53 protein-coding genes (2 of these 53 cut by a window edge) are annotated in these 57,671 nt (G+C 45.6%); 26 read left to right on the forward strand and 27 right to left on the reverse strand.

Annotated elements, in window-relative coordinates:
* Window positions 1-610 carry the 5' portion of a pca operon transcription factor PcaQ gene (gene pcaQ, locus AABA11_RS02750; RefSeq protein WP_338265148.1) on the reverse strand. It extends 353 nt beyond the left edge of the window, so 610 of the gene's 963 nt are visible here — the first part of the coding sequence; the start codon lies at window positions 608-610; the stop codon falls past the left edge of the window.
* Between the two features lie 336 nt (window positions 611-946).
* Between pcaQ and AABA11_RS02755 the strand changes: the two genes are divergently transcribed.
* On the forward strand, window positions 947-2,800 hold the full coding sequence (locus tag AABA11_RS02755; protein WP_338265150.1) for a bifunctional sugar phosphate isomerase/epimerase/4-hydroxyphenylpyruvate dioxygenase family protein: 1,854 nt from the start codon (window positions 947-949) through the stop codon (window positions 2,798-2,800).
* Between the two features lie 107 nt (window positions 2,801-2,907).
* On the opposite strand, the gene AABA11_RS02760 is transcribed toward AABA11_RS02755, so the two are convergent.
* The 8 genes from AABA11_RS02760 to AABA11_RS02795 form a co-directional block, all read right to left on the reverse strand.
* A complete protein-coding gene (locus AABA11_RS02760; protein WP_338265152.1) occupies window positions 2,908-5,058 on the reverse strand; it encodes a methyl-accepting chemotaxis protein in 2,151 nt (716 codons plus the stop codon).
* 349 nt (window positions 5,059-5,407) lie between these two features.
* Window positions 5,408-6,916, reverse strand: coding sequence for a tripartite tricarboxylate transporter permease (locus tag AABA11_RS02765; protein ID WP_338265154.1), 1,509 nt, complete (start codon window positions 6,914-6,916; stop codon window positions 5,408-5,410).
* Between the two features lie 7 nt (window positions 6,917-6,923).
* Window positions 6,924-7,439, reverse strand: coding sequence for a tripartite tricarboxylate transporter TctB family protein (locus tag AABA11_RS02770; RefSeq protein WP_338265156.1), 516 nt, complete (start codon window positions 7,437-7,439; stop codon window positions 6,924-6,926).
* A gap of 79 nt (window positions 7,440-7,518) precedes the next feature.
* Complete coding sequence (locus AABA11_RS02775) at window positions 7,519-8,532, reverse strand: tripartite tricarboxylate transporter substrate binding protein (protein WP_338265157.1); 1,014 nt, start codon at window positions 8,530-8,532, stop codon at window positions 7,519-7,521.
* A complete protein-coding gene (locus tag AABA11_RS02780) occupies window positions 8,532-8,660 on the reverse strand; it encodes a hypothetical protein (RefSeq protein WP_338265158.1) in 129 nt (42 codons plus the stop codon). The genes AABA11_RS02775 and AABA11_RS02780 overlap by 1 nt, the downstream gene beginning before the upstream one ends.
* 147 nt (window positions 8,661-8,807) lie before the next feature.
* Entirely contained in the window at window positions 8,808-10,091 is a 1,284-nt protein-coding gene (gene pepQ / locus AABA11_RS02785) for a Xaa-Pro dipeptidase (RefSeq protein WP_338265160.1), read from the reverse strand.
* A gap of 124 nt (window positions 10,092-10,215) precedes the next feature.
* Complete coding sequence (locus AABA11_RS02790; protein ID WP_265727331.1) at window positions 10,216-10,413, reverse strand: hypothetical protein; 198 nt, start codon at window positions 10,411-10,413, stop codon at window positions 10,216-10,218.
* Between the two features lie 60 nt (window positions 10,414-10,473).
* Window positions 10,474-11,505, reverse strand: coding sequence for an SRPBCC family protein (locus AABA11_RS02795; RefSeq protein ID WP_338265163.1), 1,032 nt, complete (start codon window positions 11,503-11,505; stop codon window positions 10,474-10,476).
* Between the two features lie 167 nt (window positions 11,506-11,672).
* Here AABA11_RS02795 and AABA11_RS02800 point away from each other — a divergent pair, with 167 nt between their 5' ends.
* Both AABA11_RS02800 and hutC read left to right on the forward strand, forming a co-directional pair.
* Window positions 11,673-12,347, forward strand: a complete 675-nt coding sequence (locus tag AABA11_RS02800; RefSeq protein WP_338265165.1) for a cytochrome b/b6 domain-containing protein — start codon at window positions 11,673-11,675, stop codon at window positions 12,345-12,347.
* Between the two features lie 83 nt (window positions 12,348-12,430).
* Window positions 12,431-13,186 (forward strand): histidine utilization repressor, encoded by a 756-nt coding sequence (gene hutC / locus AABA11_RS02805; RefSeq protein WP_338265167.1) that lies wholly within the window; start codon window positions 12,431-12,433, stop codon window positions 13,184-13,186.
* Here the strand turns inward: hutC and AABA11_RS02810 are convergent.
* Window positions 13,183-13,779, reverse strand: a complete 597-nt coding sequence (locus tag AABA11_RS02810) for a HutD/Ves family protein (RefSeq protein WP_338265168.1) — start codon at window positions 13,777-13,779, stop codon at window positions 13,183-13,185. The two genes, hutC and AABA11_RS02810, sit on opposite strands and share 4 nt — an antisense overlap.
* On the reverse strand, window positions 13,772-15,166 hold the full coding sequence (locus AABA11_RS02815; protein WP_338265170.1) for a formimidoylglutamate deiminase: 1,395 nt from the start codon (window positions 15,164-15,166) through the stop codon (window positions 13,772-13,774). The genes AABA11_RS02810 and AABA11_RS02815 overlap by 8 nt, the downstream gene beginning before the upstream one ends.
* Window positions 15,167-15,481: 315 nt before the next feature.
* Here AABA11_RS02815 and hutU point away from each other — a divergent pair, with 315 nt between their 5' ends.
* The 5 genes from hutU to AABA11_RS02840 all read left to right on the forward strand — a co-directional run bounded on the left by hutU (window position 15,482) and on the right by AABA11_RS02840 (window position 21,530).
* Window positions 15,482-17,179 carry a urocanate hydratase gene (gene hutU, locus AABA11_RS02820; protein ID WP_338265172.1) on the forward strand — a complete coding sequence of 566 codons (1,698 nt, stop codon included), beginning with the start codon at window positions 15,482-15,484 and terminating at the stop codon, window positions 17,177-17,179.
* Between the two features lie 92 nt (window positions 17,180-17,271).
* A complete protein-coding gene (gene hutH, locus AABA11_RS02825; protein WP_338265174.1) occupies window positions 17,272-18,807 on the forward strand; it encodes a histidine ammonia-lyase in 1,536 nt (511 codons plus the stop codon).
* A gap of 32 nt (window positions 18,808-18,839) precedes the next feature.
* Window positions 18,840-20,090: an imidazolonepropionase gene (gene hutI, locus AABA11_RS02830; protein WP_338265177.1), complete on the forward strand. Its 1,251-nt coding sequence runs from the start codon at window positions 18,840-18,842 to the stop codon at window positions 20,088-20,090.
* Window positions 20,090-20,905, forward strand: coding sequence for an N-formylglutamate deformylase (hutG, locus tag AABA11_RS02835; protein WP_338265178.1), 816 nt, complete (start codon window positions 20,090-20,092; stop codon window positions 20,903-20,905). The genes hutI and hutG overlap by 1 nt, the downstream gene beginning before the upstream one ends.
* Window positions 20,906-20,993: 88 nt before the next feature.
* A complete protein-coding gene (locus tag AABA11_RS02840) occupies window positions 20,994-21,530 on the forward strand; it encodes a DUF924 family protein (protein WP_338269628.1) in 537 nt (178 codons plus the stop codon).
* A gap of 97 nt (window positions 21,531-21,627) precedes the next feature.
* Here the strand turns inward: AABA11_RS02840 and AABA11_RS02845 are convergent, their stop codons facing one another.
* On the reverse strand, window positions 21,628-22,281 hold the full coding sequence (locus AABA11_RS02845; protein ID WP_338265181.1) for an NAD(P)H-dependent oxidoreductase: 654 nt from the start codon (window positions 22,279-22,281) through the stop codon (window positions 21,628-21,630).
* 154 nt (window positions 22,282-22,435) lie between these two features.
* On the opposite strand from AABA11_RS02845, the gene AABA11_RS02850 reads away from it, so the two are divergent.
* Window positions 22,436-23,398, forward strand: coding sequence for a LysR family transcriptional regulator (locus AABA11_RS02850; protein WP_338265183.1), 963 nt, complete (start codon window positions 22,436-22,438; stop codon window positions 23,396-23,398).
* 36 nt (window positions 23,399-23,434) lie between these two features.
* Here AABA11_RS02850 and AABA11_RS02855 read toward each other — a convergent pair whose 3' ends face one another.
* Window positions 23,435-23,860, reverse strand: coding sequence for a VOC family protein (locus tag AABA11_RS02855; protein ID WP_338265185.1), 426 nt, complete (start codon window positions 23,858-23,860; stop codon window positions 23,435-23,437).
* A gap of 100 nt (window positions 23,861-23,960) precedes the next feature.
* Here AABA11_RS02855 and AABA11_RS02860 point away from each other — a divergent pair, with 100 nt between their 5' ends.
* Both AABA11_RS02860 and AABA11_RS02865 read left to right on the forward strand, forming a co-directional pair.
* Complete coding sequence (locus tag AABA11_RS02860) at window positions 23,961-24,833, forward strand: LysR substrate-binding domain-containing protein (RefSeq protein ID WP_338265187.1); 873 nt, start codon at window positions 23,961-23,963, stop codon at window positions 24,831-24,833.
* Window positions 24,834-24,887: 54 nt separating this feature from the next.
* Window positions 24,888-26,123, forward strand: a complete 1,236-nt coding sequence (locus AABA11_RS02865; RefSeq protein ID WP_338265189.1) for an NAD(P)/FAD-dependent oxidoreductase — start codon at window positions 24,888-24,890, stop codon at window positions 26,121-26,123.
* 84 nt (window positions 26,124-26,207) lie between these two features.
* On the opposite strand, the gene AABA11_RS02870 is transcribed toward AABA11_RS02865, so the two are convergent.
* The 4 genes from AABA11_RS02870 to msrA form a co-directional block, all read right to left on the reverse strand.
* Window positions 26,208-26,732, reverse strand: a complete 525-nt coding sequence (locus AABA11_RS02870; protein ID WP_338265191.1) for a peroxiredoxin — start codon at window positions 26,730-26,732, stop codon at window positions 26,208-26,210.
* Window positions 26,733-26,766: 34 nt separating this feature from the next.
* Window positions 26,767-27,504 (reverse strand): oxygen-insensitive NADPH nitroreductase, encoded by a 738-nt coding sequence (gene nfsA, locus AABA11_RS02875; RefSeq protein WP_338265193.1) that lies wholly within the window; start codon window positions 27,502-27,504, stop codon window positions 26,767-26,769.
* 145 nt (window positions 27,505-27,649) lie between these two features.
* Entirely contained in the window at window positions 27,650-28,219 is a 570-nt protein-coding gene (locus AABA11_RS02880) for a porin family protein (protein WP_338265195.1), read from the reverse strand.
* 208 nt (window positions 28,220-28,427) lie between these two features.
* Window positions 28,428-29,054, reverse strand: coding sequence for a peptide-methionine (S)-S-oxide reductase MsrA (gene msrA, locus AABA11_RS02885; protein WP_338265197.1), 627 nt, complete (start codon window positions 29,052-29,054; stop codon window positions 28,428-28,430).
* Window positions 29,055-29,338: 284 nt separating this feature from the next.
* Between msrA and AABA11_RS02890 the strand changes: the two genes are divergently transcribed.
* From AABA11_RS02890 to AABA11_RS02900, 3 genes are all read left to right on the forward strand, one after another.
* Window positions 29,339-30,115, forward strand: a complete 777-nt coding sequence (locus AABA11_RS02890; RefSeq protein WP_338265199.1) for a ferredoxin--NADP reductase — start codon at window positions 29,339-29,341, stop codon at window positions 30,113-30,115.
* Between the two features lie 45 nt (window positions 30,116-30,160).
* A complete protein-coding gene (yghU, locus tag AABA11_RS02895; RefSeq protein WP_338265201.1) occupies window positions 30,161-31,024 on the forward strand; it encodes a glutathione-dependent disulfide-bond oxidoreductase in 864 nt (287 codons plus the stop codon).
* Between the two features lie 291 nt (window positions 31,025-31,315).
* Entirely contained in the window at window positions 31,316-32,125 is an 810-nt protein-coding gene (locus tag AABA11_RS02900) for an SHOCT domain-containing protein (RefSeq protein ID WP_338265202.1), read from the forward strand.
* Window positions 32,126-32,217: 92 nt separating this feature from the next.
* Here the strand turns inward: AABA11_RS02900 and AABA11_RS02905 are convergent, their stop codons facing one another.
* Both AABA11_RS02905 and AABA11_RS02910 read right to left on the reverse strand, forming a co-directional pair.
* Window positions 32,218-34,182 carry a putative bifunctional diguanylate cyclase/phosphodiesterase gene (locus tag AABA11_RS02905; protein ID WP_338265204.1) on the reverse strand — a complete coding sequence of 655 codons (1,965 nt, stop codon included), beginning with the start codon at window positions 34,180-34,182 and terminating at the stop codon, window positions 32,218-32,220.
* 27 nt (window positions 34,183-34,209) lie between these two features.
* Window positions 34,210-34,428: a YgaP family membrane protein gene (locus AABA11_RS02910; protein WP_265727310.1), complete on the reverse strand. Its 219-nt coding sequence runs from the start codon at window positions 34,426-34,428 to the stop codon at window positions 34,210-34,212.
* A 285-nt stretch (window positions 34,429-34,713) separates the two neighbouring features.
* Between AABA11_RS02910 and AABA11_RS02915 the strand changes: the two genes are divergently transcribed.
* The 4 genes from AABA11_RS02915 to AABA11_RS02930 all read left to right on the forward strand — a co-directional run bounded on the left by AABA11_RS02915 (window position 34,714) and on the right by AABA11_RS02930 (window position 39,557).
* Entirely contained in the window at window positions 34,714-37,095 is a 2,382-nt protein-coding gene (locus AABA11_RS02915) for an EAL domain-containing protein (RefSeq protein WP_338265205.1), read from the forward strand.
* A gap of 83 nt (window positions 37,096-37,178) precedes the next feature.
* Complete coding sequence (locus AABA11_RS02920) at window positions 37,179-38,201, forward strand: Stealth CR1 domain-containing protein (protein WP_338265206.1); 1,023 nt, start codon at window positions 37,179-37,181, stop codon at window positions 38,199-38,201.
* A 107-nt stretch (window positions 38,202-38,308) separates the two neighbouring features.
* Complete coding sequence (locus AABA11_RS02925) at window positions 38,309-38,866, forward strand: HD domain-containing protein (protein ID WP_338265209.1); 558 nt, start codon at window positions 38,309-38,311, stop codon at window positions 38,864-38,866.
* Window positions 38,867-39,062: 196 nt separating this feature from the next.
* Window positions 39,063-39,557, forward strand: coding sequence for a phosphatase domain-containing protein (locus AABA11_RS02930; protein ID WP_338265212.1), 495 nt, complete (start codon window positions 39,063-39,065; stop codon window positions 39,555-39,557).
* Window positions 39,558-39,576: 19 nt separating this feature from the next.
* Here the strand turns inward: AABA11_RS02930 and modF are convergent, their stop codons facing one another.
* Together modF and ilvC are read right to left on the reverse strand one after the other, a co-directional pair.
* A complete protein-coding gene (gene modF, locus AABA11_RS02935) occupies window positions 39,577-41,013 on the reverse strand; it encodes a molybdate ABC transporter ATP-binding protein ModF (RefSeq protein ID WP_338265215.1) in 1,437 nt (478 codons plus the stop codon).
* A 148-nt stretch (window positions 41,014-41,161) separates the two neighbouring features.
* A complete protein-coding gene (gene ilvC, locus AABA11_RS02940) occupies window positions 41,162-42,634 on the reverse strand; it encodes a ketol-acid reductoisomerase (protein ID WP_338265218.1) in 1,473 nt (490 codons plus the stop codon).
* Between the two features lie 221 nt (window positions 42,635-42,855).
* Here ilvC and ilvY point away from each other — a divergent pair, with 221 nt between their 5' ends.
* Window positions 42,856-43,749 carry an HTH-type transcriptional activator IlvY gene (gene ilvY / locus AABA11_RS02945; protein WP_265727303.1) on the forward strand — a complete coding sequence of 298 codons (894 nt, stop codon included), beginning with the start codon at window positions 42,856-42,858 and terminating at the stop codon, window positions 43,747-43,749.
* 35 nt (window positions 43,750-43,784) lie between these two features.
* On the opposite strand, the gene AABA11_RS02950 is transcribed toward ilvY, so the two are convergent.
* Window positions 43,785-44,831, reverse strand: a complete 1,047-nt coding sequence (locus tag AABA11_RS02950) for a Fe(3+) ABC transporter substrate-binding protein (protein WP_265727302.1) — start codon at window positions 44,829-44,831, stop codon at window positions 43,785-43,787.
* Window positions 44,832-44,920: 89 nt separating this feature from the next.
* Window positions 44,921-46,147 carry a sensor domain-containing diguanylate cyclase gene (locus AABA11_RS02955; RefSeq protein ID WP_265727301.1) on the reverse strand — a complete coding sequence of 409 codons (1,227 nt, stop codon included), beginning with the start codon at window positions 46,145-46,147 and terminating at the stop codon, window positions 44,921-44,923.
* Between the two features lie 255 nt (window positions 46,148-46,402).
* On the opposite strand from AABA11_RS02955, the gene AABA11_RS02960 reads away from it, so the two are divergent.
* Window positions 46,403-47,596: a sugar transporter gene (locus AABA11_RS02960; protein WP_338265221.1), complete on the forward strand. Its 1,194-nt coding sequence runs from the start codon at window positions 46,403-46,405 to the stop codon at window positions 47,594-47,596.
* Window positions 47,597-47,640: 44 nt separating this feature from the next.
* On the forward strand, window positions 47,641-47,796 hold the full coding sequence (locus tag AABA11_RS02965; RefSeq protein WP_265727299.1) for a GGDEF domain-containing protein: 156 nt from the start codon (window positions 47,641-47,643) through the stop codon (window positions 47,794-47,796).
* 32 nt (window positions 47,797-47,828) lie between these two features.
* On the opposite strand, the gene AABA11_RS02970 is transcribed toward AABA11_RS02965, so the two are convergent.
* Window positions 47,829-49,418, reverse strand: coding sequence for a methyl-accepting chemotaxis protein (locus tag AABA11_RS02970; protein WP_338265223.1), 1,590 nt, complete (start codon window positions 49,416-49,418; stop codon window positions 47,829-47,831).
* A gap of 666 nt (window positions 49,419-50,084) precedes the next feature.
* Between AABA11_RS02970 and cynS the strand changes: the two genes are divergently transcribed.
* The 4 genes from cynS (at window position 50,085) to AABA11_RS02990 (ending at window position 54,463) form a co-directional block, all read left to right on the forward strand.
* Entirely contained in the window at window positions 50,085-50,525 is a 441-nt protein-coding gene (cynS, locus tag AABA11_RS02975; RefSeq protein WP_265727297.1) for a cyanase, read from the forward strand.
* 72 nt (window positions 50,526-50,597) lie between these two features.
* Window positions 50,598-51,410 carry a formate/nitrite transporter family protein gene (locus tag AABA11_RS02980; RefSeq protein WP_338265225.1) on the forward strand — a complete coding sequence of 271 codons (813 nt, stop codon included), beginning with the start codon at window positions 50,598-50,600 and terminating at the stop codon, window positions 51,408-51,410.
* Window positions 51,411-51,476: 66 nt separating this feature from the next.
* Window positions 51,477-53,192, forward strand: a complete 1,716-nt coding sequence (locus AABA11_RS02985) for a bifunctional protein-serine/threonine kinase/phosphatase (RefSeq protein WP_338265227.1) — start codon at window positions 51,477-51,479, stop codon at window positions 53,190-53,192.
* 41 nt (window positions 53,193-53,233) lie between these two features.
* Complete coding sequence (locus AABA11_RS02990; RefSeq protein ID WP_338265230.1) at window positions 53,234-54,463, forward strand: winged helix-turn-helix domain-containing protein; 1,230 nt, start codon at window positions 53,234-53,236, stop codon at window positions 54,461-54,463.
* On the opposite strand, the gene AABA11_RS02995 is transcribed toward AABA11_RS02990, so the two are convergent.
* Complete coding sequence (locus AABA11_RS02995) at window positions 54,437-54,901, reverse strand: Lrp/AsnC family transcriptional regulator (protein WP_338265233.1); 465 nt, start codon at window positions 54,899-54,901, stop codon at window positions 54,437-54,439. The two genes, AABA11_RS02990 and AABA11_RS02995, sit on opposite strands and share 27 nt — an antisense overlap.
* 147 nt (window positions 54,902-55,048) lie before the next feature.
* On the opposite strand from AABA11_RS02995, the gene AABA11_RS03000 reads away from it, so the two are divergent.
* The gene (locus AABA11_RS03000) at window positions 55,049-56,026 is read left to right on the forward strand and encodes a nucleoside recognition domain-containing protein (RefSeq protein WP_338265236.1); all 978 of its coding nucleotides are present in this window, start codon (window positions 55,049-55,051) and stop codon (window positions 56,024-56,026) included.
* Between the two features lie 81 nt (window positions 56,027-56,107).
* On the opposite strand, the gene kdgR is transcribed toward AABA11_RS03000, so the two are convergent.
* Together kdgR and kduD are read right to left on the reverse strand one after the other, a co-directional pair.
* On the reverse strand, window positions 56,108-56,890 hold the full coding sequence (gene kdgR / locus AABA11_RS03005) for a DNA-binding transcriptional regulator KdgR (RefSeq protein WP_338265239.1): 783 nt from the start codon (window positions 56,888-56,890) through the stop codon (window positions 56,108-56,110).
* Between the two features lie 88 nt (window positions 56,891-56,978).
* A protein-coding gene (kduD, locus tag AABA11_RS03010) for a 2-dehydro-3-deoxy-D-gluconate 5-dehydrogenase KduD (RefSeq protein WP_265727290.1) crosses the window boundary here: on the reverse strand, window positions 56,979-57,671 show its 3' portion. The gene runs 57 nt beyond the window's last position; 693 of the gene's 750 nt are visible here — the last part of the coding sequence; its start codon lies off the right edge, out of view; its stop codon occupies window positions 56,979-56,981.

Genomic DNA, 57,671 nt, shown 5'->3' on the forward strand with positions numbered 1-57,671 from the left:
CTTTGGGTGGATAAAGAACCGTATAATCCGCAATATCACTGATCTGAAAGTTTTCTTTACTCAGCAAAGGGTGATTGGGACGAACGGTGAATGCCACTTGTTCTGAATATAAATGCTGAAAAGACAAACCAGACATCGCCTCGGGAACGCCTAATCGACCGACCACCAAATCCAGTTCACCCACGCGCAATTGACTCATTAGTAATGCGTTAGGGCCAGAGACCAAATGCAGCCGAACATCAATACCGCCGGTGCGAAAGCGCTTTACCGATTCCGGCAAAATGCTGGTGGCGACGGTGGGTAATACCCCAATACTGATTCGACTGATGCCTTTTTGCTGCGCTTGAGCAACACGCTCGGTGCCTTCTCGCAACGCGGCCACACTGGTGCTGGCATGCTCTAAAAATACATTGCCAAAGGGGGTGAGTTCCACGCCTTTCTTGCTGCGCTCTAATAATCGTACGCCAAGAATCTCTTCTAATTCTTTAAGCTTTTTGGATACGGCAGGTTGCGTTAACGCTAAGACATCCGCTGCACGCACAACGCTGCCTTGGCGAGTCACTTCTAAAAAACATTGAAGATGGCGATATTTTATGCGGTTTTCTAGCATGGAAGAGTCTCCCGTCGTATACGTATGTTTGCTGGCAATTGCGTTGCCATTGGCGATGAAACGTCAAGGAATTAGGCTCATGAAAAGCGCTAATAACGGAATGATGTCCTATATTACACTCTTAAGAGATACCTTTGGAAAGGCGTTATGTATTCCTTTTTCGATATATTTTTTGCGCTTTATTTCATTCTTGTGGTGGCGCCTAATCCAAAATTCTTGTGCTAGCATCAATATCATTAAGTATAGAGTCAAAAAATACTAAACAAAGGAATAAATAACAGTTTTGTTCCTCGTATATCATTTTAGTTATGAAATGCAGACATCCAAGGCGTAAAAATGAAAACAGCACTCGCAACCGTTACCCTATCTGGCACGCTAAGAGAAAAGTTCGAAGCGGCGGCAAAAGCCGGTTTTCAAGGAGTAGAAATCTTTGAAAACGACTTAACCCAGTTTGATGGTACTCCAAGGGATGCGCGTCGTATGGCGCAAGACTTGGGGCTTGAGATTATAGCCTTACAACCCTTCCGTGATATGGAAGGAATGCCTGAACCTATGCGTTCTCAAAAGGCCAAAATGCTTCAACATAAGATTGATGTGGCGCATGAGTTGGGTACGAATCGATTGTTGTTTTGCAGTAATGTTCAGCCCTATTCGTCTGCGGATCGTGACGTTTGCGCTGCAGACTTGTTTGCCCTTGCTGAAATAGCCAAAAAAGAAGGCATTATGCTGGGTTATGAAGCCTTGGCTTGGGGTTACCATATTGCCGATTATCATGAAGCATGGGATTTGGTTAAACGAGTCGATCACCCTAATTTAGGGATTATTTTAGACACTTTCCACATGTTTTCTCGCGGAAATACCTTAGATGTATTGCGTGATGACATTCCATTAAACAAGATTGCCCTTGTGCAAGTGGCCGATGCACCCAGCTTGCAAATGGATGTGTTGCAGTACAGCCGTCATTTCCGCTGCTTTCCAGGCCAAGGCGATATGCCTGTGGTCGAATTCTTACAAGTGCTAAAAGACAAAGGGTTTAATGACTATTTGTCGCATGAAATTTTCAACGACGAATTCCGTTCCTCTTCACCGCTAGAAAAAGCGGTAGATGGCATGCGTTCACTGATTTGGCTTGATGATCAAACCGTCAGCAAGCGCGAAGAAAAAATTGCACCGGTTGTTGCTCCACAAGTCCATGATGTGGAGTTTCTGGAGTTTGCGATTGAAGGGGAAAGTGGCGAAACCTTGATCAATACGTTGGCGCAATTGGGGTTCCATGAAACCCATAAACACCGCTCTAAAAACGTGAGTTTAATGCGTCAGGGCAATATTAATTTGATATTGAACCGTGAAACAAAAAGCCAAGCGCATGAACACTTCCAAAAACACGGAGTGTCTGTGTGCGCCATGGCGTTTGCGTCTGAGGATGTGAAAGCGACTTTGTCATTGGCAGAGCGATACAAGGTCGATCGTTTTGACAATCAAGCAGGGCCAGGTGAGTTAAATATTCCGGCACTTCGTGGCATTGGCGATAGCCTTGTTTACCTTGTTTCGGCGGACGCAGCGGTTCGATTTTTTGATGTCGATTTTGTCCCTGTGCAAGGTGTTCAAGGGGAAACTGGCGTTGGTCTGACCCGCTTTGATCACATTGGTCAGACCGTGTCCAACACGGATTTTCTGTCGGCTTCGTTCTTTTATAAATCTTTGTTTGGTTTTGACATCGATGCCAGCCAAGACTTGCCAGATATTCACGGATTAGTTGTAAGTCGGACGGCGTTAAGCAAAGACAAACGCGTGCGTATTCCTTTGAATATGACCAATGCGCGCAGTGCATCTGCGCAACGATTTATACAAAAGTCGAAAGGGTCTGGGGTTCATCAGATTGCGTTTGCTTGTGATGATATTTTTGCTGCAGCTAAGAATATCGACAGTGAAAAACAACTGCCGATTCCACAGAACTATTATCGAGACATTGAAGCGCGCTTCGGTTTGTCTTCAGAGATGATTCGAAAATTGCAATCACACAACATTATGTATGACCAAAACGATGAAGGGGAATTCTTCCATTTCTATACGGAAGAAATTCATGGTGTCTTTTTTGAGGTGGTACAACGAGTGGGTGATTACAGCCGTTATGGTGAGGCAAATGCCTTTGTGCGTCTTGCTTCTCAGGCACGCCAAGAGAAAAAGTAAGCCATTTTCATTGCGGGGGATGGTTTATTCTATTGGGTGTATTTATGCCGGAGGAAGGCAACTTCCTCCGGTTTTTTTTACTCTAAATTACGCGGCTTGATTCATGATTACACGGGCGTTTTACCCGTGACTTGAAACTGTCCAACGAGAGAGTCGAGCTTCAAGGCTGACAACCCAACTCGAGATGAGCGTCGTTGAAGAGCCGCAATCGAACGCTGCATTTGTTCTGTCGCTGCGCCCATTTCTTGCGCCGTGTTGGCGTTTTCCTTGTTGCTTTCATTGAGCAATAAAATGGCATCAAACATGGTATCGACCAGCTCATACAGGGCGCTGTCTCCAGTATTGCTTTGCTCATTCGCCTGCAGGTTTTTATCGACGTTTTCAGCGCCCTTTTCCATAAAGGTGACGGCGCTGCGAGTCTCTTCTTGAATGCCTTCCAGCATCGTTTGTATTTCTTCTGCAGCGGCGGCTGTTTTAGAAGCAAGACTGCGAACTTCATCCGCAACCACAGAAAAGCCGCGCCCATGTTCGCCTGCTCTAGCGGCTTCAATGGCGGCGTTCAATGCCAACAAATTAGTCTGGTTAGTGATGTCTGAGATCGTGGTGATAATACCGGCAACTTCATTGGTTTTTTGGTCTAAGGATTTGACCGATTCCGCCGTCGCCCGTACGACATCGCGAATTTCTTGCGTGCCTGATTTGGCTTCTTTTAAGCGTAACGCCGTTTCGGCCACCACTTGATCCATGGTGTGCTTGAGCGCTTCAGCGGTTTGTGATGCGCTTTGTACTTCGTTTACTTGTTGTTCGAACACCTGCAGCATGCTGCTGACAGTGGTTTCTAAATAGTGGGAGGCTTGGCGTGCCTCTTCGTTTGTATTGACCATGAAATCGTTGGATTTTTTTACGTTGGTGCTCGCCGAGATCACTTGCCCCATGGTGGTGTCTAGGTTGTCGATAAAGCTGTTCATCCAACGTCCCATGTCCCCTGTTTCGTCATGGCTTAGGTCGTCGTTCAGGCGTTGTTTTAGGTTGCCTTCACCTTCCGCAATGGTTTGAATCACTTCCGTCATTTGGCTCATGCTGGTGCTGATTTTTTTGGTGCTCAACGTGTTAAATAGCCATCCTGTGATGCCTAGGCTGACAAAAGCCGCGGTGGCTGTCATCGCGGCAGATAAGTTGGTGTAAGCTTGCAGTGCTGTGCTGACTACAATGGGCACGCTGGACGCAAACGCGTAGCTTTTCATCAGCTTTAAATTGATAGATCGACGACGGTAAACTTCCTCCAGATCCCCCTCGCACATCATGCCCCATGTATCAGGGCTGCCTTTTAGCTGGAATGTCACGCCTTTACCTATCACCGGAATGTGGCGGTAATCGGAATAACCGGGGTAGGTGACAAATAAGTTTTGGCCGTTTTTGATGGTTTCTCTGACTCCGGGGTGAAGCGCTTTGGTTGCTGGGTCGGTAAAACGGATTTCAAATTCCGTATGTTGTTTTACTTTTACGGTTCCCCAGTCAGTTGTAATGCCACTTTTTAGGTTTTCCCCATGGCTGAATGTATTGTCTTCGAAGCGAGAGCGAGATAGAGCGGTACCAGGCAAAATGGTCTTGTCGAATTCTGGTTTCACCATGAACAAATAGTTGTCGCCTGATTCTTTGTAAATGTGCCCAGCCTCGCGTTGAATAATGTCACCAATAACGTCGTTAGGGATGCGGGCGCAAACAGCACCGATACTTGCCTCGCCTTTTTTGATCGGCAGATACAGCATCAAGGTGACCGCATCATGGAATTTAGAGCTGGAGGCGCCAATGCTGGCCGTATTCGGATCAATATAAGGACCATGTAGAAACGGCGCTTTGATGCCCGATTCAATGGCTTTGGTGTGGAGGTCAATTTTATCTAGGCGAGATTTTGTGGTCGATCCCAGTACTTTTCCTTGCGTATCGATGACAAAATATTCCGACACATCTGGCACCATTTTCAGGCGCTCTTCTAATGCATCTTGATCAATATGAGGAAAGCCCCCCACAATATTTTCTAGTAGTACATCCAGCTGCGACCATTGGTTGTTTACCCATGTATTGAGTAATTTCACCCTTGTATTGGCAATGCTCTCAAATGTTTTTTCAACATTTGGGTAAGTGTCTTTGTTTAAATAACATGACCAAAAAAGTGAAAGGCGTCCAGTGTCGCCAAACCAAGGTAACCAACGACGTTCTGAGGGTGAAAGTGACATCTGGTTGCTTTTCAAATTCATATAGTGAGCTCCGTTGCATTAAGCACTACTTCGTTGCATTGCTTAGGGGGAGTCTTTAAAAAGCAATATATTTGCCATAGTTTTGTCTTTTGTTAACTTCAGTTTGATGTTCCGTTAACTTATAAAAATACATTATATTTCTCTAGATGCGCTCAAAAGCACAGAGGATCTACAAAAGCTAAAAATATTTCAGGTCGTATTTATGAGTGTGTTTGCCTCATTTTGAGACATTTTTGTTGTTAATGGGCAAAATGATGGCGTATTTAGAACAGTGTGACGTTAAGTCGTATGAAGCGTTCTTAAAAAAAAGGGAAGCGGTCATGCCGTCCATGGCAAGACCGTTGTTGGACTAATGAGAAGGGCGGAAAATTTTGGCTCTTAGCCATTTCGTCCAAATTGGTGACTGAGTAAACAGAATCAGCACAATCACACTAAAGAGAACGGTGGAAAGTGGGCTGTGGAATAGGTTGATGAACAAATCACTTACGCTGCCACGTTCAGACAAAATAGCACGGCGCCAGTTTTCATCGGTTAGTGAGCTCAAAATAACCCCTAAAATCACAGGGCCAACAGGGAACGCGTAAAGGCGCATGAAATAGCCAAATACCCCAAATGCCAACATCCACCAAATGTCTGTGACAGCATTGTTGATCGCATAAGCGCCCACAATAGACAATAGGAAAATAAGCGGAATCAATACGCCTTTTGGGCACTCCACAATTTTAGAAAACAGTTTGATGCCTGTTAGACCAAAAATGAGTACGAAAATGTTGGCCAGTGTTAGGTTGCTCACGGTAAACCAGAACATATGCGGTTGTTCAACCAGTAATAAAGGTCCAGGGTTTAAGCCGTGAATAAACAAAGCACCAATGAAAACCGCGGTTACCGCGTCGCCGGGAATACCCAGTGTAAGCATTGGAATGTAAGCACCCCCCACCGCGGCGTTATTGGCCGCTTCTGGCGCAATTAAGCCTTCTTTTGCCCCTTCCCCAAAAGGCACTTTGGGTTTCTTGGTGACGCGTTTTGCGTGGTCATACGCCATCAGTGCGGCAATATCTCCGCCTGTGCCCGGTAATGCCCCCACGATAACGCCAATAAAAGACGTTTGCAGGCTCAACGGCATGTATTTTTTCACGTCAGACCATTTGGGAATAATGCGAGAAATCTTTTGTTTCACCACGGCTTTATTCATGTGGTGTAACTGATGTAAGGCTTCCGAAATACCAAACATACCGATCATGACGGCAACGGGGTTGATACCATCCCACAGCTCAACAACGCCATAAGTAAAGCGCTCCTCGGCTGTCATAGGATCCAGACCCACCGTACCGATCAACAGACCTAATGCCCCAGCAAAAATGCCTCTTGCTAGACTGCTGCCAGACAAAGACCCTACCAGCATAATACCCAGCACGCCTAACATCATGTAATCACGTGGTTGAAAGGTAATGGCAAACTCGCTGACCGTTGGTGCAGCAAGTGCCAGCACAATAATACCAACAAAGCCGCCGACAACAGACATCACGGTAGACAATCCAATTGCTTCACCGGCTAAGCCTTTTTTCGCCAACGGATACCCATCCAATGCCGTGGCAATCGCAGAAGGTGCTCCCGGGATGTTGAGGAGAATGGCGGTACGAGACCCACCATATACGCCGCCCATATAGACGCCGACCATCAAGCACAACGCGTAATTGACGTCCCAAGAAAAAGTAAACGAAATAAGAATAGACACGGCCATAGTGACCGATAAGCCGGGAATAGCGCCGACATAAATACCCAAAAAAGTACCAAGGGCGGTGAGTCCTAGTAGTTCAGGTGACAGCCAAGACATGGCGAAATAATTTAAAGCATCCATAAAATGACTATCTCCACAAAGATTCTATAGCGGACAAGATTTCACGCTCGGGAACGATGCCTTCTGGCAAGACAACCTGAAACACGAGACGGAACACAATGTAAACGACAATCAGTGACAGCAGTGTAATGGTGAGTGTCGTGAGAACGCTACGTCGATACAAAAATTGGATAGAGATGAACAGAAAGGCAAAACTGGAAAGGATGAATCCTAAGCTGTCAAGCACAATGGAGTAGACCAATATTAAGGCCATGATGATAGCGACGACAGGAGGGAAACAGTGATAAACGAACCTAACGCCTTCTGCTGCTGGTGACTTCAAGGTATTCAAAAACGCCACACAAGATGCCAATACCATGACGGCTGCTGAAGCCAGTGGGAAAGCACCTGGAGAACTCAATGAGCTGAGACCTGAAATATTATAGGCTTGCCAAAATAGATAGGTACTGCCCATCACAAGCAGAAAACAAAATAAGCGTTCGCCTGGCTTTCTGGTTTTTATTAAAGGGGACTGACTGGACATTTTAACTCCAGATAAAACAAAAATGTGACGCGCTCACCGTCAGGTAAGGCGCGTCTGGATAAAGCGAAGAACGGTATTCTTATGGTTTACGGATACCAAACTCTTCAGGGGAAAACTTACTAAAGCCTGCGTCGTGTACTAACCATGATGAGGTAGAGCGGTAAGCTTCTAGGAAGTAATCCGCTTCTTCACCTGAGATGTTCATGATAGTGAAACCGCGTTTTTGCATCAGATCGATGAAGTCTTTGTTGTAAGCGGCCTTTTGGAATGCTGCTTGCAATTTTTCAACGGCGTCTTCAGGCGTTCCTTTTTTGACGAATACGCCAAAGAAAGGCCCCCATGGTAGATAAGATTTCATGCCTGGCAATGCGTCGGTGATTGGCGCAAGGTCTGGCAGTAACTTGTTAGACTCAACATCAACCAAGCTGATGGCTTTCATTCGGCCTGCTTTGATTTGTTCGATTGTCGCGCCTAATACAGCAGGCATTACGTCAATAGCGCCGCCTTGTAATGCTGTTAATGCTGGGCCATCGCCATTGTATGGAATGCTGATGTAATCCAGTTTCACTTGGGAATCCAACATGGCTGTTACAATAGACGTTAGACCGCCCGCACCAGTAGAACCAAATTTCACTTCGCCTGGATGCGCTTTTGTGTATTCAATTAGTTCAGACATGGTGTTAAAAGGCGCGTCGTTGTTTGCCACAATGATTGGCGTACCACGTGCCAATACGTTGATGGCAATCATGTCGCTGTAATCGATGTCTGAAAGCCCCAAAATCTTGTACATCTGAGGGTTTTCAGCGCCCATTAGCAGTGTGTAACCGTCGGCTTTTTTGGCGTTTACGTATTTCGTTGCAATCGCACCAACACCGCCAGTTTTGTTTGTTAGGATGATGTCTGTGCCTAGCTCTTTCTCAACATGAGGAGAGATAGAACGCATAACCGTGTCAGTGGAACCACCTGCGCCCCATTGAATGATGCCTTGGACATCTTTATTTGGGTAAGCGGCAAAGCTTAAAGTGGAAGAAAGGGATAGTGCTGCTAGTAACGTAATTGTTGTTTTTTCATTATAGGCCTCTGTGTTGTCCATCAGTTGATGGCGTTGGCTTGGTTAATGTTTTTATTATAAGCGATCAAAGATGATCGCTTTCTGAGCAAGTGTTTCACAACCAACATAACCTTAGCCGATGCTTCGAGGTTGATAAAGACTGAATCCATTCCATATTTTGCTCATTTTATTGCTCTTTAGTTATAGGTAACAAAGCGTAAACAGCGAGTCTTCATTTTTAATGTAGAAGAAAAAAAACCGCCACAAAGACCTATCATGGCACATCGTGACGGTTTTTAGTGTGTGGTAAAGGGGGCTTAATGTGAAAAAGCAGTGCGCGTTAAGTTTTTAGGAAGATCGTCTTTTACCACAACGTTGTCTTCGATTCGTATGCCGCCATAGGGCATGAAGTGCTGAATACGAGCCATATCACATCCATGATTCACCATTTCGGCCTGCATTTTCTCTATTAACATGGGAATAAAATACAGACCCGGTTCAATGGTCACCACCATGTTTTTTTCTAATGTTCTGGTGAGTCGCAAGAAAGGCGCGCTTTCGTCTGGTTTGCTCAAGGTACCTGCGGAATCGATTTGATGACCACCCACATCGTGAACCTGCAATCCTAATAAATGGCCCAAACCATGCGGAAAGAAAACCTGCGGGATGCGTTTGGTTAACTGTTCCTCAACGCTCAATGCACAAATTTTATGTTCATGAAGCAAGGTTGCGATACCGACTAACGTGTCTTGATGTAGGTCGCGGAAACTAACCCCCGACATGGCGCTGCGGCACAGTTTCTGTTCCATGGTGTCGAGGTCGTTGACCAGTGCGCTGAAGTCATCATCATGACGGACAAAGGTGCGAGTAATGTCGCTCGCATAGCCGTGTTCAGAGGCGCCTGCGTCAATCAGTAACGTGCGAGAATTCTCCATTTGTTCGATGGATTTGTGTTCATAATGCAAAACAGCGGAGTGTTCATTTAAGCCAACAATACCTGGATACGGTTCTTGCGCCGCCGTTTGTTGGCTGGCTTTTAGGAAAGCCAAATGAATCTCTAATTCGCTCATACCAGCCAAAAAAGCGTCTTTTGCGGCTACGTGTCCTGCTACAGCGCGATCACTGGCACGGCGCATGGCTTGAATTTCGAAATCTGTTTTTACCGCTTTCGCAAAGTCCACATAGGCTTTTAAGCCGTCACAAACCACCGCGGCCGTTATCGGCTGTGGTCCAAGCCACGCGGTGTGTTTTGGGAGGTTGCTGAACCATGCGTCGTTTTTTTTGGCGGGAATGATAGACCAATTTTTTTGCCAGTCACCACCCGGTACCGGATTGGGGGCATGCCAAAAATCATCACGAACCGGCCATACCAAGGTGGGTTGTTTGCCCGTTTGAAGCACGACATAGGTTTCGGCGCCAAGCGTAAAAGGCAGCCACTGCTGAGCGCCAGAGTATGCGTGAAAAGGGTGTGTGTGATCGTCTTGAAAATAGTAGCTTTTTTCCCCTGAAGCCAGAACGATGGCATCGAGACCAAAATGCGCCATGGCGTCTTCGTATCGATGAATAAGAACGTCTACATGTTGTTGATAAAGTGTTGTCATAAAAAGACTCGTTTTATATCGGCAAGTGTTAGCTCGAACGCAGGCTTATGTCCTTTAAAGCTACGTTATGTATTCAGGGGGAGTGACAGTCATTAGGATACGCTAAAAATGGCGTGCTCTGGCATTACTTTTTTGCAGTGAGTTTGTTGAAGGCCAGTATCAATCCTTTGAATGTGATGAAGGCACAAAGCACAGAAAAGAAGGCCAACAATAAGTCATTCTCTACTTCAAATGCCGCTTTAAAAGCATAGAAAAAAACAATGGTTAAAATAATACGCAAGAGGCTTTCTATCAGCGACATCAGTTTGGGTGAAGCGACCATGTCATGTTTCCTTGTTGTGGTGAGGGCACAAACTGTCCCATAAAACCGACGCTATGCCAATTATTTCACGGGCAAATAGACGCTTGTCACATAGTCTTTGGTCGTGTGGGTTTGCATGGGGCCAACTTCAAAGATCTCTACGCCAAAATGACGACGATTTGGCTGTATCTGATGCAAACGCATAAAGCTGTAAAGCACATGCCACGCCAGCGATAGGTTCTGATAGCAGCCAACATAGCGCAAATGCAGGTAGTTACCCCGCAGGACAACACGTTCTGGGGTAATTGCACATGGCTCTAGGTTTTGTATTGGAATCCCCAGTTTTCCGGAAAAATAATGGTGAATCACATCGGCTTTTTTATAGAGCGCAAAGCAAGGGCCCGCAGGGGGATTGTTTGGCCCCAGCGTGGTGAGCAAATCGTGGAAGCCTTGATCCATTTTTTGTGACATGGGCTGATGATTCACCACAAAGGGACGCGTCACGGCATCCACATTGTCCAAAGTGGTTGTGTTTAGCCATTCAAAGCTTGGGGCGTTGTATTCATGGTCTGAGGTTGTGTTGTATTTGTTCAGATACGCCCATAAATTGAGAAGTGACAACTCGACGTCTTTTTCCGCCCGAATGGCAAAGAGTCTTTGCTTCCAGCGCTGCAATAATGGGAGTTTGCCCGTTATTTGGATGGTGATTAAGGTGCGACCCTTTTGCTTGGTTAGGTCAACGTTGAAATGCACATCAGTGGGGTAAAACGCTGGCGCTTCTAGAAGAGTATGAAAATAATGCGCGCTGGAACGGGCAGGCTCTAATGACATATAGCCATCTTTAATGAGCTTCCCTTGCCAGACCAAACAAGAAGGTGAGACTGAATGAATGCCTGAGTGTAAGTATTCATAGTCAATGTGGGCATTGGGCTCGTAAATAAGCCAAGGCAACCAGCTTTGCCAGTGGGTTAAATCACTTAGATCCTCCGAGATCATATCAATGGGGGCATCGATAACAGCGCTTTGTCGGCTAAAAAAGCGACCTTTGCAAAAAAGCAGGTAGGCAATCAGTGCGACCATAGATAATGTGATCAGGAATAGCGTGACAACCATGTTTGTCTCATCCTTCAAATGCGTAGACGGTGTTTGGCTAGGCTTTTATTGGCTTGTTTCCCTATTTAAATCAAGAGAATCTTGCTTTTCACAGCATAGTGTTTAATGTCACTCCTTGGCAAGGGGCGTTTTTTGAACAATGAAAGATCGATAAGAGAGATGGAAAGATGAAGTCGACATTAGTGTGGGATTGGCCTGTACGGATTAGCCATTGGCTGATTGTGTTGTTGTTTACGGGGCTGATCGTGACCGGTAAATCTGACAACGATTATATTCAATACCATTTTTACATGGGCTATGGTTTGTCTGCTGTAATTGTGGCTCGCGTACTTTATGGTTTTTATGGTTCTTACTACGCGCGATTCACGCAGTTTATTCGAGGCCCCAAAGCCGCGTTGCGCTTTGCAAAATCTTTATGGAGTGGAAAGCCAAAACAGTACTTAGGCCATAACCCCATTGGTGCTGCTATGGTGGTTGTTTTACTGTTGGCTCTTTCTGTGCAGTGGGGCACGGGATTATTCAGCAGCGATGAGGTGTTTTGGTTCGGACCCTTTTATGGGCTCGTGTCAGAGGACGTTGCCAGCCAGTTGGCCTCCATTCATCATCTGTTGCCTAATATCTTGCTCGGCTTAGTGGCGTTGCATGTGCTTGCGGTACTTTATCATGAGTTGTGCTTGAAAGAGCGCTTGGTGGCCTCGATGATTCATGGCCATAAAAAGCATCACAGTGTGTCTTCTGCTGACGTGGCTTCTATTGAGGTAAAGACGCCCCGCTGGGGCGTGATTTTTTCTTTATTCATGGGACTTTCGTGGCTGGCGGTGTTGTGGATGGCGCCTATTTAGTGATGTATAGACATCTTGCCTATTTGTTGTGGGCTATTCACGATATACTTTTTTCTTAAATTAATGAACCTATGGAACTCTCAGTGTCTGACTTAACGCCCCCAAATCTTGCCAATTTGTTTGATGGATTACCTGATGTCCCCATGCCGATATACGCCAAATTAAAGCAGGCTATTTCGTTGAAGATTTCCTCTGGTGAGTGGCAAACCAATCAAAGAGTGCCGTCAGAGTCGGAAGTGGTCAAAGCATTAGGGGTGAGCCGCATGACGGTAAACCGCGCACTGCGTGAGCTGACCGCGGAAGGCTTATTAGTTCGTCATCAAGGGCTGGGGACATTTGTTGCTGAGAAAAAAGCCCATTCGGCTTTATTTGAAGTGCATAATATTGCAGAAGAAGTGGCGGCACGCGGCCATACGCACCGTTCTGAATTACTTGTATTGGAATCGACCAAAGCCACCATGGAAGAAGCCATGACACTAGGTGTTCGAACCAATCATGGCATCTTTCGTTCCGTGGTGCTGCACTTTGAAAATGAGCTGCCTATACAAATCGAAGAACGCATCGTAAACGCAACATTGGCGCCCGAATACGATAAACAAAACTTCGCGAAACACACACCTTACGAATACCTAATGAGCGTCGCGCCCATGACGGAAGGCGAGCATTTGGTGGAAGCTGTCTTACCTAACGACATCGAGTGCGAGCGCTTACAAGTTAAAACATCAGAACCTTGTCTGCAGATCAAACGCCGCACATGGGCGGGCGATGATATTGTTACTGCCGCGCGCTTATTACACCCTGGCTCGCGCTTCCAACTGTTTGGGCATTTTGGGCGCTAGTTTGACGCGAATACTTGTATAAAGACACCACTTCCTTGGCTTAATAGAACCCTTGTGTCTTTCGAGAAAATGACCGTGCTGTGTGCATCGACAGACACGATTTCACCATTTACGACTTCGCCATTGTCGATTTCAAGTGTGCATTTTTCGTTGCAATAAAACCCACTGAACAAGGTGTCGTTGTTTGAAAATGAAAACGAGCAAGGCGCTGTATATGCTTCTATTCTGGCTTGAGTGTCGGTGTCTCTCACCATGATGTTCAGGTCTTCAATCTTGCCATTTTTCAAAGTGGCGTGCGTTTCATCCCCGCCTGAAAAGCGTGCCATGTTTAATGGCTTGCTGAGAGTATTAAGTTGGCGGTTGCTACCGTTTTTGTGTCCCAGCGTCATTCCTTCGCCAGATAACAACACCAAGGTACGATGCAATCCGCTGAAATCGGAAAACATGCCGTTTTCCACAACCGATGCCTGGCTAATGCGAAAACGTAGGCCTATTTTATCTTCATGACGTTGAATTTCTAGGGTTTCGCCAAGGCCGTTTTTCCATGGCATTCGCAAGTATTGTGATGGCTCGATAATAATGACATTAGGCATGGTACATGGCCTTTTTAATGACTTGAGTAAAGGCCATACGGCTGCTGTCTTCATGCTGGTGGTGGAAGTCTTTTATAGTGTGTTTGCCAGCGACAAAAACGTCTTTCACAAGGTTTTCATTAGTGGCGAAGAGCCAGCGGTTGAGTAGGTCTTTTGCTTCACTTGCGGCGATAAAAGGATGAGATTCGTCGAGCACCATAAAGTCTGCTCGGTTACCTTGAATTAATCCCAATGATACGTCGCAGGCTTGATTGCCACCGAACAAAGCTTGCTGATAAAGGTTATCGCCAACGCTGGTTTGGTCGGCACGATATAAACGATTGCGTTGTTGGTCGCGTAGGCGCTGCCCGTATTCGTAAGTTCGTAATTCTTCGACAATCGACAAGCTCACATGGCTGTCTGAGCCAATACCCCAACGGCCTCCGTCTTGTTCGAACGCTACACCTGGGAAAATGCCATCACCAAGGTTCGCTTCTGTCGTCGGGCAAAGTCCCGCGACTGCTTGGCTCTTCGCAATGGCTTGGCGTTCGGCATCAGTTAGGTGAGTGGCGTGAACCAGGCACCAGCGATCATTTAAACCTATTTCATTATGTAGCCATTCCACTGGACGTTGCCCGCTGAAAGCTAAGCTGTCTTGCACTTCTTTTTGTTGCTCGGCGATGTGGATGTGTATCGGAACGTCTTGTTTTAACGCAGAAAGTACAGTTTCTATTTGTGGTTTGGTCACAGCGCGCAGCGAGTGAAAACAGATCCCCAATTTATGGCGAGGATGATTTGCTAATGCTTTATCGCAGGCTTGATGCAATGCCAAATACGAATCGGTGGAATTGATAAAACGCGCCTGTCCAACGGTCGGTGCTTGTCCTCCAAAGCCCGAGTGTGAATACAGCACGGGTAATAGCGTCAACCCCATTCCTGATTCATCTGCCGCTGCGATGATCTGATTCGACATTTCACCAAGCTGGCCATAATGCTTTCCGCCAACATCGTGGTGTAGATAGTGGAATTCCCCGACTTGTGTATAACCGGCTTTTAGCATGTCGATATAAAGCTGTTTGGCAATGATATGAGCATCATCTGGCGTAAGCTTTTGCACGATCTTGTACATCAGATCGCGCCAACTCCAAAAACTATCATTCGGATTTAAGCTGACTTCTGCGGCTCCCGCCATTACTCGCTGAAAGGCGTGTGAGTGCACATTAGCCAGTGTGGGTAAGACGGGGCCAGATAAAACATGGCAGTCTGTTGTTGGCACGCTGTCGTCTGCAAAAGAATGAAACTGGCCTTCTTTTACAGAGAAAAGTACGTTATTGGCCCAGCCAGTCGAGAGCAAAGCGCGCTCGGCAAAATACAATTGAGAGTCTACATGGTGTTGGTGATGGCTCATCGCAATCCATTCCTACGTTAATTCTGAATGATTGGAGTGTAATAGAAAATATAATGTATATACAAGTATGCTTTTAATAGGATTTTTTCCTACTTTGTCTAATGGCGGTTTTTTGATTGTTTATTAAGGTTTTTTTGTCTTTCTAACAGAATTACTTCTTTGTCTATCCGTCACGTCTAATGATTTATTTTAAAAAATGGCTTGCATCAAAGAAAGTTAGATTTTATCTTTAGATTAATTGTATATACATGTTAGTTTGAATTATTGATTAGAGCTTCCCGTTCAAAGGGCTTTCTTTATTTAGAGGATTGAAAAATGACTAAGCAAACACTCACTCAAAAGCGTTACCGCGCCGGTGTCGTAAAAGCGGCCACAGGAACAACGCTTACCGCCAAATCTTGGTTAACCGAAGCGCCCATGCGTATGTTGATGAACAATCTCGATCCTGATGTGGCAGAAAACCCAGAAGAATTAGTGGTTTACGGCGGTATCGGTCGTGCAGCGCGTGATTGGGAATGTTATGACAAGATCGTTGAATCCTTAAAAGAACTGGAAGAAGACGAAACCTTATTGGTGCAATCTGGTAAGCCCGTGGGTGTATTCAAAACCCACAGCAATGCACCACGAGTACTGATTGCTAACTCAAACCTGGTACCACATTGGGCGAACTGGGAACACTTTAATGAGCTAGACGCGAAAGGCTTGGCCATGTACGGCCAGATGACGGCGGGTTCTTGGATCTACATTGGGAGCCAAGGCATAGTGCAAGGCACCTATGAAACCTTCGTCGAAGCGGGTCGTCAGCATTATGATGGTAACTTAACGGGTCGTTGGGTATTAACCGCTGGCCTTGGTGGCATGGGTGGCGCGCAGCCACTGGCAGCAACTTTGGCAGGTGCATGTTCATTGAACATCGAATGTCAGCAAAGCCGCATTGATTTCCGTTTGCGTACTCGCTATGTAGACGAGCAAGCCGCCGATCTAGACGACGCGCTAGCCCGCATCAAAAAATACACCTCAGAAGGCAAAGCGGTGTCCATCGCGCTTTGCGGTAATGCGGCCGACATTCTGCCTGAAATGGTAAAACGTGGCGTTCGCCCTGATATGGTGACCGACCAGACTTCGGCACACGATCCTTTAAATGGTTATTTGCCAGCGGGCATGAGTTGGGAAGAGTACCGTGAGAAATCACAAACTCAACCTCAAGAAGTGGTTGCGGCTGCGAAACAATCCATGGCGAAACACGTTCAAGCCATGTTGGATTTCCAGAAAATGGGCGTGCCGACCTTTGACTATGGCAACAACATTCGTCAAATGGCATTGGAAGTGGGCATTGAAGATGCGTTTGATTTCCCAGGGTTCGTTCCTGCTTACATTCGTCCTTTGTTCTGCCGTGGTATAGGGCCTTTCCGTTGGGCGGCTTTGTCTGGCGATCCAGAAGATATTTATAAAACCGATGCCAAGGTTAAAGAATTGATCGCGGATGATGCGCATTTACACCGCTGGTTAGACATGGCCCGTGAGCGTATTCAGTTCCAAGGTTTGCCAGCGCGTATTTGTTGGGTCGGTCTTGGTCAACGTGCCAAACTTGGCTTAGCTTTTAACGAAATGGTGCGTAGTGGTGAATTGTCTGCGCCAATTGTTATTGGTCGTGACCATTTGGATTCGGGTTCTGTATCCAGCCCGAACCGCGAAACCGAAGGCATGAAAGACGGCTCTGACGCTGTTTCGGATTGGCCTCTTTTAAATGCTTTATTGAACACCGCATCTGGCGCAACTTGGGTGTCTTTACACCACGGCGGTGGCGTCGGTATGGGCTTCTCTCAGCATTCTGGCATGGTGATTGTGTGTGATGGCAGTGATGAAGCGGCAGAGCGTATTGCACGCGTTCTCCATAACGACCCAGCGACTGGCGTGATGCGTCATGCTGACGCGGGTTATGATATTGCCATCGATTGCGCGAAAGAGCAGGGGTTGAACCTGCCTATGATCACTGGTGCTCAAGCGAAATAATCCGCTGTTGATGGAAAATTTGTAGGCAGGATGAGGGAAGTATGACCGTTATCCGGCGTTTTGATTTGAGAATAAAAAGATTGAGGAACACCATGTTTGAATTAACCATAAAACCAGGTCAGTTGACGCTAAACGAATTGCGTCAAATCAGCCGTCGTCACGTTAAATTGACTCTAGACGAAAGCGCTTTCCCTGCGATTCACGCCAGCACACAAGTGGTGAACGATGTGATTGCGGAAAACCGCACGGTGTACGGTATTAACACAGGTTTTGGTTTGTTGGCGAATACACGTATCGCGCCAGAAGATTTAGACGAGTTACAACGCAGCATCGTGTTGTCTCATGCGGCAGGCATCGGCGAATTAATGGAAGACAAAACCGTTAAATTGATCATGGCGCTGAAGGTAAACAGCCTTGCGCGTGGTTTCTCGGGTATTCGTCTTGAAGTGATTCAAGCCTTGCTGACGTTGATCAATAAAGAAGTCTACCCATGCATTCCGAAGAAAGGCTCGGTAGGCGCGTCGGGCGATTTAGCGCCGTTGGCACACATGAGTACGATTTTGTTAGGAGAAGGCAAAGCTCGTTATCGTGGTGAAGTCATCTCTGGTCAAGCCGCTTTGTCTATTGCAGGGCTAGAGCCAATTGCTTTAGCACCAAAAGAAGGTTTGGCGTTGTTAAACGGCACGCAAGCATCGACGGCGTTTGCCTTGGAAGGTTTATTCGAAGCGGAAGATTTGTTTGCTTCTGCTGTTGTGTGTGGTTCTTTGTCTGTGGAAGCGGCGCTTGGTAGCCGTAGCCCATTCGATGCGCGAATTCATGAAGTGCGTGGTCATCAAACACAAATCGACGCGGCCGCTGCATATCGTCATCTATTAGGCGAAACCTCTGAGCTGGGTGATTCTCACCAAGGCTGTGAAAAAGTCCAAGACCCGTATTCGCTACGTTGTCAGCCGCAAGTGATGGGCGCATGCCTTGAACAAATTCGCAGCACGGCGAAAGTCTTGTGTGTGGAAGCGAACTCGGTATCGGACAATCCATTGGTGTTTGCCGCAGAAGGCGACATCATTTCTGGTGGTAACTTCCACGCTGAACCCGTTGCTATGGCGGCAGATAATCTTGCTTTGGCGATTGCTGAAATCGGCAGCTTGTCTGAGCGCCGTATGGCGTTATTGATCGACAGTAACTTGAGTAAATTACCACCATTTCTAGTAGACAATGGCGGTGTAAACTCTGGCTTCATGATTGCTCAAGTAACGGCGGCGGCATTGGCGAGTGAGAATAAAACCTACGCACACCCTGCGTCTGTGGACAGCCTGCCAACATCGGCAAACCAAGAAGACCACGTTTCTATGGCGACCTTCGCAGCGCGCCGCTTGAAGGACATGGCGGAAAATACCCGTGGCATCTTAGCGGTGGAAATTTTGTCTGCGGTACAAGGCTTGGACTTCCGCGCGCCATTGAAATCCAGTAAGCGTTTAGAAAATGCCCGTGCGACTTTGCGCGCTCGTGTACCTTTCTATGACAAAGACCGCTACTTTGCGACTGACATCGAAAAGGCCAATGAGTTGCTGCTAGAAGCGGTTCATAACGAAACCATGCCTGAAGGGCTATTGCCTAGTATTAAATAGCCAAGTTTAGTGATTTAAGAAAAGGAAAAGCGATGACAAACGATACTGCAATGAAGTTAGACAGCTTATGGCGAGGTGCTCATATCGCTACCATGAAAAATGGCTTGTATAGCGTGATTGAAAACGCCGCCACTGGTGTCGTCGGCGGGCGTATCGTTTGGATTGGCGAAGCACAAGATTTGCCTGTTTATGAAGCTCAGACGGAACATGACTTGGGCGGCGGCTGGATTACGCCAGGTTTGATCGATTGCCATACGCACCTTGTGTTTGGTGGTAATCGTGCAGGGGAATTTGAACAGCGCTTAAATGGTGTGAGTTATCAAGACATCGCCAAGCAGGGCGGTGGTATTGCGTCCTCTGTGAAGGCGACTCGCGACGCCAGCGAAGTGGAATTAGTCGCCAGTGCATCGCGTCGGCTGAAAAGTTTAATGGCCGATGGCGTGACCACGGTAGAGATCAAATCCGGTTATGGTTTGTCTCTCGACAGTGAGTTAAAAATGCTACGAGTGGCAACAGAGCTAGAAAACCAATGCCCAGTGACCATTAAACGTACTTGTTTGGCGGCGCATGCGATGCCGCCAGAGTTTGACGATAAGGACGCTTATATTGATTATCTTTGCGAGTCGGTATTACCAAAGATCGCCACATTGGGTATGGCGGATGCTGTAGACGCCTTCTGTGAAGGCATTGCCTTTAGCACAGATCAAGTAGAGCGTTACTTTAAAATCGCGCAGTCATTGGGCTTGCCGGTGAAAATCCATGCGGAGCAGCTGACGTCGCAGGGCGGTACTCGCATGGCGGCTTCGTTCAAAGCGTTATCGGCAGATCACATTGAATTTATTGAAGAGGCTGATGTAAAAGCCATGGCCGACTCTGGCACGGTGGCCGTGCTGTTGCCGGGTGCGTTTTTCACCCTAAAAGAAACCCAACGTCCGCCGATTGATTTACTGCGTCAATACGGCGTGCCGATGGCGATTGCCACGGATGCCAACCCCGGAACCTCGCCTGCGTTATCGCTTCGATTGATGATGAACATGGCGTGTACCTTGTTCGCACTGACGCCAGAAGAGTCTTTGGCTGGCGCGACCATTCACGCTGCTAAAGCATTGGGAATGTCTGATACTCATGGTAGCTTAGAGGTCGGTAAAGTCGCGGACTTTGTTTGCTGGGACGTAGAAAGTCCAGGTGAGCTAAGCTATTGGTTAGGTGGCAACCTAGTTAAGCATCGTGTTTACCAAGGTTACTTAAGCCAAGGTAACGAGAATCAAGGGGGAAAAGCATAATGACAACGCATGACGCATTAACTGTACCGGCCTTTGATTTTGTGCAGGGCGATTCGCCTTTGCTGGTCAGTATGCCCCATTCGGGTTTGAACCTGACCGAAGCGGTGCAAGTCGGATTAACAGAGCAAGCCAAAAAATTGCCGGATACGGATTGGTTCATTCCTGAGCTTTATGCGTTTTTAGCGTCATTGGGCGTGGGTTTTATTAAAGCGAATTACTCACGTTATGTGATCGATCTTAATCGACCCTATGACGACAAACCACTCTACACAACGAAAACCACGGGCTTGTTCCCCGATATTTTATTTGAAGACACGCCTGTTTTTGCTGAAGGCAAAGCGCCAACTAATGAGCATAAAACCTTTTGCAAAGAACATATTTGGAAACCTTACCATGGCACGATTGAACAAGAACTCGCGCGACTAAAAGCCAAGTTCGGCTACGCAATTTTATTCGACGCACACAGTATTGCTGCCGAAGTGCCTATGTTATTTGAAGGCACGCTGCCGGACTTTAACTGGGGAACTAACGAAGGCAAAGCGTGCGACGCCGCAATCGCCAATGCCGTCACGCAAATACTGCAACCGAACTACACGCAAGTGCTCAATGGGCGTTTCAAAGGCGGCTACATCACTCGTCACTTCGGCCAACCAAGTAACGGAATTCACGCCATTCAACTGGAACTTTCCCAAGCCACTTACATTAACGATGAATTAGCCAAGCAGTCTGATTACCAACTTGATGAGAGAAAACAGCTGTATATTACGCAACAACTGAAAGACGTGATTGAGGCGTTAACAGCCATCGCTTTGTAGATTGCCTACGATTAAAAGTACAGTGATTGGAATATAACGGTTCCAAGCACTATATTTCTACTTGCTTGGTCAATTTGGAGCTAAAGTGATGTATCAAGAGGTTTTGGATTTTTGGTTTACGGAAATTGAACCTGAATTATGGTTTAAAAAAGACACCAATTTTGACAACGAAATCGTAACTCGATTTGGCAAATTACATCGCCAAGCGGTTCAAGGTGAATTGTCTGCTTGGCGCCATTCTTCAAAAGGCGCCTTGGCTGAAATAATCTTATTAGACCAATTTTCCCGTAATATTTACCGCGACCACCCAGACGCTTTTGCGGCTGACTCGATGGCTTTGGCGCTGGCTCAAGTTGCTGTTTTTCATGGATTGGACTTGGAATTGTCTCCCACCGAGAGAAGCTTTTTATACATGCCTTATATGCACAGTGAATCCTCCGTAATTCACGAAGAAGCCGTTAAATTATTTAGCGACTTGGGCATAGTGAATAATTTGGATTTTGAATTAAAACACAAAAAAATTGTGGATCGTTTCGGCCGTTATCCACACAGAAATGCCATTTTAGGCAGAAAATCGTCTTATGAAGAGTTGGAGTTTTTGGCTGAACCAAATTCTAGTTTTTAATAATAGTGTATTTAGCTTATTTTGCGTGCGGTATTTTTGAATATAAAAAAGAGCAAGTCACTTACGTGGCTTGCTCTTTTTGCTTTTTAAATAGGCTTTAAAGCACAGTCACTACATCCGACATCGCTAGGCGAGATTTTGGTAACGCGGCGTTGTAGTCTTCGTCTTTGTGGTGATAGCCGATAGCCAGCGCCACATCACATTGGTAACCTTCAAGCTCTGGGAATAATTCACGAATTAGTTCGTGATCGACCCCTTCCATTGGTGTTGAATCAATGCCTAAACGTGCTGCTACGTGCATGGTGTTTCCAAGCGCTATGTAGGTTTGGGCTTTTGTCCATGCTGAGTTGTTGCTGTTTTCATCCATGTTCATTTCTGCGAAAGCAAACCCACCAAAGGCTTGTTCTCTGTTTTCTGGTTTAGTGCGGCCATCTTCAATTCCTTTATCAACAACATTAGCGTAGTCATCACGGCTATAATGCGTTTTGTGAGCAAATAGGATGATGTGCGAAGCGTCTTTCGCGTGCTTTTGGTTGAACTGGAATTTGTTTGCAAAGGTATCGTGGAAGCGTTGTTTGGCTTCATCACTTTCAATCACGATAAATTTCCAAGGTTGAGAGTTGATAGAAGATGGTGATAGGCGCATGGCTTCATAGATTACCTCTAAGTCAGCTTGAGAAATGCGCTTTGATGCATCGTATTGTTTGGTAGTGTGACGACTTTCTAGATCGGTAATAATTTGGTGTGACATATTTGTCTCCATGAAAAGTAGTGACGCTCTGGTTCGAGCAAGTTGGCGCTATGGTAACTAGGCTTTATCGAATGAAAAACAGGGTTTTTATTGAATTATTATCAAATTATATTTGATAATAATGTCTGTGTTTTTCGCTAAAAAAGGGGTTGCCATGCAGTTAGAGGATCTTCGTGTTGTGTTAAAAGTGGCGGAGTGTCGAAGTATTACCGCGGCGGCTACACATTTAGACATGCAAATGGCAACCGCCAGCGCTGCGGTTAAACGAGTGGAGGCGGCGCTTGGTGTTGAGCTGTTTGTGCGCACCACACGGCACCTTCGATTGTCGACAGCGGGTGAGCGTTATTTACCACAATGCACGGCGGCTCTGTCGATGTTGGACCAAGCGAAGCAAACCATTCATAACGATTTGGATATCATCAGCGGGGAAATTCGTTTAGCGGTATCGTCTGATTTGGGGCGAAACATCGCGATCCCTTGGGTAGATGATTTTATGGAACAGTATCCACAAGTCACGTTAAGAGCGCACATTAGTGACAGTAATATTGATTTCTATCGAGATGCGTTGGATGTCGCTCTGCGTTATGGCGCGCCTGCGGATTCAAATTTGTACGGTTTTAAAATATGTAATGTGCCTCGATTATTGGTGGCCAGTCCCATGTATTTGGAAAAACACGGTACGCCCAAACACCCTAAAGATTTGCTCAATCACCAAGGTTTGTTTTATCAGCTGCAAAATATTTTGAACGACACTTGGCACTTCTCATACAAAGAGTCAGGTAACGAGTCAGGCGCAGATAAATCTTACAAAATTAAGCCCAAAGCCTATTGTGCCGCGAACGATGGCGACTTGGTGAGACGTTGGTGTGTGGCTGGAAAAGGTGTGGCAATAAAGTCCTCATTGGATATTTCGCGTGATTTACTGGCTGGTCGAGTGGTTTCTCTTATGCCTGATTATAAAATCCCCCAAGGTGAGCTTTGGTTAATTAGCCCGAGCCGCCAATCCATTACACCAACCGTGCGCCTTTTGCGAGATATGTTTCGAGAGCGCACAAGGGCGCTTTTGACCCAATTAGTCGAGCAAGGTTTATTGGAAAAAAGTGTATTAATAGATTGAGTGGAAAGGGTGTTTTTTCACTCAATCTATTTTGCATTATTTTGCGAACAACTGACTCATGTCTTTGAAGGCTTTGAACTCTAGAGCATTGCCACAAGGATCAAGGAAAAACATGGTAGCTTGCTCGCCCACTTGGCCTTTAAATCGAATATACGGCTCAATAATGAACTCTGTGTTGGCGGCCTTGAGTCGCGTCGCTAATGCTTCCCATTGCTCCCACGTTAATACCACACCAAAATGCGGAACGGGCACATCGTGTCCATCTACTGAGTTCGTACCAGCTGCTTGCTGGTATGGCATTTTTGGGTGATGGTGGATAACCAGTTGGTGACCAAAGAAATTGAAATCTACCCAAGCTTCCGCGGATCGTCCTTCTTCTAAACCGAATACATCACGATAAAACGCGCGTGCTAATGGGACGTCGAAAACGGGAATGGCAAGGTGAAAAGGTTGTACGTTCATTTTTTATTTCCTGCAGATGACTAACTTTAAGGATTGTATGTCGATAAATAGAACAATAATATCAATGAATATTTTTATAATTGATAAGAAAAAATGATCAATGATTAAAGAACTTAACACACTGATTGCCGTCGCTGAGGAAGGTACGTTTGCCGCAGCGGGCCATAAAATCGGCTTAACTCAGGCTGCTGTAAGCGCACAAATACAGCGATTAGAAAGTGAATTAGGCTTGGCTTTGTTTGATCGAGTAGGGCGATCCGCACATCTTAATCATGCTGGGCTGACCGTATTGGAACAGGCGAAAGAGATAGTAGAGCGCTGCCGTCAATTAGGCACGACACCGCATGCATCGGAAGGCATTAAACTCATTAATGTTGGTGCGATTACCTCGATACAAAGAACGCTTTTACCTGGGGTGTTGGCAAAATTTCATCTTCAGCACACTCATTGCCGAACACGAATATTTCCTGGTGTTTCTATGGCGTTGTTGGATCAGGTGGATTCAGGAGAGTTGGATCTTGCGATCATGATTCGACCGACGTTTGTGGTGCATTCAGATTTGATATGGGAAGCCTTGATAGAGGAACCGTTTGTCCTAATCGTCCCTCGACGTTATGACGTTAATGATTGGGAATCAGCGCTCAAGCAATCTCCCTTTATTCGTTACGATCGAACCTCGTTTGGTGGACGGCAAGTGGATAAATTGTTGCAGCAACTGCCTTTTGATCTTGATGAAAAGTGTGAAGTTGATGAGATAGGAGCAATTGTAAAGCTGGTCGAATTGGGAGTTGGTGTCGCGATTGTGCCACAAACTGATGAGCATCGAATCTGGCCTAAGTCCGTTAAAGCGTTCGCGTTAGGAGGCCATAACATCAAACGCGAAATCGGCTTGGTGTATAAAAAACACGCACGTCTTGATCCTGATATAAAGGGATTCATTCAGTTGATCAAAATGTCACGTGAGTTGCTATAGTGATGATAGTAAATGGTTTTGATTGGCCAATTATAATGATGTCGAGGTTAGGGTATGGCGGAATTTCTTGTTCTGGGTGCGGGAATGGTTGGTGTGAGCAGTGCCTTAGCGCTGCAAGCTCGTGGTCATCAGGTTACCATTGTTGATCGTAAGGGCGCAGGGTTAGAAACCAGTTACGGTAACGCGGGGATGATCCAAGTTGAGGCGGCAGAACCGTATGCTTTGCCAAGAGACTTGGTGACGCTATTTAAATATGCGCTGGAAATAAGTAACGACGTGACGTGGAAAATGCGCGGTGCAGTACAAATGGCGCCGGCTCTGTGGTCGTATTTCCGCTACTCTTCCCCTGAAAAACACGCACATATCTCTCAATTCTATTCGCGGTTAGTGGCGCGCTCTACCGAAGATCATCGACCTTTAATCCGTGATGCTAAGGCTGAATCGTTAATACGCCATTGTGGTCTGGTTATGTTGCATCGCAACGAAAAGGCGTTTGAAAAAACCGCTAAAAAGGCTGCTTTCCTTAGGCAAGAATATGGTGTCCTGTCCGATATTTTTGATGGCAAGCGTTATCTGAAAGAAGAGCCTGCTTTGAAGAAAGCCCCAGCAGGCGCTGTGCATTTTACGCAAAGCTGGAGCTGTTCTTCGCCGGGAGAGTTGACCGAAGCCTATTGTGACTTATTCGTTAAACGTGGAGGCCGATTTGTCACGGGAGAGGCAAATACGTTGCAGCACACAGTATCGGGTTGGCAGATTCTCACCAGTGAAGGGGAACTGAAAGCGGAGCAAGTGGTGGTGGCGCTAGGGCCGTGGTCACCAGAGCTGTTATCGCGTTTTGGTTATCGAATTCCTATGGTATACAAGCGTGGTTATCATGGTCATTTTAATGCGCCAAAAACACTACAACGGCCATTTTTAGACGTGGAAAATGGTGTATTGGCAGCGCCGATGATAAAAGGGTTAAGAGTGACAACGGGGGCGGCTTTGGTGCCGCGAAATGCACCGATAGACACAAGGCAGCTAAAACGTGGTGCTGTGGCATTGAGTGAAATCATCGATTTAGGGGAACAAGTAAAAGAGCCGCAATGGATGGGAACTCGTCCTTGCATGCCCGATATGCTGCCTCTTGTGGGTGAAGCGCCACATCATAAAGGCCTATGGTTTCACTTTGGGCATGGACATCAAGGCTTTACCTTGGGGCCGACCACCGCGGAATTGTTGATGCAAGTTATGGAAGGCGAAAGCAGCGAGTTGCTTGATGCGCTGTCACCGGTCGGGCGTTTATCTTAATCGTTTACAAGAGTGTGGCAAAAAAGCAGGCTTTTATGACGACAGCCTGCTGTTCATTGTGCGCATGAAAAATAGCCGTTTGAATTAACGGCTTTTTAAGTAATTCAGCATGGTGTCGGCATCAGACACTTCAAATGGGTCGCTTGGCGCGTCGTCTTGGAAACCTGCTTCAGAGAACATTTTTTTGATTTCGCCGTTTTCAACGTACATTGCGTAACGCCAGCTGCGCATACCAAAACCTAAGTTGTCTTTTTTAACCAGCATGCCCATTTTACGAGTAAAGTCGCCGTTGCCGTCAGGCAGAAGGAAAACGTTTTTCGCGTTTTGGCTTTTGCCCCATTGGAACATCACAAATGCATCGTTCACAGAAACACAAATTACCGCGTCTACGCCTTGGGCTTTGAATTCTTCGTACAGCGCTTCATAGCGTGGTAAGTGAGACGTTGAGCACGTTGGTGTAAAGGCGCCTGGCAAAGAAAAAACAACAACGTTTTTGTTGTCGAATAAATCTGCGGTTGCGACATCTTTCCATTCGAATGGGTTTGGTCCACCCAGTTCTTCATTGCGTACACGTGTTTTAAAGATAACGTTTGGGACATTAGTGATCATGTGCTTTCCTCAGTTGATAAATACAATATAGAGATTAACGCTTTAAAAAACCTTGTTGTTGCAAAAAGCTTAACATGTGTTCGCGCTTTTTCTTTTGCACTGCGGCGGCGGTTTGTTCTGACCAGTTACTGGTTTTTTGATTGTCGCCACGGCTTTGGTAATAGGCTTGCATTTGTGTGTCGTAAGCTTTTACATCGTCTGCGCAACGGCGGCTGTCGTAACTGTCTTTATGAAGGATAACATCGACAGGCAAACGTGGTTTGAGGTCTGGTTGTGCATCGGGATAACCAAGGCACAGGCCAAATATAGGGTAAACGTGTTTTGGCAAATTAAGTATGTCGGCAACTTGTGCGGGGTCGTTACGAATGCCGCCAATAAACACGGCACCAAGGCCAACGGATTCCGCTCCTAACATGAGGTTTTGCGCAAAAAACGTGGCGTCGGTTGTCGCTGCGATAAAATGTTCAGTGTTGCCTTCGAGTTCGCCTAATCCTTGCTCTATGCTGCAATGTTCCACTCGGGTTAAATCCGCGCAAATTACTAGAAATTCGGCGGCTGATTCGACCCATTTTTGACCACCGGCCAACGCCGCCATCTTTTGACGGTTGTCTTTGTTGGACACTTGGATCAAAGAATATGCCTGAATAAAACTGGAAGAAGCGGCACCTTGGGCGGCTTGTATCAGCTGTTTGAGTAAGGCGTCATCAATCGGTTGTTGGGTGTATTGGCGAATGGATTTATGGTTGGTTTGAGCTTGCAGAATGGGGTTCATAGTCGACATCTTTTGAAAATGAGATGCATAGATACTAGAGGCTTAGCGCCAAAGGGTCAAAGACCCATCGCGGGGGATTGTGCATAAAAAGAAGAAGACAGGCTCGATGACGCCTGTCTTCTTCTGGGATTGGAGGAAATGGGGATTAAAAACGGTATTCTGCACCGACACTGGCTTGGTTGAAGTCGGTTTTGAACTTTGAATCAGAGCTGACGTTGTCTGCGTTTAGGTCAACGTCGTACCAGGTGTATTGTGCATTTAGCAATAAGTTTTCTGTGACGTTAAAGTTGACACCAGCACCAGCGAACAAACTGCGATCGTCTGAGTGGCCGGAAACCGAGGCAATATTGTAGTCGGTTTTGTGCCAGAGCTGGCCAGCTTTAGCGAACACTTCTACTGTCTGAGTGATCGGGATGGTGCCTTTTAGAGCCGCAGTGTAACCCGTGGTTTCTGCATTCGCGGCGCGGCCACCATATTTACCGAAATCAATGTAACTGCCTTCCAAAGCAAGAAACGAGTTCAAGCGATAGCCGACTACGCCTTGAACCATGTCGTTGTTGTCGTCAAAGTCATCATCACTGTCTACTTTGAGATACCCATAATTACCACCAACATAAAAACCGCTGTTATTTTCTGTCATGTCTTGCGCCTTTGCGGCGGCACTTAACGAGGCGATAACCATACTGCCCGCAAGGATTGGAATGATTTTTTTCATCGTAAAACTCCTTTTCGTTACTGAGATAGAACTCCGCGAGTTGAATTTTTACTCTGATATAGGGAGGCTAAGATGGCTAGCTTTTCGACGTGGTTTACCTATTTGCTTCAATTTCTATGCGCAAAATCGAGGGACAAAACGTTTTGCTGATACTTAGAAAAGTGAGAGCGCACACGAAAATACGCAGGCGTGCACTCTGTTTTGCTGTTTAATGGTATTTCTTGCTGGCGACTTCACCCCAAAGACGCTCAAGTTTATTATCTCGACCACAACTTGCTCGGTAGTAAGCATAACGAAGTGGGTTTTTAGTGTAGTAACTTTGGTGATATTCCTCTGCTGGGTAGAAGGTTGTTGCTGGTAGGATTTCTGTCACCACGTCATTCTTAAACGGCTTGGTGTTGTTCACTTTGGCTAAAGACGCGTCGAAGACGGCTTTTTGTTCGGCATTTTGGTAGAACATTGCGGTTTTGTAAGGTGAGCCTTTGTCGCAGAATTGGCCTTCTGCGTCAGTTGGGTCGATGGTTTTCCAGTAATAGTCTGAGAGCGCTTTGAGTGAGACGACGGCGTCGTCAAAGTGAATTTCAACGGCCTCAAAATGGCCGGTTTTTCCCGACGATACTTTTTTGTAGGTTGGGTTTTCCGTGTCTCCTCCGATGTACCCAGAGACAACATCGCTGACGCCTTGTACGGCTTCAAAATCCGATTCTACACACCAAAAGCAACCGCCAGCGACGATCATGGTTTGTGGTGCGGCGTGTGATAAGCCGCTAAAAGAGACCGCTCCGCCGAGCAGCAATAAACCGAAAGTGTTACTGAGTAAATGTCGAGTTTTCATGTTGAGTGTCCTTATTATCCTGTGAGCGCACCGGATCGATAACGCGGTTAGCCATAGCGTCTTTTTCATGCTGCTAACTCTTTGACGTACAGCAGAGCACTTTTCTTACAATGAATTTTACCTTCCTATTTCTTAACGTATTTGCTGCCCATTTGGATGTCATGCTGTTTAAACCGTTATTCTATATATGCTCAGCATATTAAAGTCATTTAAATTATCGATTATATAAATATAGGGTTGTCTAATAGTATTCATGGCAATCAGCGTATTTATTAGGGGAAGGTATGAGTGCTTTTGCGACCGAACGCGTGTTGAGCGTTCACCATTGGGACGACAATTTGTTCAGCTTTAAAACCACACGTAATCCAAGCTTGCGATTCGATAATGGTCAGTTTGTCATGATTGGGTTAGAAACAGAGACGCGTCCTTTGATGCGTGCTTACAGTATAGCGAGTCCGAATTACGAAGAGCATTTGGAGTTTTTCAGTATCAAGGTACCCAATGGGCCGTTGACTTCACGCTTGCAGCACTTGGAAGTCGGCGACGAAGTCTTGGTCAGTCGCAAACCCACAGGCACGTTGGTAACGCGTGATTTACACCCTGGTAAGCACCTGTATTTGTTATCAACGGGCACGGGTTTAGCGCCTTTTTTAAGTGTCATTCAAGATTTTGATGCTTATGAGCAGTACGAAAAAATTGTGCTGATTCATGGTGTTCGTCATGTAAGCGAGTTGGCGTATGCGGACTTTATAGAAAAGGAATTGCCCGACAACGAATTTTTTGGTGAGCAAGTACGTGAAAAACTGATTTATTATCCGACAGTCACTCGAGAAGCCTTTCGGAACCAAGGGCGCCTGACGGACTTGATTCGCAGTGGCAAATTAGCTGAAGATATTGGCTTGCCTCAGTTAAACCCAGAGCACGACCGAGCCATGATTTGCGGCAGTCCGAGTATGCTAAAAGACACGTCCGCTTTATTGAATGAGTTGGGGTTTCATGAGTCCCCAAAAATTGGTGTACCTGGGGATTATGTGATCGAGCGAGCGTTTGTTGAACATTAAGCGTGGAAGCTTTTCTTCTACCCAGAAAGAATTTTAGGAGATGTTATGAGTTCTGATACCAAGTTGAATCAAGACTATGTGCCACAAAAAGTATGGACGTGGGATGCTGAAAGCGGTGGCAAATTTGCCAGCATCAATCGTCCTGTTTCAGGCGCCACCCATGAAAAGGTATTACCCGTTGGAAAGCATCCACTGCAGTTGCATTCGTTGGCGACACCAAACGGCCAAAAAGTCACCATTATGCTGGAAGAGCTATTGGCGCTAGGAATCAGTGCTGCTGAATACGACGCGTATTTGATTAACATTGGCGAAGGTAATCAGTTTGGTTCTGGCTTTGTCGAGATTAACCCAAACTCTAAAATCCCTGCGTTGATGGATCACAGCACAACGCCACCGACTCGTGTGTTTGAGTCGGGTTCTATTTTGCAGTATTTGGCTGAAAAATTTGATGCCTTGATACCAAAAGACCTAGCGGCAAAAACGGAATGTCGTAATTGGCTGTTCTGGCAAATGGGTTCTGCGCCGTATTTAGGGGGCGGCTTTGGTCATTTTTATGCGTATGCGCCGACTAAAATGCAATATCCGATTGATCGCTTTACCATGGAAACCAAACGTCAGTTAGATGTCTTGGATAAGCAGTTAGCTAAGAACACTTACATGGCGGGCGACGAATACTCAATCGCGGATATCGCTATTTGGCCTTGGTACGGCAATTTAGTTTTGGGTAACTTGTACGATGCCGCAGAATTTTTGGATGTAACCAGCTATAAAAACGTGTTGCGTTGGGCAAAAGCCATTGAGCAACGTCCAGCCGTGCAGCGCGGACGCATTGTGAATAAATCTTTTGGCGACGGAGCGAAACTGGAAGAGCGTCATGATGCGTCGGATATTGATGTGCTCATGAAATAAAATTAGGCTCAGTCGCCGGATATTCAAAAGAGGCAAGCCATATAGTGGTTTGTCTCTTTTTTGTGGCAAAAAAAGTATGCTCAGAAAATAAACAGTTATTTGTGTCTATTCAGCTCTTGTCACGATTTTGTAAGACGTGTCTGTGTTAGAGTAGAGATCTACGAAACCTGTTGGCCAGCATGATGCTGCAACCTACTCTTTGTTTGTGTCCATGTACTAGGCGATGTTTGCCTTTTTTGCGGCGGATAGATAAAAGAGAACAGCTCTACGTCTTATTTAGAGAGCTTTACCATGCAAAATTTAACGCAAGATGGACAAAACCTAGTAAATTCCCTTTCCCGTCGTTACAACCTAAGCTTTGATGCCGTGATGCACATGCTGATTGCCGTAAACAACGGTAGTGGTTCGATGGCGCAGTTCAACTGTCCCGAGCTAGGTGGTGGCGGTCAGTGGATGCGTGGTGGAATGACTATGGTTGGAGACATGTTCAACTATGGTTTGAAATCAACAGTGGATAACTTGTGTAATGAATTGGCTAATGGTCTTGCCAATATGCAGGTATTCATGCCGTTAGCAAAGGGCTCTAAATCTAGCAATCAATGGTGGCCTGACGATCTGGGTCAGCCTTTTAGCAGCGGTGCACAAAACAGCACACGTTACGCTATTTTTCCGAATCGCCTAGCGGTAGAAGTGAATGGCAACGTAACGGTTTACGATACGTTAGACAACAACATTGGTGGCATAAGCCAGCAGCAGGGCGGTAACTCATCACTGACTTTTTCCAGCCAATATGGCACGATTCCGGTTAATACCTTACCTATTGTTTCTGGTGTAGATTCGTCTGACTCAAATGTGAACAATCATGCATTACAACAGTCAGCTCAACAAAACCTAGTACCACAGAATAACTTTGTGGCTCCGTCTGCGCCAATGGCGTTTACACCAGCTCCTGCAATGCAAACGCCTCAGAACTTGACGGATACAGCATCGGTCGATGAAGTTATCCAGTTGATTGAAAAATTAGCGAAGTTACGTGATATGGGGGCTATTTCAGACAACGAATACAATTTGAAAAAAACGGATTTGCTTAACCGTATTTGATGTAGAGGGCTGATTTGATCCAACATAAGTATTAAACAGCGTACAAGCATACAAAAGACAAGTCACCTTAGACTTGTCTTTTGTATGTCATGTTACGAGATTGGTAAAAACACATTATTAAGCAATAATGGCTCTATTTCCTCTACTGGCATGGGTTTAGCGAAATAGTAACCTTGCCCATACAAGCAGCCCATCTCTATCAGCAAATCGGCTTGCGCTTTGTTTTCTACGCCTTCAGCAATGGCTTTGCTGTCAAAGGTTTTCGCTAATGAGATGGCCAACGCCGCCACTGCTTGTTTTTTTACGTCCTGTTCAATGTCAATGATAAAGGATCGATCAATTTTGATGTGGTTCACGTTTAGATTACTGATGTACGAGAGCGAGCTCATCCCAGTGCCAAAATCATCAATGGCGAGCTTAATTCCCGCTTGTTTGAAGTCACTAAGACGGCAGGAAATATAGTCTATGTTGATGCTGGTGGAAGACTCTATTAGCTCGATTTCTAAGTAACCTGAGTTGATCGCGTATTTTTCCAAAAGGGTAAATGTGTAATCCAATAATTCAGGGTCGAGAAGGTTATAAGGCGATAAATTGATGGCAATAGGCGTATAAATTCCTTGTTTTTGCCACTGCGATAATTGCTCTATGGCGTTTAAAATAATATAACGTCCAAATTCTTGTACGCGTCCACTTTGCTCTATCAGGTCAATAAAATGATAGGGCGACAACAATCCGTCGGTCGGGTGATACCATCTTGCTAAGCCTTCAACACCAATGATCTGGCCATCGGCGAGTGACACTTTTGGCTGATAATGCAGTTTGATCTGGTTGTCGGTGAGCGCGTTTTCTAGGTCGGCACGTAGACGCAGCCTTTGATGACCACGTTGCGTGTTTCGTTCGCTGAATAAACTCCAGCCGCTGCGTTTCTGTTTGGCTTCGTACATGGCGACGTCGGCCAATGTGATCAGGGACTCGGCATTGTTCGTATGGCTAGGGTAGTGAGAAATGCCAATGCTGGCGCCCGTGTTGATCGACAACTTATTGATCATTACGGGTTCATTGCACACCTCTATTAAACGTTGCGCGAGGTCTTTTGCGTCCGTTATATCCATTTCGGGCGCCCAAACGATGAATTCATCGCCTCCTAATCGCACCAAAGTCTGTGTGTTGTTCAAGGCATTTTGTAGCTTTTGGGCGACGTCGATCAGTAATGAGTCTCCTGCCGCGTGGCCAAATGTGTCGTTAACTTCTTTGAATTTGTCTAAATCAATGACAAAAAGAGAACCTTGTTTGGGCGCAGGCATGTTGTGATAGTCTGATTTTTTATCGATGGAAGTAGGGCATAAATCGATACTTTGCATCAGATTGGTTAGATACAGCCGATTTGGTAATCCTGTTAAGGCATCGTGCGTAGCCAAGCGAGCCAGCGCATCATTCTTGTTTTGCACGCGCTTGTTCATCCATGACGACAAGGTGAGCGCAAGCCACGCCGCTAACCAGAACACAATGACCGAGGTGATAATAAGGCGTTGCATGACAAACTTTAGGGTGTCGTCTAGGCTTTGAGACGTTTTAACAATGGTGATTTGGTATCGGTCATCTTGTATGACTTGCCATAGCAAGGTGACGTCGTCCACTTCTGTAACGCCATTGGGTATATCCGCCATGTGCGACGTTATAATCGGATAAACGGGCAACTTCGAGATCAAATAGTCAATTTTTTCCTCGTCAATGTTGTGGTTCATCGACCACTTCATGTCGGAATTAGACACTTTTATATAGAGCTGAGCTACCGAAAAATGATTGCTAAAGTACACCAAGCTAACGAGTTCTGACAGGTGTTGCTGAGAGTCGTTTTTCGACAACAAGATTTCACCATGCAAAAACATGGCTTGTCGATGAAGGGAATCTAGCTCCGTTTTAAGCCCTAAGTCCGCCGCGAGTCGATACGACACCACGACATAAATAGTGGCGACAGATAACGCGACGCTGAGACACACAAGCATCAACTTTATGCGAAAGGATTTGTCTCTTTGTAACTCTAAAATGGGTGGCATAAGCTTCCAAAAAGTAAGCGTGTCGGGTTAATCATGTTTCTTTTTGTAAGTGTTTATTCCCGCAAGGTGATAAACCGGACACCAACCGAAAAACAAAGAAATCAAATTCAAGGCGCCAAACACGCCGAGCAATACTTCCAGTATTGGCTCTTGTAAATACTCACCGTTAAACAGCGCAAACCCTGTAAATACAATGCCAACGACACCGCGGATGATCCGATCGAGTGAATTCAAATTCTTTTTCATGTTCGTTTCCTGCTTAGAGAAGAAAGGACTTTGATTTATAAATAATCAAACTTACCCTCTGAATAAACAAGGTAGAGACTGTAAGTAAATGCGTCGCAATGTAATTTGGCTGCTTTCTGGTTATTTTTTGAAATTGAAATGCGCATCCGCGCGCACGGTGCGGCGAGAAATATGGATCATAAAGCCCTATACTGAGCGGACTATATTCCAGACGATCCTTTGTAGACGGTGCTGTAAGTCCTGTTCTTAGGCGTACTCTGAGACCCTAATTCAAGGTTAATGCAAATGCTGATATTGCTTTTCGCTCAGGTTGGTCTTTTTTCTTTGTTTCCTTTGTTTTTCTCTTTTCTTAGCCACAGCGTGAGACGTGGCGCATTTTATATTTACATTGCTTTGGTGCTTTTGATCGGGGGCTTTTTTGGCAATGTATACAGCATCCCCATTAACGAGCATATCAATATCTCTGGCGGCAACCTTTGCTATGGCGCATTTATGATGGCGTCGGTTTTGTTTGTTTTTCTCGAAAGGGATGTTTTCATTCTGCGTAATTTGGTGCGCCTTGTTATTTTGGTCGATACCTTTAATGTGCTTTTTTCTATGCTGGTTGGCGCAATGTTAACGACGCCCGGCATGATCAATCCACACAATATCCCGTCGGCTTTTTTTGATGTGTCGGTTCCATTCATTATTTTGGGTGGAACACTGATTATTTCAGAATTACTTCTGCTGTTTTATTGCTTCGATGCCATTAAAAAGCGCCAATGGTCTTATGGTGCGACCAGTGCCCTGTACATTTTGTTGTTTATTTTTGTGCTGTGTTTGGATGGCGTGCTATTCCCCCTTATCGCCTTTGGGGTGAATCAAATGGTGATCGATATCGTCATTGGTGGGTTGAGCGGCAAAGTCATCATGGCGTGTTCTTTCAGCGTTCCTTTGTTGGGCTTTGCACTATTTAGACATAAGCATCTGTCGGCGTATTTTGCGAGTGACGCCGTAAAATGGTCATCGTTTTTTTCGTTGAACAGTCAATTAAAGCAAGAGTTGTCAGAGAAAAATTACGGCCTAAAACAAGCCTCTACCGTTTTTAATAATGTCAAAGAAGGCTTGGCCATCGTGGACGATAAGGGGTTTATTATCAAAGCGAATCCTGCGTTTTGTTCTATGGTTGGCCTTCCTTCTATCGTGGAGCCTGGTTCTACGTCTGTTAATACGCTGTTTGCCTTTGCGGCGTCCAATGAACTTCCAGAAGAAAAAGAAGCCCATTGGCGAGGCGAAGTGAGTTTTGGGGGCACATCACAGGGTTTGCTGACCATCACGCCGGTTGGGGCCGAATCTAGCCAGAGCGAAACCTATATTTATGCGTTGGTGAATATTGATGAGCTGAAAGAAACGCAAAACAAGCTGTTCTATTTGACGCGGCATGATCCATTAACCGGATTGGAAAACAGACGGGCTTTAGACGATTTGATCCGAGACTATTCTGATAATGACATGTGTTTGATTGTGGTCGATTTGGATCACTTTAAAGACGTTAACGACAGCTATGGTCATGGTTCTGGCGACATTGTTTTGTCTGTCATTGGTCAGCGTTTGTTGGGCGCATTGAGTCATATCCCGACATTGACCGCGCACGTTTGTCGCACCGGCGGTGATGAATTTGCAATCTTGGTTATGACTTCCGATCAGGGCGCCATTGATCGACTGAATCGCGCGGTTCAAGAAGCCTGTAAAGCACTGATTACATTGCCTCAAGGAAGTGAAATTTATGTGTCTGCGACACTGGGAGTGAGCTTTCAGGGGCTAAAAGACAACGGTGATATTCTGCAAGAAGCCGACTCTGCATTGTATGCCGCAAAACACGAACGACGTGGCAGCATTGGTTTTTACGAAGAAAAACTCACCAGTGTCAGTCAGAGGAAACTGCAGTTAAGCGTGAAACTGAAACAGGCATTAGAGACGGAACAGTTGCGCGTTTTTTACCAACCACAATATGCGAGCGAAACACTCCAGATAGTCGGGGTTGAGGCTTTGGTCCGTTGGCATGATGCCGAATGGGGTTGGATTGGTCCGGATGAATTTATTCCTGTTGCAGAAGAGATGGGTTTGATCGAAAGGCTAGGAGAATGGGTGTTGTTAACGTCCTGTACACAAGGCAAATTGTGGCTGGACAATGGCATTAAGGGCATCAAAATGTCGGTCAATGTGTCGGCCCATCAGCTCCGATTTGGACAGTTTATGGGCACAGTAAAGCAGGCGTTGATAAAAAGTCGCTTTCCTGCGGAATTATTGCAACTTGAGCTGACAGAGTCGTCGTTTATCGAACGTGAGCAAGAAGTCATCCCACAGCTTATTGCGCTAAAAAGTTTGGGTGTTCAACTGGCCATAGACGATTTTGGGACAGGGTATTCCTCTTTGTCGTACGTTGCTACTTTGCCTTGGGACACATTGAAAATAGACCGCAGCTTTATCAACCGCTTGCCGGAAGACAAAGCACAACGCCAAATGACGGATACAATTCTTCAACTGGCCAAAAATATGGATTTGTCGATTGTCGTAGAAGGGGTCGAAACGCAAGCGCAGTTCGATTACCTGCGTTCGAAAAAGTGTGAAGTCATTCAAGGGTACTATTTCTCACCTGCCGTGCCTGCTGAGAAAATTACATTCTAAGCCAATAGGTTAGTAGCAGACACTGAGAATAGAATAGTGCGACAATATCGAATGACCTTTGACATCATCTAAGAGATCACCACGTGGCACAAAAACAGACAGAGACCGAAAAAACAAGCAATACAACAGCGCGCCAGCTTGAACCGATTGATGCCGTCATTACTTGGGTGGATGGAAGCACAGCGAAACACCAACAGAAACGACAAAAATACATGGCAATGGAGTCTTTGCCACTGAATGAAAATGCTTCTAACCCACATCGATGGTTATGCAACGATGAGATTTTGTACTGCATTCAGTCGATTGAAAATCATGCGCCCTGGATAGGAAAGATTTGGATTGTGGTTGACGATGAAGGTCCCGACTTATCCAGCCTCTCGGACAACATCAGAGCCAAGGTGCATCTTGCCTATCATTCGGAACTATTTGATGGCTTCACGCAGGTGTTGCCGACCTTCAACTCGTTAACCATCGAAAGTATGCTCTGGCGGATTGAGGGGCTGAGTGAGCGCTTTATCTATTTTAATGATGATGTATTCTTGGCCGCGCCGCTAAAACCAACCGATGTTTTTGACGGGCTGACGCCTGTTTTGCGTGGCAAATGGGTGGATTATAGCGGTTTGCTTCATGATGCAGAAATGCGCCATCACCCAGCGAAATTTCATTATTTTATGCAGATCAATGCGGCCAATATCATTGGCTTTCCGTCGACTGACGTGTTTTCTTCGGCTCACGTGGTGCATCCTTTTCGACGTTCAATCATGGCCGAGCTGTTTGCTCGATATCCCGACGAGTTTCTCCAGAACATCAAATACAGGTTTCGTAATCTGGCGCAATTTTTCCCTCAAGGTCTCCATAATCACGCTTGCCTCCGCGACCAAAAAGCCAAGGTCAGCACGACAGTCGATCATCTTCATATCATAAGCGGGCAAGGAAAAGGCCAGCCGCCAGCTGACACTCTTGCCTTGCTGAGCAAAGCGACAGAACCTGACATTAAGTTTTTGTGTGTGAACGATCTTCCGCAGTTGGTCGAAATTATCCCCGATGCACGAGACTGGATTGCGCAAGCGATAGGCGGTTTTCCTGAGCCGGTTGTTGTTAAATAGTTGACATGTTTGGTCATCGTCAGATGACCTTGCAACTTAGGGTCGAATTCTGCACGCTTCTTGGTTACTCTGGATCCTATTTAGTCAGCAGCAGATGAAGAGCCGCCATGTTGGATACGAAGAGTTCATACGCCATAGAACAACAACTTCACTTTTTACGTGAGATAGACCAACTCAAATCGGTCATCCGTAAGTCGCCTTTGATTGATCAATCAAGACGAGAAAATTCCGCTGAACATTCTTGGCATTTGGCCATGTACGCTTTCATTCTAAAGGACCGTTCTGACAAAGAAATCAATATAGACCGAGTGATCAAAATGCTATTGATACATGATATTGTCGAAATTGATGCAGGCGATCACCCCATTCACGAAACAACCGATAACAGCGCACAAGAGGAAGCAGAACAACAAGCCGCAGAACGTATTTTTGGTTTATTGCCAACGTCACAAGGCGAAGAGCTCAAAGCCCTTTGGTACGAATTTGAAGCCGCAGAATCCAATGATGCCGTCTTCGCAAAATCTCTAGATCGTCTACAGCCACTGATTCATAACGTCGCCACCGAGGGTGGTACTTGGGTGGAAGGGAAGGTGACTCACGAACAAGTGGAACAGCGCTATGGTTCCGTGATCAGCGGGGGGCTCAGACGATTTGGCAGGTGGTAAAAACATTAGTAAGTAAACACTTTCAGTCGAAGTAGCTCTGTTGAAGTTAAGCGGTCGAAGTCATCATGAATTACGCGGGGAGGATTTGTTTATCTCGTCACAAAAATGACTTAACAGGCAGCTATTATGAAATAGGCAGCACTGAAGGTTACTTTTAGGTAACGTATTCAAAAAATGGCTTGAGGAGAAATAAGCTATGTCTCATCCCTATGATATTTTGCCCGTTTTGCAGGGCGCGCGGTTTATTTTTACACCGTGTCCTGGCACCAAAGAAGAGGACTTAGTTCGCTCCGTTGCGACGCTAAAAGTCGCAGGAACGGACGCCGTGATCAGTTTGTTGTCGAATACAGAACTAGGGATGCTAGGCGTGGCCGCTTTAGGTGATGAAATTCAACGCCATAACATGGCGTGGTATCAGCTGCCAATCGAAGACGATTGCGCACCGCAGGCGCCGTTCTTCGACGTGTTTGAATTAGTCAAAGACGATCTGCAAGTTCGCCTAGACAGTGGCGAGACTATTGCCATTCACTGTCGTGGCGGCACCGGACGTACCGGCCTAATGGCCGCCATCTTATTACTGGAAGCCGGCGAGTCTTGGGAGACGGTGAAAAATCAGATCCAATCGATTCGCCCCAAAGCGCTCACCCTTGCGCCGCACCTAGCCTATATTGAACAGAACTATTTAGACTAAATGATGGTTGAAAGAGAACCTAATTCTTCTTCAACCCCAAGTAGTTCTCTATCCCTTTGATCTGGTCTTCCGCGTGGTGGTTGACGTAGAGCACTGTGGTTTCTTTCCCTTCACAAATTTTCTCGATAAGAGCGAGGACGAGTTGGCGGTTCATGTCGTCTAGTCCGAGGCAAGGTTCGTCTAGGATCAAGAGTGGCGGGTGTTTCACCATGGCGCGGGCGATGAGTAATAAACGCTGGTCGCCGTAGGAAAGCTTGTTAAATGGCTGATCGGCGCGGTCTGCCATGCCGAGTAGTGCAAGCCATTGGTCGGCGATTTTCTTTTGATTGTCGGTGGATTTGCTGTACATGCCGATGCTGTCGTAGAAGCCGGAAATAATGACGTTTTTACAGCTGGTGCTGACGCGGTATTCCCATTGCAGTGCCGTGGAAACATAGCCGATAAATTGTTTGATCTGCCAAATGCTTTCGCCGTTGCCACGTTGGAAACCAAAGACAAAAATATCGTTGGTGTAGCATTGTGGATGATCGCCGGTGATCAAAGATAAAACGCCTGTTTTGCCGCTGCCGTTGGGGCCGCTAAGTTGCCAATGTTGGCCTTGTTCAATGGTCCAATCCAACTTATCAACAATCACGGTATCGCCGTATTGGATGGTCGCCTTGTTCAGCTTGACGAGCGGTTGGCTTGGGTCGAGTGCGGGCAGTTTGTTCGCTGGATCGGCCTCTGGTACGCTGAGATCCGTGGTTTTCAAATGCAGTAATTGATAAAGCTCGTTGAAGGCGTTTTCGTCTTGTTTGTCTACGGTAATAGTCAGTTTGCCATTGTCCATGTAGGCGACGTGAGTGATGAAGTCTGGCATTTCATCAAAACGGTTTAGCACCAGGATCATCGGTGTGGTGTCTATGATGGAGGCTAGATGTGCTTGCAGCATGGCAAGCGTGTCCACGTCTAAGCCATCGAAGGGCTCGTCTAAGATAAGCAAGTCTGGTTTGCTCGACAAGGCTCGAATTAGCATGACTTTGCGAGTTTCACCTGTGGAAAGTTTACGAAAGGCGCGGTCGAGTAGTTTGCTTAAACCAAATTTTTCTACCAAGGTTTGAGCAAGCTCTGGGTCTTGGCAATGGTCGAAAATCATTTCATGAACGGGGGTGCCAAGAGAAATCACATCCATGATGTCGGCGTCGTCTTTTTTCAGCTCTTTGGCAATTAGCTCGGCTTGGGCTTCAAAAGACACCAATCCAACATTTTTTGGAAGGCCCGTTACTATGCCGTTTTCAATATCGCCAACGCCTGCCAGCACGGCGGCCAAAGCCGATTTACCCGCACCGTTGGTGCCAGTGATGACCCAATGTTGGTTAGGTTCAATGGTCCAGTCAATCTCGCTTAGCGTAAAGCGATCATCAAAGTTCACTGTTACTTTATCAAATAGAATATTGTCTAAGCGGATGCTGTCCATGGTATTTCCTAATGCTTTGTTGATAACAAGTAGAGACAAAAAAGCCGAGTTTTGAAGCTCGGCTTTTTATGGGTAACTTACGATGTTATGAGTTCGCCAACACTTGGTGTAACAAAGTATTGGCGAGCACAGTAGTCGTACAATCGTATTAAACGATCTTCTTCATATCCGCCATGTGACCGCGCAATACCGCACCAACCGCTTCTACTGGGTGAGAGCGAAGCGCTGCGTTTACTTCGATCAAGCGCTTGTTGTCTACGCCATTGTCTTCTACAGAAAGACCTTTACCGATCACGTCGGTTTTGATGTCTTTCATGAAGTCAGCCAATAGTGGTACACAAGCGTGGTTGTATAGGTAGCAACCGTATTCCGCAGTATCAGAGATTGTCGCGTTCATTTCGTACAATTTCTTACGAGCGATGGTGTTCGCGATTAATGGCGTTTCGTGTAGAGACTCGTAGTATGCAGATTCAGCGATGATACCAGCCGCTGTCATAGTTTCGAAAGCAAGCTCAACGCCCGCTTTAACCATAGCCACCATCAAGATACCGTTGTCGAAGAATTCTTGTTCAGAAATCTCTACATCGCCAGCAGGTGTTTTCTCGAAGTTTGTTTCCGCTGTGTCTGCACGCCATTGAAGCAAGTTTTTGTCATCGTTCGCCCAATCTTCCATCATAGTTTGAGAGAAGTGGCCGCTGATGATGTCGTCTTGGTGCTTGTTGTATAGCGGGCGCATGATCACTTTCAACTCTTCAGAAAGATCGAATGCTTTGATCTTAGCTGGGTTAGAAAGACGATCTAGCATGTTAGTCACGCCGCCGTATTTCAATGCTTCAGTGATGGTTTCCCAACCGTATTGGATCAAACGAGATGCGTAACCAGGGTCGATGCCTTCTTCAACCATCTTGTCGAAGCAAAGGATAGAACCTGTTTGCAACATACCACAAAGGATAGTTTGTTCGCCCATAAGGTCAGATTTTACTTCTGCGATGAAAGAAGACATCAAAACGCCTGCTTTGTGACCGCCAGTACCAACAGCGTACGCTTTTGCTAGTGCAAGACCTTCGCCTTTAGGATCGTTGTCTTCGTGTACTGCGATCAGTGTTGGAACACCGAAACCACGAACGTATTCTGCGCGAACTTCAGAACCAGGGCACTTAGGTGCCACCATGATTACTGTTAGATCTTCGCGGATTTTCATGCCTTCTTCTACGATGTTGAAACCGTGAGAGTAAGACAAGCAAGCGCCTTGCTTCATAAGAGGCATAACCGCTTGAACAACAGGCGTGTGTTGCTTATCTGGTGTTAGGTTCAAAACAACGTCAGCTGTTGGGATCAAGTCTTCGTAAGTGCCAACAACAAAACCGTTTTCAGTCGCGTTTTTCCAAGACTGACGTTTTTGTGCAATTGCTTCAGGACGCAAAGCGTAAGAAACGTCTAGACCAGAATCACGTAGGTTCAAGCCTTGGTTAAGACCTTGTGCGCCACAACCGATAACAACCATTTTTTTGCCTTTAAGCGCTTCTACACCGTCTGAAAATTCAGAGCTGTTCATGAAACGACATTTTGCTAGTTCTGCTAGTTGCTCGCGTAGCGGCAAAGTATTGAAGTAATTAGCCATGGTAAACACACCTTTTGAATTAATGTATCAGCGATAAAAACACGCCGATATTAAAAATGGATGACACAGTCGCCAAGCAATGCTTTTCCTGACGTCCTGCGAGTAAGGCTAATGTATCTCAGTGGAGTGATTTCGTAAATTGATATATTTGCAAAGTAGTGTCCCATTTTTTGCAAACATGTTTTATGATGTTTGAACAGTCATCGTACGAAGGTTTCATCATGAATATTAAGACGCTTAAACAGTTCCTCGCTTTGGCGGAAACCTTGAATTTTGGGCGCGCCAGCGACGAATGCCACATCAGTATTTCTGCTATGTCACGCAATATTCGACAGTTAGAAGAGGAGCTTGGCGTGGCGTTGTTCAACCGCGATAACCGTACGGTGGTATTAACCCAAGAAGGACAAAAGTTTCTTAAATACGCGCGTGATACCAGCCGACAATGGAATTTGATTCGTCATGAATTGACGGACAATTCCGATCAGCTCAGTGGTGAAATTAGTTTATATGGCTCGGTCACAGCCAGTTACAGTTTTTTGTATGAGTTGCTGCGCCGCTTTCGCGTGGCCTATCCTGGGATAGAGATCAAACTGCGTACGGGCGATCCAGAACACGCGATTGCCCATATTTTGGATGATAAAGAAGACATCAGCATTGCCGCACGCCCTGCGAATTTACCACGCGGGTTAGATTTCAAACCGATTGCCATCTCACCGTTGTTGTTTATTGCTCCTCTTGAGCAGCAAGTACCCAACGTACCCACCACCGCCCCAAACACAAAAGCAGAGTGGGCGCACATCCCCATGATTCTGTCAGAAAGTGGGGTGTCCCGAACACGCATTGACGAATGGTTTCGTCAACTCGACATCGCGCCAAAAATTTACGCCCAAGTAACGGGTAACGAAGCGATTGTAAGTATGGTGAGTTTGGGCTTTGGCATCGGCGTGGTGCCAAAAATTGTATTGGACAACAGTCCGTTAAGAGATCGTATTCAAGTATTGGATGTGAAGCCTGAATTGGAACCCTATGACATAGGTCTGTTCACATTGAAGAAAAGTTTGAAAAATCCGCTGGTAGAGGCGTTTTGGAGTTTAATGGAAGAGGAGGCTTTATAGCCTCCTCTTGTTTTTGCTGTTGGTTCAGTGGCGGTTTATTTCCAACCACCTTGGTCCATCAGTGTCACCGCTTGGCGGTTGTTTTCACCCAGCACACTCAAAGACACTGTATCGGCTTTAAAGTCACCAAACGTCGCTAAGCTTTTTGGTGGTGCTACGCCGTCAATAACAGGGTATTCATTATTCACCTTGGCGTACCATTCTTGGCTTTGTTTATTCGTTAAAAAGTCGATTAATTGTTTGGCGTTGTTGGTGTTTTTAGACGATTTCGTTATGCCAATACCACTGACATTGACGTGAGCGCCACGTTCGTTGTCGGCTTGGTTCGGCCAGAACATTTTTAGCTTATTAAAGACCGCGCGGTCTTCCGGCTTGTCACTTAACCCTAAACGACCAAAGTAGTAAGTGTTTGCAACCGCGATATCACAAACACCCGCTGCTGCCGCTTTGATTTGATCCGTATCGCCACCCGCTGGCGGACGTGCAAAGTTTGCAACCAAACCTTTAATCCATTCCAGTGTTTGTTTTTCACCGTTGGCATCGATCATGGACGCAACCAAAGATTGGTTATAGATGTTGCTTGACGAACGAATGCAGATTTTACCTTTCCATTTTGGGTCAGCAAGGTCTTCGTAAGTTGACAAGTCAGCGGCAGAGACAGTCTCTGGATTATAAAGAATGACGCGAGCGCGCTGAGACAAACCGTACCAATAGCCTTCACGGTCTTTTAGATATTCGGGTACAACGTTGTTTAGGTGGTCTGTGTCAAACGATTGCAATACACCAGCGTCTTTTGCTCGATACAGACGTCCAGCATCCACTGTGATAAATACATCGGCTGGGCTAGCATCACCTTCTGACTTTAGACGGCTTAACAAGGCGTCTGCATTGCCAGTGATTAGGTTGACTTTGACGTTATTTTCTTTTGAAAAAGTGTCTAGAAGTGGAGCGATAAGCGCCTCACTGCGTGCTGAATACACATTCACTTCACCGCTAGCGTGAGCGGAAGCTGAACTGAAAGCGAGTATTGATGTTGCGCCAGCTAAAGTGAGAAGTGACGTTTTTGTTATTGGATGCTTCATTACAATTACCTATCTATAGTGGAAAGTTCAATGTATTGCGTTCGCTATAGACAGACAGTAATGGAAATCGTTCCCGTTAAGTTTTAAATTTATAAAAAAGCTGGGCAAACGCAATTTCTGCCATTGGATTTTGCTTCATAAAGGGCTTTGTCGACCATTTCGAGCGCATTTTCCAGCGCTGAACTGGGGTCTAGTTCTATCACTCCCGCAGACAAGGTAATTCGTACTTCTTGCTGGTTGATCGTAAAAGAATGTGTCGACATGCCTTTGCAGAGGCTTTCTGCCATTTTTAATGCGGCTTCCATGTCTGTGTTGCGCATCAGCACATAAAACTCCTCACCGCCCACACGAAAAACATTGTCACTGCCTCTTAGTTGGTTTTGGAGCCAATTCGCAATCAGTTGCAATGCTTGATCGCCGCCGCCGTGGCCAAATTTGTCGTTGATTTTTTTGAAAAAATCGACATCAAGGGTCATCAGGCTGAGTTTTTGTTTTGACTTTTCATGATTGTCGAATTCTTCATGAATGACGATGTTAAATTCTCTGCGATTGCCAATACCCGTTAGAGGGTCAGTTCGCGTGGCTTTTTCCAACTTGTGCATCAGTTGGTTGCGCTCGGTTATGTCGAGCATCACACCGACTTGCCCAGCGATTTGTCCGTTGGCTTTGGTGAAAACTGCTTTGTTGAACTCAATTTCACGTAAGCCAGCGTTGCAAAATTGTACGGGCGCTTCATAGCGCTGGGTGCCACCTTGAGCCAAGAGTTTGCAGTCTGCTTCGTAGTATTTATCAGCCAAATGCTTTGGAGCAATATCATAAACAGAATGGCCAATAATCTGGTTACGAGAGCGCCCAATAGACTCGCAAAATGCGGCGTTGCAGCCTCGATAAATATGCAGTTGATCTTTGAAAAATATCGGCGCAGGGATCGCGTCAATAATGACTTGGAGTATGTCGTCTTCGGTTCTGTTAGAACGGGTTAAGGCGAATTTAGACAGTTCAGAAATGAGCCAACTGATCAGATGGTTGTCGTTATAAGCGAAGCAATTAGTTGCTCCTTTTTTGATCCACTCAATGCTGCGGTCTAAGTTCCACTCTTCCAGAATAATAATGGTTCTTCTGGACGACAGCATTGGCCAATCTTGCGCGCTGATATCGCTTTCAGCAAGCAAAACAAGTGATGTGACTGGGGATTGATCAATACCCTGTATCGCTTGCCATTCCACTGTCTGTCCATAAGACAAAAGTTGTGTTTCTACTAATTGCGCCTTCCATGATGCTAATTGTGGTGAAAAATATAGTATCGAAGGGGTCATACTGCTCTTTTTTTATATTGATTACGTTAATTATTTTGTCACAGTTGTTTAATACAATGTGTAATTAAGTGTTGGTTTTTTATGGTAAGTCAGTATATCGGTTTTTTATCGATTGTTCTTTATTTGTGCAACGCTAAGCGCAAACTCTTCCCCTGTACTAAAATGTCAATAAACATCCATATTTGCCTATTTCGTTGTTAATTAAAAAGTGGACAATAATGCACTTTCAAACAGCTCTCCTTTCTGCAGGTTATCATGACATCACTTTTTACTCCTGAGGATACGGTTTCTCGCCGTGTTCAATACTTGCGTGTTTTCGTGCTGGGTTTCAGTGCGTTTATTTTCAACACAACGGAGTTTGTACCGGTAGGTCTGTTGTCTGATATTGCGCAAAGTTTCTCCATACCACCAGCGCAAGTCGGTTGGATGCTGACCATTTACGCGTGGATAGTCGCGTTGATGTCATTGCCTATGATGTTGCTGACTCGGAAAATGGAGCGCAAGTCGCTGCTGCTAGGTTTGTTCGCCTTGTTCATTGCCAGCCATATTTTGTCGGTTGTGGCGTGGAACTTTACAACGTTATTGATTAGCCGGATTGGTATTGCTTTTGCGCATGCTGTGTTTTGGTCGATTACGGCTTCCATTGCGATTAGGGTGGCGCCCCCTGGCAAACATACCTTTGCCTTGAGTGTGCTCGCAACGGGGACGGGATTGGCCATGGTACTTGGCGTTCCCGCTGGTCGTATTGTTGGGCAACTGATGGGCTGGCGTACCACATTTGCCTTAATTGCGGTGATTGCAGTGATCATCATGCTCGTCATGTTTCGACTATTGCCAAATTTGCCTAGCTTGTTTTCGGGCTCTTTAAGTAAGGTGCCTGAAGTGCTGCGCAATCGTGCCTTGTTGAGCATGTATTTATTCATTTTTGTGGTGTTTTCCGCTCATTACACGGCTTACAGTTATATTGAGCCGTTTTTGAAAGATATCGGGGCGGCAAGCGGACAATTCACCACCGTCATTTTATTGCTATTTGGGATGGCTGGGATTCTAGGCAGTGTGTTGTTCAGCTATTTCGGTGACAGGGCAAATACTCTGATGTTGGTTTCTAGCGTTGTTATTATGACCTTGTGCATGAGCATGTTGTACTTGGTGACGCCACATGATTATTGGTTAATTGGTTGTGTTCTGTTATGGGGCGCGGCTTTGATGATCATTGGATTAAGCATGCAAATTCGTGTGTTAAACGTCGATGACAGTGCGGCGGACATCATCATGTCGTTGTATTCCGGCATTATTAATTTGGGCATCGGCGCTGGAGCGCTAATTGGTGGCCAAGTGATTCAGCTGATTGGCTTGGGCAGTGTAGGGTTTAGCGGTGGTTTATTGGGAATGTGCGCGTTCGTTATTATCATGATGATATTAAAACGCACTAACAGGGTGGCGGAATAACGGAAGATGTTTAGACGCCTTGTTTCGTATTGGTGGCGAAGAATTTGCCGTTTAACAAACCCAATATCCCCAGTTTTACCATCAGTCTAGGCGTAACCGATTATCAAAAATCTGATGATCAAAGCCGAATGGTAAAACGAGCTGACATCTTACTTTATGAAGCCAAAGGGGCTGGGCGTAATAGAGTAATGATAGGTTAGGCTTCCGAATGGAAGCCTAACTAGTCGCACAACTAAATCCGAAAACGGTCAACTAATTTGTTTAGTGCTTGGACGTCGTTGATTAGGCGTTTTTTGATATCAACGGCTTTTTGCGTGTATTCCACATTGGATGACGCGGTTTTGGTGACATCATTCACCTGTTCCGCTATTTCAACGGCTTGATGGTTTTGTTCTTGAATGGACGCGGAGATCTGTTGGTTGGTATGGCTTAGGGTGTTGATTGAATCGATGATGGTTGTGAACATGTCGATTGTGGCTTTTGCTTGCGCAGAGACGCTCTCGGTCAATTTTTGTGAGGCTCGCATGACGTGAGCGGCATCGGCAGAGCCTTTTTGTATGCGTTCAACCACGGTTTCAATTTCCAATGTGGATTCGTGCGTGCGATTCGCAAGGCTACGTACTTCGTCGGCCACCACCGCAAAGCCTCGGCCTGTTTCACCAGCACGAGCAGCTTCAATGGCGGCATTTAGCGCCAATAAGTTGGTTTGCTCAGCTATGCCTCGTATCACATCTAGCACATTACCAATGTTTTGACCGTCATTTTCAAGTGTGGATACCACGGAGGAGGCTTTATCCATTTCCTCTACGACGTTGTGCAGGGATTGCAGTGTTTGCGATAAATTGTTTTGGCCTTTTTTGGAGTTGTCGTTGGCCTCTACTGCCATCTCGCCGCATTTATTGGCGTCGGTGGACACCTCGCTTAATGAGCTTGTCATGGCGTTGACGGCGTTAGCGATTTCATTTGTGCCTTGTTGCTGATGTTTAGAAAGTTGATCTACCTTTTGCAGCGCATCGTCAATTTGGGTGGCAAAGCCTTGGGTAGTGGACACGGTTTTAGACACTTGTTTGATAATAGAATGGACGAGCTCAATAAAACCATTTAGGTTCTTGGCCACTTCGGCCATCTCGTCTTTGCCTGAGCTATCAAGACGAGTGGTAAGGTTACCGTCTTCGCTGTTTAAGCTTTCTAGCACGGTTATCATTTGGTGAAGAGGGCGAATCACTAAGCGATTTGCTGCCACAGCAATAAAGCCTGATATGATAAGCACGATGAGTAAGCTGACGTAGTTATTTAGTTCTACTTTGGTAATGACATTGCTCATGTTGGCCGCACCGATTTCGACCTGGCTATCGCCTTCTTCTTCGAGTTTTTCTATGAAGGCTAATAACGTAACAACATGTTTATCGAATTCTGGAATGGCGTTGGTAGAGATTGCCGTGTTGTCGGAAAGTATCTTTCCTTTTAGCGTTTCCAGTGTGGCGAGATAGTCATCCAGCGTGGTTAGTCCCTTGGAGCTCATTAGGCCAGAGGCTTTCATTCTGCCTAATGCTTCTTGAGTGAATTGATTAGTTGCTAGTATTTTTGCTTTTGCGTCCTTCAGCGTTATTTCATTGTTTATAAAAGCATCCAAGGTAATGATTTGCGATTGGATGCCAATAGTTCCTTCCATTGCGCCATCGGCGGCATCCCATGCATTGCCCGTGATAAAGGTGATTTCTGAGTTGAGTTTTTTTATCGACATAATGCCTAACACGGCATTTCCTAGAACAATGACTACGAATAAAAGTATTCCTAGGTAAATTTTTGTTTTTATCGTCATGAAGCTTATCCACAAAAAATAGGAAGTGATGACGTTTAACTTTAGTTGATAAATAGACTCTCAGGTGCTTTTTTAAGTGAGAATTTGAGTGGGATAACCATCGCTTTTTAAAACGCCAGAGGTGCGTTGTCTTTCACTTCTTTCATTACAAGATGAAGCGTTTGTGTTTAGTCTTGGTGCAAAGGGTGTCTATAAAAAGAGCGTTCTAGTAAGCGTCGTGATCACGATAATGTGCGTTGTTCTGAAGTTTAATCTTGTTAGATGGTTATAGATGTGTTCTACGCATTGATTTTAAAGGATAAAGCGTAAGCGCATTGTTGGATTCTTTTGTTTGGCATTATCTTTGCTAAATAATATATAGGCTCATGTATGTATTGCATGCAGGGGCTTCATAAGTGGCCAATGTCGGTCATCTTAGTCAATGGCATCGTCGCCCGCTACTCATTCTTGTGGTAGCACTCAGTCAGACTCCTTGATAACGGAAGTTGCTGATTAGGGGGAAGGCGTGTCTCTATTTTCTCTCTTTTCTTCTTTCTTAATTAAAGTCGTTTGATGTTGCTGTGTGGATGGCGTCATTGGCAAAACGTGTTTGCTCATGGGTCAGTCATGGGATTCAAGAGGGGCATTTGTTGGCTTTTATCTCGGTCTAATTTTTAGGAGTAGAGAATGAAAAAGATTGATGTAACAGAAGCAATTTTCGCAATTAAGAAAGAGAAAAACCTCACTTGGGAAGCCATTGCTGAGGCTGTCGGTATGACGGACGTTTGGATTACCTCTGCGTGTTTGGGAATGAACAGCTGCACAGAAGAGGTGGCTGAAAAGCTGGTGGCATTTTTGGAATTACCAGCAGAGGCAAAAGCCGTTCTTATGGAATACCCAACTAAAACATGGGACCAAGCCATTCCCCAAGATCCACTGATTTATCGACTGTACGAAGTGGTGGGAGTGTATGGGCCAACATTAAAGGAAGTCATTCAAGAAAAATTTGGCGACGGCATCATGAGCGCAATTGATTTTTCGATGCAGGTCGACAAGGAAGAAAATCCCAAAGGCGATCGCGTTATTTTGACGCTAAATGGGAAATTTTTGCCATACAAGTCGTGGTAACAGCGACGGCTTGAGTGAGAGTGTTTTGATGCAATGTGTTTTCTTTTTTTGTAAAGACGAGAGGGTGAAGAAATGGCTTATATAGAACCAAGTGAATTTGTCACAAAAATGGTCGATGCAGGCGAGCAAAAAGTCTACATGTCGACCAAAGACACCATTATCCGTGCGTTCATGGCGGGGGCGATTTTGGGCTTGGCGGCGATCTTTGCGATTACTGTGGCGACCAAAACAGGCAGTCCATTGTTAGGTGCGATTCTGTTTCCTGTTGGTTTCATCATGCTGTATTTGATGAAGTTCGACTTGCTAACGGGTGTGTTTACTTTAGTGCCATTGGCGTTATTTGATAAGCGCCCTGGCGTGACACCGACGCAAGTGTTGCGTAACTGGGGGTTGGTGTTTATCGGTAATTTTGGTGGTGCGCTGACCACCGCTTTCTTTATGTCGTTCATTTTGACTTACGGTTATTCGACCGACGGCGGTGAACTGGCTGCGAAAGTGAGCACCATTGGCGAATCTCGTACTTTGGGTTATCAGTCTCATGGCGCAGGCGGTTGGTTTACGATTTTTATCCGCGGAATGTTGTGTAACTGGATGGTGTCGATGGGCGTAGTTGGTGCAATGATCTCGACCTCGGCGGGAGCCAAAATGGCTGCTATGTGGATGCCTGTCATGCTGTTCTTTTTCATGGGCTTTGAGCACTCCATTGTAAACATGTTCTTGTTTCCATTCTCTATGATCATGGGCGGTGAATTCACGTTTATGGATTACTTGATTTGGAATGAAATCCCAACGGTATTAGGGAATTTGGCCGGTGGTTTGTTATTGGTTGGTCTGCCGCTTTACCTAACGCATGTGAAAACATCCGTATCTCGAAAATTGGCGTAATTCGCTTTAGGGAAGCTCTGTAGACGTAAAAGGTTTGCAGGGCTTTTTTGATGTCAGGAAGGGAACATGAACACACTGAAAGTCAGCGTTGGTTACGCCACAGACAAGGGCAAAAAATCCTCGAATCAAGATTTTGTTGGTGCTCATAACCCTGATGAACCTATGTTGACCAGCAGAGGCGTAGCATGTGTGATGGCCGATGGCATCAGCTCCAGCCAAGTCAGTCAAGCCGCCAGTGAGTTTGCGGTGACGCGATTTTTAGACGACTACTACCGGACATCTGAAGCTTGGTCGGTCAAATCCTCTGGTGATAAAGTGGTGAAATCCATTAATGCTGCTTTGTATGCTCAGTCGCAACATGGCCCGAATCGATTTGATAAAGACAAAGGCTATGTTTGTACCTTTAGTGCACTTGTGATTTGTTCTAATACAGCTCATCTTTTTCATTTGGGTGACAGCCGAATCTATCGATGGGCCGACGGCAAACTGGAGCAACTGACTCAGGACCATCGCCGAGCGGTCTCTGCAGGTGAGAGTTATCTCACTCGCGCTTTGGGCATTGAACCTGTTCTGGAATTGGACTACCACACTGTACCGATCAACAAAGACGACACGTTTATCATGGCAACGGATGGCGTGTATGAGTTTGTGGATGCAGAGTACATATCAGCAGTAATTACCGACGCAGACAGTTTGGAAGGTGCGGCTGATGCCATTGTGGCGCAGGCACTTGAGAACGGCAGCGATGATAATCTGAGTATTCAGATCGCTAGAGTGGAGCAGGTTCCAAGTTATCAATTGGAAGACGTACCGCAGAACGTCAGTCTCTTGCCTTTACCTCCCCCATTAAGAGAGCGTATCGAGTTCGATGGCTATGAAATAGTGCGTTCACTTTATGTGAGTAGTCGCAGTCATGTTTATTTGGCACGCGATATGGACATCAATGGTCTGGTTGTTATCAAAACACCTTCGGCAGAACTCAGTAACGACATCACGTACTTAGAAAATTTTATGTTAGAAGACTGGATCGCCAAGCGCTTGGACAACCCACACGTTGTCAAAGCCATTGAATCGCCGCGTCCGCGCCAGTATTTGTATTTAGTGACGGAATACGTCGAAGGTCAGTCTCTCAGTCAGTGGATGATTGACAATCCCAAACCCGCTTTAGAGCAAGTGCGTACTATCATTTCGCAAATAGCCAGTGGTCTCCAAGCTTTTCATCGAAAAAGCATGATTCATCAAGACATTAGACCTGCGAACATCATGATTGATAAACACAACACAGTGAAAATTATTGATTTTGGTTCGACTCACATTGCAGGCGTTAGCAACACGCAGGACGAAGAAGTGCTGCGCGGTACGATGCGCTATTCAGCGCCGGAATACTTTCTTGGTCATGCTGGGTCTCAGCGTTCCGATATTTATGCCTTGGGTGTGATCGCCTATCAAATGTTGTCTGGGAATCAGTTCCCTTACAGCCCTAAAATAGCTCAAGCTAGAAGCATAAAGGCTCAGCAACGTTTACGGTACCGCAGTGTGATTACCGAAGAATCGGAATTGCCAGTGTGGATAGACGACGCACTGCATAAAGCATTGAGCATTAATCCACTGAAACGATACGAAGAAGTCTCTGAATTTGTCTACGATCTGCACCATCCAAATCAAATTTTTCTAGAGCGAACTCGTCTTCCCTTGATACGTCGTAATCCGGTTATGTTTTGGCAAGGTGTGTCTTTTACCTTATTTCTTGTTATCGTTTTTCTTGTGGCTCAAATGCAATAATGTCCTAGGAATGGCAAACAATAATCATAAGGCACCTCTTCATGATCGAACTGACAACCCCTAAAGACGCAGTACGTCTGCGCCGTCTTGCTTTGTCATCACAAGGTTTGACACAGTCACATTCATTTGGCCGTGGTGTCGCTGGGGCACGTAAAGCCATTGCGCATTTAGGGTATGTGCAGATCGATACCATTTCTGTGGTTGAGCGGGCGCATCTTCATGTTCTGCATTCAAGGGTGCCGACGTTTGAGCCTGCGATGTTAGATCAGCTCTTGGTTGGGGGCGATGTGTTTGAATATTGGTCGCACGCAGCGGCTTTTTTACCCATCGAAGATTATCGTTTTTCTTTGCCTTACAAGCAGGCCATTAAAAGTGGCCAAACCCACTGGAATAAAAATCCAGACCGCACATTGATGGCTGAGTTGTTAGATCGAATCCGCAAGGAAGGGCCGTTGCGCTCGCGGGATGTTGAAGCGACAACGACCAATCGCGCCGGTTGGTGGGACTGGAAGCCGGCTAAAAAAGCCCTTGAGCAATTGTTCATGGAAGGCGATTTGATGGTGAAAGATCGAGTTGGTTTTCAGAAAAATTACGATCTCACCGAACGCGTTTTACCGAATAACGTCAGTACCGTAATGCCTAGTGTAGAAGAGTTCGCAGCGCACATGTTGGATCAGCAGCTTCGATGTCATGGTGTTGTGTCATTAAAAGGGACAACCTATTTACGCCGTCATACTGGTTTACGGCAAACAATGAAGGAATTGTTAAAAGAGCGAATGGCGCAAGGCAGTTTAGAGCAAGTTCAGTTGAGCAACGGCGAGGTGTATTTTATTGAAACAGGCGCTTTAGAACGTAGACTACCCATTGTCAGTAAGCGTTTACTTATACTTTCACCCTTTGATAATAGTGTGATTCAGCGTGATCGACTCAAAAACCTGTTTCAATATGACTATCAAATAGAATGTTATGTACCTGAGCCAAAGCGTCAGTATGGCTACTTTTCATTGCCCCTGTTGTACCAAGACCGATTTATTGGCCGCATGGATTGCAAAGCCCATCGAAAAGAACGTCGCCTCGAAATCAAGTTTCTGCATATAGAGTCTTTATTTGAAGAAAATGCCCTGACGGATGAGTTTCTGCAGGCTTTCGTAAGCGGTATCAAGTTATTCAACTCATTCCAACAATGTGATTCTGTGACGCTGACATCAGTTGAACCTAAGCGTTTTGCTCAGCCTCTACGTAACCTATTCGTTCAAATGTATCTCGGTTGAGGATTTTACAGTTCGAAGTGATACCGAGGTTTGGAATTTTCGGATGTTGGCTTCTGTGTGTAGTACCCGATCAACAAAGCTTTCATAAGCCTGAATGTCTGGCACAGTGACGACCATCATAAAATCATATCCGCCTGTGATTTGGTAGCAATGCCTCACTTCTGCCGCTTTGCTGATGACGCGTTTAAAGTCGTCATACACATCTTTTCGATCCCGCTCCATTTCTACCGACACCAGAAGCGTCAATTTATTGCCGCTCAGTTCAGGGTTCACAATAGCAACGTCACCGATGATGATGTTGTCATCTCTCAGGCGTTTTACCCTTTTGTGGCAAGCGGGTGGCGACAGACCTACTTCTTCAGCCAGCTCAACATTTGCGATGCGATTATTACGCTGCAAGATGACTAGGATTTTCCGGTCAATTTTGTCTAGTTCCATAAATTTCTCAAAATAACAGTTATACGGCTGAAAATTTCTTAATGGCTTTTATATTAAAAATATTTAGCGTTATCAATGATAAAATTGATCAACATATTTCTTCTTATCTCAATAGACTTCATCCATACATTGTTTGGAGCAAGAAAAGTGAATAAACGCATATCCCATTGGGTTGGATTTTTGTGGAGTGGTCTCTGGAAAGAGATTATTGAAGTCACGTGGACGCTTTATAAGATCATGATTCCGATGATTATCCTGATCAAGGTGATTGAAGAGTTTGGTGGTATAGAGCTGTTAAGTAACTGGTTGAGCCCTGTTATGTCATTGGTTGGCTTGCCCAGCGAAATGGGGTTGGTGTGGGCAACAACACTGGTGACCAATATGTACGCTGGGCTTGTGGTCTTTATGAGTTTGGATGCCGACTTAACCGTCGCTCAAGTCTCTATTTTAGGAACGTTATTGCTGCTCGCACATTCATTGCCAGTAGAGGTGGCGGTGGCTAAAAAAGCTGGAGTAGGTATTGTTGCGACACTATTGATTCGTCTGGGTGGTGGTTTATTAATGGGTTGGATACTTCATCACATTTATCAAAGTGGAGATCTATTAAACACAACTGCTCAGACTGTTTGGAAACATACACCAACCAGTGATCCTAGCTATATGGCCTGGGCGCTTGACCAACTCCAAAGCCTTGCGATGATTTTTGTGGTAATCGCTGCGTTAATGACACTGTTACGTTTGCTGAAATTACTTGGCATCGAAAAACTCATGGCAATATTGCTTAAGCCGATTTTGTCTGTGCTGGGCATCAGCCGAGAAGCAACAAACTTAACGATTGTTGGTATCACGCTAGGCGTTTCATTTGGTGGCGGTTTGCTTATTAACGAAGCAAAACGAGGGCACATTTCCCCTCGGGATATTTTTGTCGCCATGATGCTTCTCAATCTACTTCATAGCTTGATTGAAGATACCCTGCTGATTCTATTGATTGGTGCGGACTTTATGACCATTTTTTGGGGGCGGATAGTGTTTGCAGTGATAGTGATTGGGGTTTTAGTCTTTGTGCTTAAGAGAATGGATGAGAGAACATGTCGAAAATACTTGTATAAGAAAATAAGTACTTAGAACCAGTAATGGTGGGTTTTAAAGTGTGGTCGATTAGGCGGATAAAATCCGCCTAATCCGTTTTCTAGTTATGTTCACAAGCTATTTTTTGTAGCCTAGCTTCTGAGAAATGCTGCTTGCTGCGTCTTGTAGCAAGCTAACGTACTGATCGAATTTTTCACTAGAGTGGCGCAATGTCGGGAAGGATACGCTGAGCCCAGCGATAACATTGCCCAGTCGGTCGTATATAGGAGCCGCGATGCAACGAAGTCCTTCTTCTTGTTCTTCATTATCGACGCCATAGCCCTGGCTTTTCACCTCTTTTAATTCTTCCAATAGTGAATCAACAGAGACATGGGTCTTTGCAGTGGAAGGAATAAAGTCCACTTTTTCAAAGATTTGTCTGATATCGCTTTCAGAACGTTCTGCTAAAAGCACTTTACCAATCGCTGTTGAGTATAATGGGTTACGCCCGCCAATGCGTGACTGCATTCGTAAGTTATATTGCGCATCGACTTTGTAGATATAGATAATACTATCCCCATCACGTACGCCTAAATGCAGAGCTTCTTTTGTTTTCTCGCCAATACTTGACATGTAAGGCTCGGTCAGAGACACCAGATCAACGTATTCCAAGGCTTTTGAACTGACTTCAAATAATTTTAGCGTTAGCCAATAACGGTCATCGTCGCCTTCTTGGGAAACAAATCCCAGCATTTTCATGGTTTGTAGGAAACGATAGACAGTGCTCTTTGAGCTCATGACTATTTGAGATAATTCTGTAATACCAAGCGACTTGTGTTCAGCTAAAGCCGTGATAATGGCGAATATCTTCATCACAGATGAAACAGGTTCAATTTGCAGGGCGTTTTCTTCGTTCTTCATAAGTTTCATTTTTTTTGAAATGGGATTTTGTCTATTTACTATATGACATTTTTTTATTCAACAACACCCCATCCCATATAAATGAACGTTAACGTGCAAGCCAACCACCATCGACGGCAATAGTATAGCCGTGAACATAACGAGAGGCTTCTGATGCCAAAAAAACGATAGGGCCTGCCATGTCTTTTGGTGTTCCCCAACGGGCGGCAGGGATTCTACCTAGAATTTCTTCAGACCGGTTCTCGTCGGCTCTTAATGCTTCAGTATTGTTGGTTGCCATGTAGCCTGGCGCGATGGCATTGACATTGATGCCATGTTTTGCCCATTCGTTAGCGAGTGACTTTGTTATGCCCATGACGGCACTTTTCGAGGCCGTATATGAAGGCACTCGAATTCCGCCTTGGTAAGAGAGCATAGAAGCGATGTTAATAATATTGCCTGACGTACCTTGAGCAATAATGTGTTTAGCAAAGCCTTGGGACATAAAGAAGAGTGCTTTGATATTGAGGTTCATCACCTCATCCCAGTCTTGTTCGGTAAAATCTAATGCATCATTACGACGAATTATGCCGGCATTGTTGACAAGTATGTCGACTTTTCCAAAGGCTGTAATCGCCTCTTTCAGAATACGGTCAACACTGTCCATTTTGCTCATATCTGCATTTACGTTGTGAAATTTCCGGCCTGTTTTTTGTACCAAATCAGCTGTTTCTGCAGGGTTACTTCTGTTCACGCCGACGATGTCTGCGCCTGCGTTTGCTAGTGCTAGCGCCATGCCTTG

Origin of the sequence: Marinomonas pontica (genome assembly GCF_036322735.1) — a bacterium.
GTDB classification, from domain to species: domain Bacteria; phylum Pseudomonadota; class Gammaproteobacteria; order Pseudomonadales; family Marinomonadaceae; genus Marinomonas; species Marinomonas pontica.

Excerpts from the sequence above, each read along its gene's own strand:
- AABA11_RS02755 (WP_338265150.1), top strand. The coding sequence starts at position 947 with ATGAAAACAGCACTCGCAACCGTTACCCTATCTGGCACGCTAAGAGAA.
- AABA11_RS02760 (WP_338265152.1), bottom strand. The coding sequence starts at position 5,058 with ATGAATTTGAAAAGCAACCAGATGTCACTTTCACCCTCAGAACGTCGT.
- AABA11_RS02765 (WP_338265154.1), bottom strand. The coding sequence starts at position 6,916 with ATGGATGCTTTAAATTATTTCGCCATGTCTTGGCTGTCACCTGAACTA.
- AABA11_RS02770 (WP_338265156.1), bottom strand. The coding sequence starts at position 7,439 with ATGTCCAGTCAGTCCCCTTTAATAAAAACCAGAAAGCCAGGCGAACGC.
- AABA11_RS02775 (WP_338265157.1), bottom strand. The coding sequence starts at position 8,532 with ATGGACAACACAGAGGCCTATAATGAAAAAACAACAATTACGTTACTA.
- AABA11_RS02780 (WP_338265158.1), bottom strand. The coding sequence starts at position 8,660 with ATGGATTCAGTCTTTATCAACCTCGAAGCATCGGCTAAGGTTATGTTG.
- pepQ (WP_338265160.1), bottom strand. The coding sequence starts at position 10,091 with ATGACAACACTTTATCAACAACATGTAGACGTTCTTATTCATCGATAC.
- AABA11_RS02790 (WP_265727331.1), bottom strand. The coding sequence starts at position 10,413 with ATGGTCGCTTCACCCAAACTGATGTCGCTGATAGAAAGCCTCTTGCGT.
- AABA11_RS02795 (WP_338265163.1), bottom strand. The coding sequence starts at position 11,505 with ATGGTTGTCACGCTATTCCTGATCACATTATCTATGGTCGCACTGATT.
- AABA11_RS02800 (WP_338265165.1), top strand. The coding sequence starts at position 11,673 with ATGAAGTCGACATTAGTGTGGGATTGGCCTGTACGGATTAGCCATTGG.
- AABA11_RS02810 (WP_338265168.1), bottom strand. The coding sequence starts at position 13,779 with ATGCCTAATGTCATTATTATCGAGCCATCACAATACTTGCGAATGCCA.
- AABA11_RS02815 (WP_338265170.1), bottom strand. The coding sequence starts at position 15,166 with ATGAGCCATCACCAACACCATGTAGACTCTCAATTGTATTTTGCCGAG.
- hutU (WP_338265172.1), top strand. The coding sequence starts at position 15,482 with ATGACTAAGCAAACACTCACTCAAAAGCGTTACCGCGCCGGTGTCGTA.
- hutH (WP_338265174.1), top strand. The coding sequence starts at position 17,272 with ATGTTTGAATTAACCATAAAACCAGGTCAGTTGACGCTAAACGAATTG.
- hutI (WP_338265177.1), top strand. The coding sequence starts at position 18,840 with ATGACAAACGATACTGCAATGAAGTTAGACAGCTTATGGCGAGGTGCT.
- hutG (WP_338265178.1), top strand. The coding sequence starts at position 20,090 with ATGACAACGCATGACGCATTAACTGTACCGGCCTTTGATTTTGTGCAG.
- AABA11_RS02840 (WP_338269628.1), top strand. The coding sequence starts at position 20,994 with ATGTATCAAGAGGTTTTGGATTTTTGGTTTACGGAAATTGAACCTGAA.
- AABA11_RS02845 (WP_338265181.1), bottom strand. The coding sequence starts at position 22,281 with ATGTCACACCAAATTATTACCGATCTAGAAAGTCGTCACACTACCAAA.
- AABA11_RS02850 (WP_338265183.1), top strand. The coding sequence starts at position 22,436 with ATGCAGTTAGAGGATCTTCGTGTTGTGTTAAAAGTGGCGGAGTGTCGA.
- AABA11_RS02855 (WP_338265185.1), bottom strand. The coding sequence starts at position 23,860 with ATGAACGTACAACCTTTTCACCTTGCCATTCCCGTTTTCGACGTCCCA.
- AABA11_RS02860 (WP_338265187.1), top strand. The coding sequence starts at position 23,961 with ATGATTAAAGAACTTAACACACTGATTGCCGTCGCTGAGGAAGGTACG.
- AABA11_RS02865 (WP_338265189.1), top strand. The coding sequence starts at position 24,888 with ATGGCGGAATTTCTTGTTCTGGGTGCGGGAATGGTTGGTGTGAGCAGT.
- AABA11_RS02870 (WP_338265191.1), bottom strand. The coding sequence starts at position 26,732 with ATGATCACTAATGTCCCAAACGTTATCTTTAAAACACGTGTACGCAAT.
- nfsA (WP_338265193.1), bottom strand. The coding sequence starts at position 27,504 with ATGAACCCCATTCTGCAAGCTCAAACCAACCATAAATCCATTCGCCAA.
- AABA11_RS02880 (WP_338265195.1), bottom strand. The coding sequence starts at position 28,219 with ATGAAAAAAATCATTCCAATCCTTGCGGGCAGTATGGTTATCGCCTCG.
- msrA (WP_338265197.1), bottom strand. The coding sequence starts at position 29,054 with ATGAAAACTCGACATTTACTCAGTAACACTTTCGGTTTATTGCTGCTC.
- AABA11_RS02890 (WP_338265199.1), top strand. The coding sequence starts at position 29,339 with ATGAGTGCTTTTGCGACCGAACGCGTGTTGAGCGTTCACCATTGGGAC.
- yghU (WP_338265201.1), top strand. The coding sequence starts at position 30,161 with ATGAGTTCTGATACCAAGTTGAATCAAGACTATGTGCCACAAAAAGTA.
- AABA11_RS02900 (WP_338265202.1), top strand. The coding sequence starts at position 31,316 with ATGCAAAATTTAACGCAAGATGGACAAAACCTAGTAAATTCCCTTTCC.
- AABA11_RS02905 (WP_338265204.1), bottom strand. The coding sequence starts at position 34,182 with ATGCCACCCATTTTAGAGTTACAAAGAGACAAATCCTTTCGCATAAAG.
- AABA11_RS02910 (WP_265727310.1), bottom strand. The coding sequence starts at position 34,428 with ATGAAAAAGAATTTGAATTCACTCGATCGGATCATCCGCGGTGTCGTT.
- AABA11_RS02915 (WP_338265205.1), top strand. The coding sequence starts at position 34,714 with ATGCTGATATTGCTTTTCGCTCAGGTTGGTCTTTTTTCTTTGTTTCCT.
- AABA11_RS02925 (WP_338265209.1), top strand. The coding sequence starts at position 38,309 with ATGTTGGATACGAAGAGTTCATACGCCATAGAACAACAACTTCACTTT.
- AABA11_RS02930 (WP_338265212.1), top strand. The coding sequence starts at position 39,063 with ATGTCTCATCCCTATGATATTTTGCCCGTTTTGCAGGGCGCGCGGTTT.
- modF (WP_338265215.1), bottom strand. The coding sequence starts at position 41,013 with ATGGACAGCATCCGCTTAGACAATATTCTATTTGATAAAGTAACAGTG.
- ilvC (WP_338265218.1), bottom strand. The coding sequence starts at position 42,634 with ATGGCTAATTACTTCAATACTTTGCCGCTACGCGAGCAACTAGCAGAA.
- ilvY (WP_265727303.1), top strand. The coding sequence starts at position 42,856 with ATGAATATTAAGACGCTTAAACAGTTCCTCGCTTTGGCGGAAACCTTG.
- AABA11_RS02950 (WP_265727302.1), bottom strand. The coding sequence starts at position 44,831 with ATGAAGCATCCAATAACAAAAACGTCACTTCTCACTTTAGCTGGCGCA.
- AABA11_RS02955 (WP_265727301.1), bottom strand. The coding sequence starts at position 46,147 with ATGACCCCTTCGATACTATATTTTTCACCACAATTAGCATCATGGAAG.
- AABA11_RS02960 (WP_338265221.1), top strand. The coding sequence starts at position 46,403 with ATGACATCACTTTTTACTCCTGAGGATACGGTTTCTCGCCGTGTTCAA.
- AABA11_RS02970 (WP_338265223.1), bottom strand. The coding sequence starts at position 49,418 with ATGACGATAAAAACAAAAATTTACCTAGGAATACTTTTATTCGTAGTC.
- cynS (WP_265727297.1), top strand. The coding sequence starts at position 50,085 with ATGAAAAAGATTGATGTAACAGAAGCAATTTTCGCAATTAAGAAAGAG.
- AABA11_RS02980 (WP_338265225.1), top strand. The coding sequence starts at position 50,598 with ATGGCTTATATAGAACCAAGTGAATTTGTCACAAAAATGGTCGATGCA.
- AABA11_RS02985 (WP_338265227.1), top strand. The coding sequence starts at position 51,477 with ATGAACACACTGAAAGTCAGCGTTGGTTACGCCACAGACAAGGGCAAA.
- AABA11_RS02990 (WP_338265230.1), top strand. The coding sequence starts at position 53,234 with ATGATCGAACTGACAACCCCTAAAGACGCAGTACGTCTGCGCCGTCTT.
- AABA11_RS02995 (WP_338265233.1), bottom strand. The coding sequence starts at position 54,901 with ATGGAACTAGACAAAATTGACCGGAAAATCCTAGTCATCTTGCAGCGT.
- kdgR (WP_338265239.1), bottom strand. The coding sequence starts at position 56,890 with ATGAAGAACGAAGAAAACGCCCTGCAAATTGAACCTGTTTCATCTGTG.